The organism is Microbacterium sp. HJ5, from assembly GCF_054824025.1.
In genome coordinates this window covers 1-57,455 of sequence record NZ_JSYE01000005.1, presented here as the reverse complement: position 1 = coordinate 57,455, position 57,455 = coordinate 1, and the positions used below count along the sequence as shown (strand labels likewise).

Genomic DNA, 57,455 nt, shown 5'->3' with positions numbered 1-57,455 from the left:
CGGGGTCACCCGCCGGACTGCGCCTGTGCGTGCGCCTGCGACCGCACGCCCGCCATGAACCGCATGACGTCGGGGTCGACGCGGATGTCGCTGGGGCGCAGCGGCCGGGAGAGGTAGAGGCCGTCGAGCGAGGTGAGGCGCGACAGCGCGACGTAGGTCTGCCCGGGGGCGAAGGCGCCGGAGCCGAGATCGACGATCGCCCGCTCGTACGTCTTGCCCTGCGACTTGTGGATCGTCACGGCCCACGCGAGGCGCAGCGGGAACTGCGTGAACTCGGCGACGATCTCGCGCGAGAGCGACTTCGACCCGGCGTCGTACGCGTAGCGGAACCTCTCCCACACGGCCGGCTCGACGTCGAACTCCTGGTCCTCGACTTCGACGCGCACGGTGCCGCCCGCGATGCGGGTCACAGTGCCGATCGTGCCGTTGACCCAGCGCGGCGGTTCGCCGAACGACTGCGTGTCGTTGCGCAGGAACATGACCTGGGCGCCGACCTTGAGCTTGAGCTCCACGTCGGCCGGGTACGCGGCATCCCCCCGCCCGAAATCGCCGTTGATCTCGGCCGTGGCCGTCTGCTCGCGCCCGACCAGCTCGGTGAGATGGCGGCGGTTGATGTTGTTGACGATGTCGTTGCGCGTCGCGAGCGTGATGATCGGGTGCTCGCCGTCGCGCGGGTCGGGCGGCGTGCGGGCGCCCGTGTCATTGAGGATCTGCGCGATGTCGGCGGTGACGCGGCCGTAGCGCACCGCGTTGAGCATCGCCTTGAACGCGGGATCGGACTGCCGGTGGATGTCGACGAGCTCGCGGATGTGCAGGTCGGCGCCGTACGAGCCGATGTCGATGATGCCGTCGCCGGCCGCGTCGCCCACCCACACCTTGGCGTCGAAGAACCAGAAGGAGCGGTAGTGATCGCGCACGTACCGCAGCTCGTCACCCCGCGGGGGGACCGGCGCGAGCTGGTAGGGGTCGCCGAACATCACGATCTGCACGCCGCCGAAGGGTTCGCCGCGACGGCCCCGCGCCTTGCGGAGCGACCGGTCGATCGCGTCCATGAGATCGGCGTTGACCATCGAGATCTCGTCGATCACGAGCGTGTCGATCGCGTTGAGCAGCTTGCGGGTGGCGTCGGACTGGTCTTCGTCCTGCGAGCCGATGATGCCGAGGGGCAGCTTGAACAGCGAGTGGATCGTCTGGCCCTCGACGTTGAGCGCGGCCACGCCGGTCGGCGCGCACACCGCGATCGACTTGCTGGTGTTCCAGGCCAGGTGCTGCAGCAGGGTCGACTTGCCGGTTCCGGCGCGACCGGTCACGAACACGTGCTCGCGGGTGTCCTCGATGAGCCGGAACAGGGCCTCCTGCTCGGCTGACAGAGGCGGCGTGGTCACCGATTCATGTTAGGCCAGCGGATGCCGCACCCGGCGGGCCGAGGGGCGGGTCGGTGGACACCCGCTCATCCACAGGTGCCGGCCCGGGCTGCGATCGCCGCCGGACAGCAGGCGGCCGCCGGGATCGTGCGCGACCTCATCGCGGTCCGCGTGTGATCTCCGGGCGCGGCTCACGGTCTGATGAGACGGGGGGTCTCAATCGGGCGTGTGCGCGAGTTGGTTCTTAGACTGGAGCCGTGGACCAAGGGGCCGTGGATACCCGGGCCGGGAGCGCTGCTCCGTCGCCGGCTCCCTCCGCGAGCCCGGGGGGCGAGGCATCCGCTCATGTCCAGCCCCCGCGCAAGCCGGCCCGGCGCAGGAGTCTGGTCCTGGACCTCAGCCTCCTCGGCATCGTCGGCGTCCTGCTCGTGGCAGCCACGGTCGCGGCGTACGGCGCCATCGAGAAAGAGTTCTACAGCCCGTCCGCGTTCGTCGAGCGCTACCTCGCGATGCTCGCGAACGGGCGGGCCGCCGAAGCACTCACCGTGCCCGGCGTCGTCGTCGATTCGGCGGAGCTCGAGGCGGCGGGGCTGCCGCCCACCGCGTCCGAGGCGCTGCTGCGCGAAGCCGCTCTCGCCCCGCTGCTCGACGCCCGCGTCGTGTCGGAGCAGCAGGACGCCGAGGTGACCCGCGTCACCGTCGAGTACGAGGCGGGCGGCTACCCCGGCACCACGACCTTCGCGATCGAGCGCGACGGGTCGATCGGCCTCGCGCCGACCTGGCGGTTCGCGACCAGCCCCCTCGCCGTGATGGACCTCGTGGTGAAGGGCTCGATGGTCTTCTCCGTGAACGGGTTCGAGATGGACAAGCGGCAGGTGTCGGTCGACGGAGCGGATGCCGATCCCCTGGCCGCCGTCCCGCTGCTGGTCTTCACGCCGGGGCTCTACTCGGTGTCGGTCGACACGGCGATCTCTGCGACGCCGGGGGTGGCGGTCCTCTCGGACAGCCCGTTCCACGACATCCCGGTCGAGGTCCAGGCCGAGGCGACCGACGAGTTCGTGGCGGTCGTGCAGGACAAGGTCGAGCAGTTCCTCACGGGGTGCGCGACCCAGGAGGTGCTGCAGCCCACCTCGTGCCCGTTCGGCTACGTCGTGCAGGATCGCATCGACACGCTGCCCCAGTGGTCGATCGTGCAGCAGCCGACGGTCGAGGTGACGCCCGACGGCGCCGGCTGGCGCATCGTGCCCGCAGAAGCAGTGGCTCACATCGAGGTCGACATCCAGTCGCTCTTCGACGGCTCGATCAGCAGCGTCAGCGAGGACGTGCCCTTCGTCGTCGAGGGCTCGATCACGGTGCAGCCGGACGGATCGGCGTCGATCGTCGTGACGGCGCCCGGCTCGCAGTAGCCGCGGGCGCCCGGGCCGGTCTCGATCGTCCGTCTCAGCGACCGGCGCGGGCGTCGCGCTGGGCCAGCTCTGCCAGGCGGGCGTTGTAGGCCTCGAGTTCGGCGTCACCGGTGCGGTCGGCGTGACGATCGCGGCGCTTCTGGTCGCGCGCGTCGCTGCGACTCCACTGGATGGCGACGGTGATCGCCAGGATCAGCGTCGGGATCTCGCCGATCGACCAGGCCACGCCGCCGCCGAGGTACTGGTCGTCGAGCGGCGTCGAGCCCCACGTGCGGCCCATCGAGCCGAACCACTCGGCGACCATGAGCCCCGACTGCATCATGATGGCGATGCCGAAGAACGCGTGCATCGCCATGATGCCGATGAGCAGGAGAAGCCGCCCCGGGTACGGCAGGCGGTAGGGCACCGGATCGATGCCGATCAGCGTGAGCACGAAGAGGTACCCCGTGAAGAGGAAGTGCGCCGTCATCCACTCGTGCCCGAGGTGGTCGTACAGCGACCACCGGAAGAGGTCGGTGTAGTAGAAGATCCACAGCGAGCCGATGAACAGCGCAGCGGCGACGAACGGGTTCGTGAGCACCCGCGCCACGGGAGAGTGCACCGCCCACAGGATCCACTCGCGACCGCCGCGCGTGCCGTCGTCGCGCTTGCGGATCGCGCGGGCGGCGAGCGTGACCGGCGCACCGGCCACGAGCAGCAGCGGGATGGCCATGGTGAGCAGCATGTGCCCCACCATGTGCATGCTGAACAGATAGTCCTGGTAGACGTTGATCACTCCGCCGGTGACCCATACGAGCAGCGCGAGTCCCGCGATCCACATGATCGTGCGGTACAGCGGCCACTCGTCGCCCCTGCGCCGCAGGCGCCACACGCCCGCCAGGTAGAAGAACGCGCCGAAGCCCGCGGCGACGAGCCACAGGATGTCGATGTTCCACGCCGTCAGCCACCGCAACGGCGTCAGCTCTTCGGGAAGAGGCGCGCCGGTGAGCACCTCGGCGGGGGTGGGAAGGGCCGGAGCGGTCGACGGCACGGGGGGCGGTGTGCGCGCGAGGGCCGCCGCGGCCCCGCTGGCCGCGCCCATCAGGACGAGCTCGAACGCCACGAGGGTCCAGAAGGCGCGGGATGCCGCTCCTTCGCGCAGCCTGCCGATGAGGCGCAGCCGGTACCAGGCGCCGAACAGCCCGAGACCGATCAGCGCAACGATCTTCACGCACAGGATCAGGCCGTAGGGCGAGAGGAGGGCGGCCCAGTCCTGAAGTCCGATGGCGGCGCGCACCGTTCCGGAGAACGCGACGACGACGAACGCCGCGAGGGCGACGGTCGAGTAGCGCGCCACGACCGGCGCGAGCGCGTCGCGACCCATGAGCGGCCGGACCAGGACGATGAGCAGCAGGCCTCCGAGCCACACTGCGGCGCCGATGATGTGGAGGATCAGCGCGGCCATCGCCTCGTGGTGGAAGGCCTCTTCGCCGGAGTGGCCCTGGGTGCCCATCGGCACGAGCGCGGCGAGAGCGAGGATCGCCACGAAGAAGGTGGCCGTCCACGACCGGACCGCGAACGTCAGGACGGTGAGCGCGGCACCGGCCACCGTGGTGATGAGCCACGTGCGACCGACTTCGGTCTCGATGAGGAAGCGGCCGAGCTGGGCCCCGAACTCCGGGCCGGCATCGATGGCCGGGTTGAACGCGTCGACGAAGGTGAGGAACCCGGTCGCGGCGGCGGAGATCGTGAACAGGGCGGCCGAGACCGATGCCGTGTCGAGCGCGACGTCGAATTCGCGCTCGCCCGCTCGGAGGGCGAAGAGTGCGACGACGAGCGCTCCCGCCATGCCCGCCGCCGACAGGTTGACGAACAGCTTGGCGGTCGGAAGTCCCCAGCGCGCGATCGGGCCGGGGTCGCCGATGGCGAGGGGGGCGGCCCCGCCGCCGTAGGCGAGCGCCCAGATCAGCACGACGAGCGCCGCCACCGCCAGGATGACGGGACCGGCGACACGCAGCACCCGCGGGGAGGAGAGCCCTCCGCCGGCCTCGCGCGGCGCGAGGGCGCCGTGCTGCGAGGGTGCCGGTATCACCCTTCCAGCCTATGCGTGCGGTCGGGCGACGTTCGCCGTCGCCGGGAATGCAGAAGGGGGATGCCTCGGCATCCCCCTCCTTGTGTGGTCGTCGTTACTTGACGGCGGCCTTCAGCTTCGAGCCGGCGGTGACCTTGACGCGCTGGCCGGCGGGGATCTTGATCTCCTCACCCGTCTGCGGGTTGCGGCCGGTGCGGGCCGACGTCTCGACGCGCTCGAACGAGATCCAGCCCGGGATCGACACCTTGCTGCCCTTGGCGACGGCGTCGGAGACGGTGGAGAAGAGGGAGTCGAGCACGCCCGACACGGCGGACTGGCTCTGGCCCGTCGCGCTGGCGATGCTCGCGACGAGTTCGGTCTTGGTGATGGACTTGTCGGCCATGAATTGTCCTCCGAAAGCGGCGGAGTCGCCGCCTTGTTCATTTCTCGGACCGGACGGCATTCGCCCCCCGGCTGGTCGGATCGACCGCCTCGAATGTACCTGACTTCGCGCCGAGATCCGCGTATTTCCGGGGTTTTCGGGCTTTCCGGGCGGCGTGTCGGGCACGAAAGTGACAGGTGTGACCGGTGTGACGGCCGCTCGGACGTGATCTTCTAGCGTGTCAGGCGCCGTCACGCGGACCGCCGCGGGCCCGCTCCGCGCGGCGATCAGGCCCGGTGCGAGGCGATGACACCGCGCGCAGTGCGCGCGAAAGCGGGCGCGACCCGCTCCTGGCCGTCGAGATATCCGCCCACGAGCGCGGCGTCCCGCAGCAGGACGAGCGACGCCGCGACGCCGGCGGGGTCGTCGAGCCCCGCAGCGGCGGCGAGCTGTTCGAGCGTCGACCGGAACCATTCGCGGTGGTCGTCGATCAGATCGCGCACCGGCCCGTGGTCGGGATACTCGGCGGCGGCGTTGATGAAGGGGCATCCGCGCGTGTGCCGTTCGCGGATGTCCTGCTCGATGCCGGCGATCACGAGTTCGAGCAGGACCTCGGGGTCGGATGAGGACGCTCCAGCCTGGGCGAAGAGGTCGCGCAGTCCCTGGTCCTCACCGCGGAGGTAGGCGAGCACCAGACCTTCCTTGCCCTCGAACTGCTTGTACATCGTCGCGCGCGTGACGCCCGCCTGCTCGATGATGCGGTCGACGCCGACGGAGTGGATGCCCTCGCTGTAGAACAGGTCGGTCGCGGCATCCAGCAGTCTCTGCCTGGCGGGGGAGGGGCGAGTTCTCGACGCCTCCGCGGGGGTGGTGCTCATGTCATCTCCTCCGTCTCCATCGTGCCACTTCAGGCCCGGGAGAAATTCTTCGGGAATAGTCTTGCGTAGATAGAACGTTCGGTCTACCATCGGAGTCACCACCGCAACACCGAACAAGGAGCAAGATCATGAACACGACCACCAAGACCCCCATCGTCCTCATCCACGGCCTGTGGATGACCCCCAAGAGCTGGGACACCTGGGCCGAGCGCTTCCGCGCCGCCGGTCACCAGGTCATCGTCCCGGGCTGGCCCGGAATCGACGACCGCTCGGTCGAGGACATCCGCAGCAACCCCGAGGCCCTCAAGGGGATCGGTCTCAAGCAGATCGCCGACAACTACGAGCGCATCATCCGCGAGCTGCCGCAGAAGCCGATCATCATCGGCCACTCGTTCGGCGGCGTCATCACCCAGATGCTCGCCGATCGCGGACTCGGAGTCGCCTACGTCGGTGTCGCGCCGGGTCAGACGGCCGGCGTGACCGCCCTGCCGCTCTCGACGCTCTGGACCGGCACGCCGATCCTCTCCAACCCCTTCGGTCGCAACGGCGCCAAGCCGCTGTCGAAGCGCCACTTCCACTTCACGTTCGGCAACGACCTGCCCCGCGAGGAGTCCGACAAGCTGTGGGAGGAGTACGCCGTCAACTCCTACAACCGCGTCTTCCTCGAGGGCGTGCTCTCGGTGCTCAACGAGAAGAACGGGGTCACCCACGTGGACTACAGCCGAGCCGACCGCGCGCCGCTCCTCGTGATCACCGGTGAGATCGACCACGTGGTTCCGCCGGCCATCGGCAAGGCCATCGTGAAGAAGTACACGCAGACCGGCAGCCCCGCGACAGTCGAGTACAAGGAGTACCCGGGTCGCACGCACCGCCTCGTCAGCCAGGACGGCTGGGAGGAGATCGCCGATGACGCGCTCGCGTGGGCGACCACCCACCAGGTGCGCGAGACGGCGGCCGCGAAGTAGTCGGCGCCGCACCGCGGCCCGGCAGGACCCACCGCCGTCGAGGCACCGTTTCCCACGGTGCTTCGGCGGTCGAGTGGTCTCTCGACCGGGTGTCCGCGGTGGGATGCCGGGCCCGGGGTTCACGGAACCCCGGGCCTTTCCGCTGCCCCGCCCCGTGCAGGAGTTCAGTCGTGGAGGCGGCGGAGCGCCGTGATGACGTCGGCGTGCCAGCGGCGCGCGGCGGGCAGAGCCCCCGTGAACATCGCCGTGTCGTGGGTGACGCCCTGATAGCGCACCACGCTCGCATCCACGCCGGCCCGGCGCAGCGCGTCTCCGTAGGCGTCGCCGTCACCGCGCAGCGGGTCGTATTCCGCGGTGAGGATGACCGCCGGAGGCAGCCCTTCGTGAGACGCGGCGAGGAGCGGCGAGGCGTACGGCTCGCGCGCGAGCGCGGGGAGGGGGAGGTAGGTGCGGACGACGGAGCGCAGCTCGCGCAGGGCGATCAGACTCGGGATGCCGAGTGCCCGCGTCGCACGGAGGTCCAGATGCCGCCCCGTGAGATCGACGACCGGCACCTCGAGCAGCTGAAGACGGAAGGGATGTCCGCCGCGGTCGCGGTTCATGAGGGTCACCGCCGCCGCGATGCCCGCTCCCGCCGACGTGCCCGCCACGCCGATCCGGCCCGCGTCGAGTCCGAGCTCGTCCGCCTGCGCGAAGACCCACTCGAGCGCCGCGTGTCCCTGTTCGACCGGCGTCGGGTAGCGGTGCTCGGGCGCGAGCGCGTAGTCGACGGCGACGATCGCGACGCCGGCGTCGAGTGCGCGGCGGCGGTAGGCGGCATCCGTCGTCGGATAATCGATCCCGCCGATGCGGAACGCGCCGCCGAAGAACGCGACCACCGCCGGTGTCGGCTCGCCGGCTTCCGCGTCGCCGGACAGGCGCGGGCGGTAGATGCGCACGCGGAACGCCGGCAGGCCGTCGGGGGTGAGATCGTGCTCTTCGGTGGCGACGTCCGGGCCCGCCGTTCCGACGGACTCGAGCTCCTTGCGGTCCCACGCCACCGCGGCGCGGCGGTGCCGGGCGCGGGCTCGTGCCGGATCGGTGGCCGCGAGGCGACGCGTGTCGGACGAGTCGCGTGCCCGAGTGGACGCGCGGGGCGCGGCATCCGTCGTCATCGCATCAGCGGCGGGATGCTCGCGCTCGAACGGCCACAGGAGCGCCAGCCTGCGGCGCACGGCGCCGACGGCCTTGCTGATCAGGTACCTGCGGTGGACGCGCAGGCGCTCCTCGAAGAACGGGTCCAGGGGCATGCGCACCATCCTTCCGTGCGCATGCGCCGGTCGCACGGCGGTTGACAACGCGGAAGGCCCGGAGTTCCGAGGAACTCCGGGCCTTCCGGTGAAATGAGGTGCTTACCAGCTCGACTTGGTCACGCCGGGCAGCTCGCCACGGTGCGCCATGTCACGGAAGCGGACACGCGAGATGCCGAACTTCGTGAGGACACCGCGGGGGCGGCCGTCGATGACGTCGCGCGAGCGCAGGCGGACCGGCGAGGCGTTGCGGGGCAGCTTCTGCAGGCCCACGCGAGCGGCCTCGCGCTGCTCGTCGGTCGACTCCGGCGACACGAGCGCCTTCTTCAGCTCGGCGCGCTTGGCGGCGTAGCGGTCGACGACCTCCTGGCGCTGCTGGTTGCGCGCGATCTTGCTCTTCTTAGCCATGGATCAGCGCTCCTCTCGGAATTCGACGTGCTTGCGGATGACCGGGTCGTACTTCTTGAGCACGATGCGGTCGGGGTTGTTGCGGCGGTTCTTGCGCGTGACGTAGGTGTAACCCGTGCCCGCGGTCGACCGCAGCTTGATGATCGGACGGACGTCCTGAGCCTTCTTCGCCATTAGAGCTTCACACCCTTCGCGAGGAGGTCCTTGACGACGGACTCGATGCCGCGCGCGTCAATGACCTTGATGCCCTTGGCCGACACGTTGAGCTTGATGTTGCGCCCAAGCGACGGCACGTAGTACGTCTTCTTCTGCACGTTCGGGTCGAAGCGGCGCTTCGTCCGGCGGTGCGAGTGCGAGATGTTGTGACCGAAGCCGGGAACTGCTCCAGTCACCTGGCACACTGCTGCCATAGTGATGTCTCCTTAGTACCGTGAGGCCGGACGGCCCCACCCAAGATCCCTTGTCTGCACCCGCGCTTCACCGGACCATTCCGGGCCTGGCGATGAAGTGTGGATACGTACTGCGTGCTGGAGTGCGCGCAGACAAAGAGCCAGTCTAGCACGGCGGATGCCGCGTCCCCGCCCTCCGCCGGAGTGGGCGAGTTCTTCACAGCCCGTGCCGTATGCGGAATACGGCATCCCGGTGGTGGGACCATTGGTCAACCTCAAACTGCGGGGAGGACGTCATGACGGACTCGGACGGTTCGATCGCGATGTGGCCGAGGTCGCCCCTCGACCTCGAGAACACCCATCTCTGCCCCGCATGCTTCACGACGCTGACATCGACGACGTGCGAGCGCTGCGGTCTGGTGCTCGCCGATCCGCGCGCGTCGCGCGTTCTCGAGCTCGGCCGCTCGATCGTGGGCATCGAAGCTCAGCGCCAGGCGATCATCGACGAGATCCGCTCTGCCCATGCGCCGGTCGCACCGGCGCCCGGCGTCGCGCCCGCGGTGTGGTGGCAAGCGCCGGTGCCGGCGGCGCCCGACGCCTCGGCGGACCTCGCCGCGCCGGGGGTCGCCGGGCCGGGTGTGGCCGCGCCGGATGCTCCCGCGGTGGTCAGTGGCGGACCCGCGGCCTCGCCGGCTGCCGAGGCTCCGGTCGTGCCGGCAGCATCCGTCATTCCGCGCGCGCCGCGCCGGCGTCTCACCGTCCCCGTGCTGCTCCTCATCGTCGGCGTCTCACTGGTGGGCGTCGCGGCGGTGTTCTTCCTCGGCCTCGCGTGGTTCGTCGCCGGCATCCTCGTGCGGGCGCTCATCATCGCGGGCATCACCGCGGCCACGATCGCCGGTGCGACGCTCCTGCGACGGGGATCGCTGCGCGCGACCGCCGAGGGCGTGGGCGCCCTCGGCGTCATCCTTCTCGCGCTCGACGCCTACGCCGTCCGCGCCAACGACCTCTTCGGCGCGGGCGCCGCCGACCCCTTCGTGTACGCGGGGGCCTCCGCCCTCGTCGTCGCGGCGATCTGCCGCGCGTGGTCGGTGTTCTCGCGGCTGCGCGGCCCCGACCTGGCGGCCACGATCGCCGTGCCCGCCGGCATCGGACTGCTGGTGGGGGGTCTGCTCCCCGTCGACGACGCCGCCGCGTGGACGGCCGGGCTCGTCGGGGCCGCAGCAGGCGGGCTCGTGCATGCGCTCCCCGTTCCGTGGTCGGCGGGTCGAGCCGGACGCGACGCCGTGGTCGAGCGGACCTCCCTCGCCGTGATCGGCGTCGCCTCGCTCGCGGGTGCCGCGCTGGTCGCGCTCGTGTGGGGAATGGGCTCACTCGGCGCGCAGATCGCCGTGGCCGCTGCGATCATCGCTGTGGGCGTCGCGCACATGCTCGTCCTGCGCCCGCGGGGCGATGACGAGCGGGTGGCCGGAGCCACGCCGCTCGCGGCGACGGCGGGAGCGATCGCGGCGACGACCGCGGCGTCCCTCGGCTGGCAGCTCGCCCCTCAGAGCGAGCAGCCGTTCGTCGCGAGCCTCCTCCTTCCGGTGGTCGCTGTCGGGGTGGCGGTCGGGCTGGACCGCTGGGCGCCGCGCGGTCGCCGCACTCTGGCGGCACGTCTCGCCGCCGCCGTGGTCGCCGCCCTCTCCGTCGCGGTCCTCCTCCTGATGACGGCGCTCCGCGGAGGGGGCACGGCGAGCTCGTGGGTCCTCTGGGGCACCGACGTCTCCGCCTCGCCGTCCGCTGCGCTTCCCGATGCGGCCTACCAGGCGATCGCGGCCGTCATCGTCGCTGCGGCGCTGTTCGTCGCGCCGACGCTCGGCCGCCGTTCGCTGCGGCACGTCCGTCCCGCCGTCGCGGCACTCCTGCTGATCGCCGGGGCGGCCGGACTCGGCATCCCCCTCGTGCTGTTCGGCTCGGGTGTCGCCGTGGCGGCGATCGCCGTGTTCGCCCTGGCCCGCGGCGGCTCCCCGGTGGGCTGGGGCGTCGCCGCCGGTCTGGGTGCGGCGACCGCGTACGCGAGCGGACTCACTTCGCCGTGGCTGTGGACCATCGGGGTCGGCGTCGCGATCGCGGTGCCGATCGCGGCACGCCTGGTCCTGCGCCCGTCCCCGACGGCACGCGTGGGGCTGGTGGTCGCGGCGGTCGGGGTGGCCGCGGTCTCCGCCCTCATCGCGCCCTCGGCCATCGCCGCTGCCCTCGACGTCACCGCCGACGCCCGTTCGATCGCCCCGCTCCTGCAGTGGCTCGCCGTCGCGGTGCTCGCGGGTGCGCTCGCGCCGCGACTCGACCGACCGACGGGCAACGCCCTCGCCGTGGCCTCCTTCGTGCTCACCGGACTCTCGCTGGTGCCGCTGGTGGCGGCGCCGGTCGCGGGCGCGACGGTCTCGACCGCCATCGGCGAGCCCCTCCTCGGCATCGTGCGAGCAACCGTGCTGCTCGTGCTCCTCGCCGTCGTCGCGCTCGGACGTTCGAAGGTCTCCGCGCCAGCGCCGGCGCTGGCGGCCGCCGCGCTGCTCGGCCCGGTCGCCGCGTGCGTCGCGATCGCGATCGGCGATACGGCCGGAACGAGCGACGGAGCCACCGTCGTGGCGGTCGGGGTGGCGGCGGCGCTCGTGGTGTGGGCCGGAGCGCCCGCAGCGTGGGGCGCATTCGGAGCGGTCGTCGTAGGGGCACCCGTCCCCGACCCTCCGGCGAGTGAGGCACCGGTGGCCCCGCCGTCGACCGAAGGGGCGGATGCCGGTGTTCCGACGGTCACGCAGCGCGCCGGCTACCCCGTGGTCGCTCGCCGGCTGTCCGACCTGGGCGCCCTCGCGGTCGTGACCGTGACCGGCTGGACCGTATCGGCCGATCTCGTGTGGGTGCTGCTGGCGATCATCGCGGCAGGGTTCGGCGGCGCTGCGGCGACGCGGGACTGGGCGGGACCGCGCGCCGACCGGCCACGCGGTGTCCTGCAGACCCGGGCGGTCGGCACGCCGACGGCCGGCGCGCCGCGCCGGCTCCTCGCCTGGCCCGCCTTCGCGGCCGCCACGCTCGCGCTGTGGTCGTGGCTCGACTCGGCGGGCGATCTCGCGATCGAGGCGTACGTGCTTCCGCCCGCGGTGGGGCTGCTGGCCTTCTCGGTCCTCCTCGTCTGGCTGCGCCGCGACATCGAGGCGACGATCGCCGCACTGCTCGCGACGATCTTCGGGCTCATCGTCCCCGCCGTGGACGGCCTCGACGGCTCACCCGTGCGCGGCACCGTCGTCGCGGCTGTCTCCACCGTCGTCGTCCTCGCCCTCGCGTGGACACCGCTGCGCCGTGTCCGGCTCCCCGCCGTCGCAGGCGCGGCCGGCGCACTCGCGGCCCTGGGCGTCGTCGCGTCCGACCGGGTGCTGCCGCTCGGGCCCGAGACGGCGTGGCTTCTCGTCCTCGTCGCCGTCTCCTTCGTCGCCGCATGGGGATTCCTCCGCACGCTCGCCGGGGCACGGCCCGTAGCGGTCGATCCGGAGGGATGGTTCGGCATCGTCGTGCCGCCCCTCGCGCTCGCGGTGGCCGTCGTGGTCTGCGCACCGCTCGCGGACGAGCCTCTCGTCGTCGCGATCTCGCTCGCTGTGCTCGGTGCTCTCCATCTCGCTGCGGCGGCCCTCGACCGGCTTCCGCTCGCGATGGCCACCCGGTGGACCGCGTTCGCCGGCGCGGTCGTGACCGCGCTCCTGGCGCTGGTGTTCGGCGACCCCGACGCGATCGAGCTCCTCACGCTCCCGCTCGCGGCGATGCTGCTCGGCGGTGCGGCGCTCGCGATGGTCCGCCGTCACCGCCGAGCGGACGAGGGCCGCGGCGCGGACCGCGTGGGCGCGGAGCGCATCGCGTGGCTCGCGGGCCTCGCGCTCGCGGTCGCTCCCAGCGTCGTCGCCGAGCCGGCCGACCTGCGGACCTGGCTCGTCATCGCCGGCGCGCTGCTCGCCGCGATCGGCTGCGTCATCGCCCCCCTACCCGACGCCGCCGGCCTGCGGACTCCGTCGGCGATGGTGCTGACCGCGGGCGCCCTCGCAATGGGCACGAGGGCCCTCGTCAGCCCCGCGTTCGCCGGTGGCGAGTTCGCGGCCGTCACCGCCGGCGCGGGGGCCCTCCTCGTAGCCGCCGCGATCGTGTGGATGTCCGACTCCGGTGCCCCCCGCGGGCTCACTCTCGGGTTGGGTGCAGCCGGAGCCGTTCTCCTCGTCGTCACGGTCGCCGTGGGAGCTGACGGCGGTCTCGCGCGCACGGCGATCACGGCCCTCGTGGGCGGCGTCGTCGGCGTCGGCGGCGCCAGGCTGCTCGGCCGGCAGCGCTGGGCGGGCCTGGGTGCGATCCTCGCGGTCGCGGGGCTCGCCGGCGCTCTCATCGCGGTGGCGGCGCGGTACCTCGACGTGCTGATCGCCGTCGATCCCGGTATCGAGGCCGACCTATGGGCCGTCGCCGGGGTGGGCATCACCACCGCCGTGGGCGTGATGGCGGTGCGGGCGACCGCCTCGCGCGTCGTCGCCCGGGTCGTCGGCGCAGGCTTCTCCGCGGTGCTGGTGCTGTTCGCCGTCTCCGAACTGCTGCTCCTCGGCGCGGTGCACCCCGACTGGCGCACCGTGCTCACGATGTCGGCGATCGTCGTCGTCGGCCTCGTCGGCGTGGTCGTCGCTCCGCGCCTCGGCGCGGCGCTCGCGACCACGGCGGCCGTCGCCGCGACGCTCTTCGGCGTCGCGGCGCTCCTGCTCGCCGGCGTGCGCCCGGTCGAACTCGTCACGGTGCCGCTGGGGGCCGGGTTGCTCGTGCTCGGCGCGCGTCGGATGCGGCGCGATCCGCACGCGCGCTCGTGGCCGACGCTCGGCCCCGGTCTCGCCCTGCTGACGCTGCCTTCGCTCGCCTACGACTTCGGGGAGAGCGCGCTGTGGCGCGTCGTCGCGCTGGGAATCGTGGCGATCGCGCTCGTGGTGCTCGGTGCGGTCCGGCGACTGCAGGCGCCGCTCGTCCTCGGCTCGGTGGTGCTCCTGGTCCACGCCGTCGCCCAGCTCTGGCCATGGATCTCGGGCGTTTACGTGGCGGTGCCGTGGTGGCTGTGGCTGGGCATCGGCGGCGCCGTGCTGATCTTCCTCGCCGCACGCTACGAGAAGCAGATGCGGGCGCTGCGCGCGGCGTTCTCGGCGGTGACGTCGCTGCGCTGACGCGCAGAGCGAGCGGACGCGCAGAGCTGCGTCGGAGTCCCAGGCGAGGCGCGAACCTCAGACGAGCGGCCCGGCGCCCCGCCCCCAGCGGAACGCCGACACGGTGGGTTCGCCCTCGAGCCAGAACCGCCACGGGTACGCCGCGGTCCCGGCGACGCCCGCGACCCCGACCCGTGGTCCGGTGGCGACGCCGGTGAGCGGCTCCGCGAGGAGCCGCAGCCGCGCGACAGCGCCGTGCCACGGGTCGCCGGTGACCGCGTCGATCCCGTCGTGGAGCGGATGCCGCAGCCCGACCGCGTCTCCGAGCCGGCCCGGCCCCCGGGCGAGGTCGCGCGGCGTGCGCGCGGCGGGGCGGCGCCGGGCCGCGGCATCCGCTCCTTCGATCACCTCGCCGCCGCGCAGCAGGATTCCGCCCGCCACCCCCGCCGGACCGCACACGACGTTGACGCACGAGTGGATGCCGTGGCTGAGATAGACGTAGAGGTGCCCGGGCTCGCCCCACATCGTGGCATTGCGGGCGGTGGGTCCCATGCGGGCGTGCGACCCCGGATCGGGGATCTCGCCGGTGCCGCGGCCGTGGTACGCCTCGACCTCGGTCAGCCGCACCGTGACCGTGTCTCCGGCGACCGTGGTGGTCAGGTGCCCGCCCAGCAGCCGGGGGGCGACCTCGGCGGGCAGACCCTCGAGGTCGTCGCGACGCGCGGGGCGCAGGTCCGGGGGCATGCGGGGAGTCTACGCACGGGCACGCTCACCCCGGCGGGGCGATTCCCGGCGGACCCCGCTGCCGCTAGCCTTCGCACATGAAGCGCTGGTTCGTGCTGATCATCCTCGGGGTCTCGCAGTTCGTCATGGTGCTCGACAGCACCGTGATGAACGTCTCCATCTCCACGGTCGCGGAGGATCTCGGCACCGACATCGGCGGGATGCAGGCCGCGATCACGTTCTACGCGCTCACGATGGCGGCCTTCATGCTCACGGGCGGCAAGCTCGGCGACAAGTGGGGGCGCAGCGCCGCCTTCCGCATCGGCTCGGTCGTCTATGGGATCGGGTCGCTCACCACGGCGCTCGCCCCGAACCTCACGATGCTGCTCTTCGGATGGTCGCTCGTCGAGGGGCTCGGCGCGGTGCTCGTCATCCCGGCGATCGCGGCGCTGGCCGCGATCAACTACGCCGGGCGCGAGCGCGTCATCGCCTACTCCGCCCTGGGCGCCATCACGGGCTTCGCCGCGGCGGCCGGTCCGCTCATCGGCGGGCTCATGACGACCTACGCGTCGTGGCGGTACGTCTTCTTCGCCGAGACGGTCATCATGGTGCTCGTGCTCATCGTGTCGGGGCGCGTGAAGGACGTCCCGGGTGACAGGACGCTGCGCATCGACCTGCTGAGCGTCGTGCTGTCGGCGAGCGGCATGGCGATCCTCGTGTTCGCCGTGCTGCAGAGCAAGACCTGGGGATGGCTCGTGCCGCTGGACCCGCCCGAGGTCGGCGGCGTCACGATCGCCCCCTTCGGCGTCTCGCCCGTCGCCTACCTGATCGTCGTCGCCCTGCTGGTGCTCTGGTGGTTCGTGCGGCGTCAGCAGCACCTCGAGGCCACCGGCCGTGTGCCGTTGCTGAAGGTGAGCATGCTCCGCATCCCGGCGCTGCGCAGCGGCCTCACGATGTTCCTGGCGCAGTACTTCGCGATCGCGGCCCTCTTCTTCGTCGTGCCGGTCTACCTGCAGACGATCCTCGGCTACGACGCGCTCGAGACGGGACTGAAGATCCTGCCCCTCTCGGTGGGCCTCATCGTGTTCTCCGTGATCGGTTCGCGGCTGTCGACCGTGCGCTCGGCGCGCAACATCGCGCGGATCGGGCAGTTCACGCTCGGCCTGGGTCTGCTGTTCGTGTTCGTCGCCGTGCAGCCCGACCTCAACGACTGGCTGTTCGCGGGTGGGATGTTCGTCGTCGGCGCCGGCTTCGGGCTGCTGGCCTCGCAGCTCGGCAACGTCAACATGTCGGCCGTCGACAAGGACGACACGTCGGAGGTCGGCGGCCTGCAGGGAACGTTCCAGAACCTGGGCTCGTCGTTCGGCACCGCCGTCGTCGGCTCGGTCTTCATCCTGCTGCTGACCGCCGGGTTCGGCACGGCCGTGCAGGCGAGCGACACCCTCGCGGACGACGTGAAGAGCCAGGTCGCCGAGGCGACCGCGAGCGGTGCGCCGATCATCTCTCAGCAGCAGGCCGAGCAGGCGGTGCTCGACGCCGGCGGCTCGCCCGAGGCGGCGACCGAGATCGCCCAGGTCTACGCCGACAGTCAGGTGGCCTCGCTGAGGCAGGCGCTCTTCCTGGTGTTCGCGCTGACGCTCCTCGCGATCGTGCTGGCGCGGGGGCTGCCGGCCACCATCCCGGTGCCGGCCAAAGAGGCGGAAGCCGGAGGCCCCGCCGCGGCTCACACCGGGGGCACCTGACACCACGAGATCGACGACCCGGCGAGCGCGACCACCTGCGCCCCGTCAGACGGCTCGATCACCCGGGTCTCGGTCCGCCCCGGAAGCGGCAGCTGGTACGTGTCGTAGGGGTTGCCGGCCGCGTCGGGCGCGACGAGCACGGCCGCGTATCGTGCGCTGGGCGAGACGCACACCTGCAGCACGGCGTCCGTCTCGGGCACCTCGCTGAGCAGTCGCGTCGCACCGTCCGCCGCGACGAGCGAGATCGAGGTGCGCCCGGTCGGCACCCCGTCCCCGTCGAGCACCGCGGCCGTGCGGATCGTCGAGCCGTCCGGCAGCGGCGTCACCGTGCTCGCCGGGCCGAGATCGTCGTCGGGGGCCACGAGCGGGGCCTCCGCGGCATCCGTCAGATCGATCGACACCATCCCGTCGGCGCGCTCGACGACCGCCTCGGATGAACCGCGTGCGATCCCCTCGATGGCCATGGCCGTCCCGAGCGCGGTGGCCCCGGCGCCGTCCGAGCCCGTCAGCAGCAGCGAACCGTCGAAGGACAGCAGCAGGATGCTGTCGGTGTCCGGCACGAACCGCCACTCCGCGATCCTCGGGTCGGCGCCCTCCACCTCGACCGGCGTCGGCTCGGCCTCGGGATCCTTCAGCGAGACGGTGAAGAGCCGGCTCTCGCGGCCGGCGTCGGCGGTGAGCTCGGCATCGGAGAAGGTGTAGCCGATCACGTCGCCGCGGTCGGCGCTCTGGAGGTTCGACACGAACCCGTCGCCGGGCAGCGGCAGCTCCTGCGCATCCGACCCGTCGAGGTCGGTCACGATGAGCCCGGCACGGTCGTCGTCGGTGCGGACCGACACGACGAGGCGTGACGAGGTCGCCCGGTAGTCCTCGATGTGCGGGTGGGTGAAGACGGGCACCGCGTTCTCGCCCGAGAGGTCGGTGCGGAAGATGGTGTCCTCGTCGTCGCCCCGCTGCAGCAGCTCGACCTCGGCGGCGGGCGTGCGGAACGTCTCGGTGAGCGTCGCGGTGGGTCCGCCGCCGATCGACTCGACGTCGGCGATCACGACCTCGTAGTCGGTGTCGTCCCACAGCGGGAGCGTGAAGCGGATCCCGACGCTCCGGCCCGATGTGTCGACCTCGAACGGGGTGGCCGGGGTCACCGTCACCTGCGCGGGGTCGACGTCGGCGAGCGACTGCGTCGTGGTCACGATGAGACGGGAGCCGGATGCCTCGACCGCCGCCGCCGGGTCGACCTGCACGTCGGTCACCCGGGGTCCTTGCACGATGGTCGCCGCGGCACCCGCGAGGCCCACGACCACCAGCGCCGCCACGACGAGCGCGAACGCCCCGGCGAACGCGCGCCCGCGCCGACGGCGGCCGCGGGAGCGACGGGTCGGCGACTCAGTACTCATACGGGTCCCGCGGCTCGGGGATCTCCTCGACCGAGTCCGCCTCGATCGCGAGGCGTCCGTCGGAGGTGGCGCGCACCGTGCCGGTCACCGTGACCCACTGCCCGGTCCCGGGGATGGGCTCGCCCAGGACGGGAATGCTCGCGGGCTGCGCGTCGATGACGCAGTGGGTGATGACGAGGCGCGTGAGGTCGAAGTCCCCGCCGTCGCCGGGGGTGACGAAGCCGGTGAGCTCGATCGGGTCGCCGTCGAACGCGTCGGGGTCGGTGGCGGTGGCGAAGACCGCCGACCACTCGCCCACCCCGAACTCGGAGGTGTCGCCCGTCGCGGCGAGGGTGACGGCATCCGCTCCCGCGAACAGCGGCGGCGCGTCGACGTCGCGCGACATCGCGAGCTCGGCCGAGAGCGACGCGGGCGGGAGCACGAGGGTGAGGACGACGATGCCGGATGCCGCCACCCCGCCCACCACCGTCGCGGCGACGCCCACGGCGTGGCGCCCGTGGGCGTGCGCGTGGGGCTCGTCGTCGCCTTCCGACGAGCCGTGGTCGTGGCCGTGATCGGCCTCCGCGCCGAGCGGCAGCGCGAACGAGGCGACCGCGCCGACGAGCGCGACGACGGCCATCGACACCGCGAACCAGGTCGAGTCCGGGTTGATGTAGAGACCCAGCCGCCCGGTGACGGCGAGTCCGATCGTGACGACCGCGAGCACCGCGGCGAGCCCGACCCCGAGCCAGCGCGTGCCGATCCACTCCGCCTTACGCAAGGAGGTTCACCACCGTCCCGATCGCGAACGCCGACAGCAGCACGACCACGACGATGCCGGCCAGGGTGCGGGTGGTGAAGGTCGTGCGCATGAGCGCGAGCATCTTCACGTCGACGAGCGGGCCGACGAGCAGGAACGCCACGATCGCGCCCGGCGTGAAGGTCGAGGCGAACGACAGCGCGAAGAACGCGTCGACGTTGGAGCAGATCGCCACGACCATCGCGAGCGCCATCATCGCCACGATCGACAGGGCGGGGTTGGAGCCGATCGCCAGCAGCGCCTCGCGGGGGATCAGCACCTGCACCGCGCCGGCGAGGGCCGAGCCGATCACGAGGGCGGGCATGACGGCGCGCAGCTCGATCACGAATTGCGCCAGGCTGCGCCGCCCCTTGCCGCCCGGCTCGTGCACGACGAGCTCGCACGTGTCGCGGAACCGGTCGGTGAGGAGGGCGTCGGGCGACGGGTGACGGCTGTAGAGCCACCCGATGAGGTTCGCGATCAGATACCCGCCGACGAGCCGGGCGATGAGGATGCCGTCGCTGAATCCGAAGGCCTGATGGGTCGTGATGATGACGATCGGGTTCACGATCGGCGCCGCGATGAGGAAGGTCATGGTCTCTGGCACGGTGAACCCGCGCATGAGGAGGCCGCGCGCGAACGGCACGTTTCCGCACTCGCACACCGGCACGACCATGCCGAGCAGCGAGAGCGCGGCCCTGCGCGCCCACGCTCGGCGGGGCATCCATCGCTCGATGACGCCCGGCGGCACCCACACCTGCACGGCGATCGACAGCACGACGCCGAGCATCACGAACGGCAGCGACTCGATCAGCACGCTGATCGCGAGCGTCAGGCCGTCCTGCGCCCGTGTGGAGAGGGAGGCCGGGAACACGGCGGGGGCCACCGCGTCGATGATGAACAGCGCCGCGACCACGGCCGCGCCGATCGAGAGCGCGACGAGCGTGCGGGCCGTGCGCGTCGGCGCCGGGGAGCGGAGATCAGTCCGCGACACGCTTCTCGTCCCGGGCCTTCGCGCAGGTCGCGCACAGCCCGAAGATGTCGACGATGTGCTCGGCCTCGCTGAAGCCGTTGCGCTCGGCGGTCTGCTTCGCCCACTGCTCGACGTCCGTCGCCTCGATCTCGACGGTCAGTCCGCAGTTGCGGCAGATGAGGTGGTGGTGGTGGCCGGTGGTGGAGCAGGCGCGGTAGAGCGCCTCGCCCTCGGGGCTCTGCAGCGAGTCGGCCTGGCCCTGTGCGGCCAGCCCGGCGAGCGCGCGGTACACGGTCGCGAGGCCGATGCCGGTGTTCTCGTCGCGCAGGGTCGCGTGAAGCGACTGGGCGCTCACGAAGCCGGGGGCGCCGGCGAGCGCTTCGCGCACGCGTTCGCGCTGCCACGTGTTGCGCTGGGCCATGCCCGGCAGTCTACCGGCGGCCCCTGTGCGCCGCCCGGACGCCGTCACGCCGGCACCGCGCGGGTCACCCTGCCCCGGCGCGCACCGACACCGCGGCACACGAGGTAGATGACGAAGGAGATCGTGGTGATGTACGGGCTCACGGGGAGCGTGCCCATGATGGCGAGGAGGATCCCTCCGACCGCCGACACGAAACCGAAGAAGGCCGCGAGCAGGGGAACCGAGAGCGGCCCCGTCGCCATGCGCATCGCCGCAGCCGCGGGCGTTACCAGGAGCGCCATCACGAGCAGGGCGCCGATGATGTGCACGGCGACGGCGACGATGAGCCCGAGCAGCACCATGAAGGCGAGCGAGACGCCGGTGGTCGGCACGCCACGCGCCGACGCCGCCTGCGGGTCGAGCGAGTCGAAGCGCAGCGGGCGCCAGATGAGCAGCAGCCCCAGCAGGGCGAACGCGCTGATCACGATGAGCCAGCCGAGCTGACCGGACTGCACCGAGACGATCTGGCCTGTGAGCAGGCTGAAGCGGTTCGCGCTGCGACCGTCGTAGAGCGACAGGAACAGGATGCCGAGGCCGAGGCCGAACGGCATGAGCACGCCGATGATCGAGTTGCGGTCTCTCGCCCGCGCACCGAGCCAGCCGATGATCGCCGCCGCGAGGATCGATCCGACGATCGAGCCGGTCACGACGTCGACGCCGATGAGCAGCGCCGCGGCGGCCCCTGCGAACGAGAGCTCGCTGATGCCGTGCACCGCGAACGCCATGTCGCGCTGCATCACGAGCACGCCGATCAGGCCACCCACGAGGCCCAGCACGGCGCCCGCCCACACGGAGTTCGACACGAGCGCGAGGATCTCGCCGTAGACCGGCAGCCCGCCGAACATCGCGTCGGCGATGTCGTCCCAGTTCATGCGTGGTCCTCGTCGTGGGCGTGGTGATGGTGGGATGCCTCGGCGTCGGGCGCGCCGACGACCACGAGCCGGTCGCCCGCCCGCAGCACGAAGACCGGCGCGCCGTAGAGATCGGTGAGCACCTGCGAGTTGAGCACTTCGTCCGGAGTGCCGAGCGTGAAGCGTCCGCCGGCGAGATAGAGGATGCGGTCGACCTTGCCCAGGACGGGGTTGATGTCGTGGGTGACGAGCAGGACGGCGGCATCCTTCTCCCGACGGTGGCGGTCGATGAGGTTGATCACCGCCTGCTGGTTGGCGAGGTCGAGGCTCGTGAGCGGCTCGTCGCACAGCAGCAGCCCCGGCCCGTCGGCGAGTGCCTGGCCGACCCGCAGTCGCTGCTGCTCGCCGCCCGACAGCTCGCCGACCGGGCGGTCCGCGAACGAGCGGGCGTCGACGGCGTCGATCAGTGCGTCGACGCGGGCGGCGTCGCCGCGGCGCGGGATCGGCAGCCCGAAGCGGTGTCCCGAGACGCCGAGGGTGACGAGGTCTCGACCGCGGAGGGCGGTGTCGGGCGGCAGTGGTCGCGACTGCGGCAGGTAGCCGACGCGACGGCTGCCGCGCGTGCGCACCGGCTCGCCGAGGACCGTGATCGTGCCGCCGCTGAGCGGCTCGAGCCCGAGGATCGCCCGCAGCAGCGTGGTCTTGCCCGAGCCGCTCGGCCCGAGGACCGCGATCAGCTCACCGGGCTGGACGGCGAGGTCGAGTCCCGCCCACAGCTCGCGATCACCGCGGCGGAGCGAGGCGCCGCGGATCTCGAGGGCGGGGGCGCTGCTCACGCCCCCAGCGCGCCGTTCAGCGCCTCGATGTTCGCCTGCATCCACGAGATGTAAGTCTGGCCCTCGGGGAGCGTTTCCGAAAACGCGATGCTCGGGATGCCGCGGCCGCCGGCCTCGCCCACGATCTGCGCCGTCTCGGCGCCGGCGGTCTGCGTGTTGGCGACGACGACGGCGACGCGGTCGTCCTCGAAGAGCGCGATCGCCTCGAGGAGCGTCGCGGGCGCGACATCCTGTCCCTCTTCGACGGCCTCGGAGAACGCCTCCGGCGTGACGTTCTCCAGCCCCGCGGCGGCGATCAGGTAGGCCGGCACCGGCTCGGTGACGAAGACCCCGGCGCCGGCGTGGGCCTCTTCGAGCTCGGCGAGCGATGCCTCGAGCCCCTCGACCTCGGCGGAGAAAGCCGCCGCATTCGCCGCGAAGGTCTCGGCGTCCTCGGGGCTCAGCTCGGCCAGCTCCTCGGCGATGTCCTCGGCGACGTGCGCAACGGTGTGGGGGTCGTACCAGACGTGCTCGTTGAAGCCCTCGACGTGCTCGTGGTCGTGGTCGTGGTCGCCCTCGTCGGCGTGGTCCTCGTCGGGTGCCTCGGTCTCGTGAGCCGCCTCCTCCTCATGGCCGTCGTTGTCGGGCCAATCGTGCGAGGACTCGACCGCGGTGACGACGGAGGCGTCGGTGCCGCTCGCTTCGATGAGCGCGTCGATGAAGGCGTCGTAGCCGCCGCCGTTCTCGACGATGAGGTCGGCCTGAGAGACAGTCAGCTGGTCGCGGGCGCTGGGCTCGAACGAGTGCGGGTCCTGAGACTCGTTCGTGACGATCGACGTCACGTCGACGAGGTCGCCGCCGACCGCCTCCGCGATCTGCCCGTAGACGTTCGTCGACGCGACGACCGAGATGGTGCCGTCGTCCTGCCCGGCGGCCGGGGTGCCCGCGCAGCCGGCGAGAGCGAAGGCGGATGCCGCGGCCAGGCCGAGCAGGGTCGTCGTGCGTCGCGGGGAGGTCATGGCATCAGTCTAACGTTAGTGATAATCGTTCTCAAATCGGGAGCGATCCGCCCGGGCCTCGCGTCAACCCCCCTGCGGTCGGAGCGGCGGTCTGTCACAGTGGGCGCTTCCATGACCACTCCCGTGCTGCAGAACCACCCGGCGACCGCGACCCTTCCCCGCGGCCGCCACCTCGCGGTGACCTGGGGGATCCCGGAGGAGTACGGAGGGATGACCGCGGCGCTCATGCACCGATCGCGGGCGTTCGCGTCGATCGGCCGCGCGGTCGTCGAGATTGTGACCTTCGACCCCGACCCGCGATGGACGGCGGTGCGCCGCCGGCTGAGCGAACGGGGCGAGCTTTCGGACGGGATGCTCCTGCGCAACCCGTACGAGGACATCCGGTTGCGGACTCGGGCGCCGGTGGCGGTCGACGTCACTCCCGGCGGCGGGCAGCGGGCGTCCGACGAGGAAGTGACGGGCGAGGACGGCTCTGTGAGGCGCTGGACCTCGGGTGAACGCCTCGAGCGCGCCGAGCACCGGCGCGCGGACGGGACGCTCGCGCTCCTCGACGAGCACCGGTCCGACGGAACGCGGCTGATGACGGCGTTCGACGGGGAGGGCGCCACCACCGGTCAATGGAGGTCGGCCACCGACTTCTACTTCGCCTGGCTCGACGAGGTGATCGGCGGAGAGCCCGCGACCGCGATCGTCGACAGCAAGGCGGTGGCGCCGCTCATGCAGCGGTACCGACGTGACAACGTCACCGGCATCTACCTGCTGCACGGCTCGCACCTCGCGGGGCAGGACCCCTCTGTGCTCGACGAGTCGCGTCTCCCGGTGCTCGAGAACCTGCACCTCTGGGATGCCGTCGTGCTGCAGACCGAGCGCCAGCGGGACGACCTGGCCGCGCTGCTCGGCGACACAGGCAACCTCGAGGTCGTGCCGAACCCGATGAGCGTCCCGCCGACCGTGCGCCGCCTGCCACCCGACCGATTCCACGGCGTGATCGTGTCTCGGCTCAGCGCTCTCAAGCGGGTCGACCACGCACTGCGGATCATCGCCGCCGCCCGCGAACTGGGCCTGCCGGTAACCGCCGAGATCATCGGCGACGGCCGGCAGCGGGCGAGACTCGAGCAGCGGGCGCGCGACCTCGGCCTCGAGCGCGCGGTGCGCTTCACCGGATACGCCTCGGATGGGCCGGAGCACTTCGCCGCCGGCGCGTGGACGCTGTTGACGAGCCGGTCCGAGGGAGGCTCGCTCACCCTCGTCGAGGCGATGGCGGCCGGCTGCCTGCCGATCTCGTACGACGTCCGCTACGGCCCCGCCGATGTCGTCGAACACGACCGCAACGGCTGGCTCGTGCCCGATTCGGATATCGCCGCCGCGGCGCGTGCGCTGTCGCGTGCCTGCGTGCTGTCCGACGACGACCTCGCTGCGCGCCGCTACCGCGCGCACCGCACCGCGCTGTCGCGCGACGAGCGCTCGATCGTCACGATGTGGGCCGAGGTCGAGCGGGCCGCGCGCGACCGCCATGCCCCATCGCACGAGTGGCCGGAGCCGCTCGGGCGCATCCGCGTCCGCCACCTGCGCGGCCGCTACGTCGTCACGGCGCTGCTCGCGCCGTCGGTCGGCGCCTCCGCCGACGTCGAGGTGCGCCTGATCGCGAACGCGCGGGCGATCGTGCGGCGCCGCATGCGCGGCATCGGCGCGATCAGGGTGGCGCGCCTCTCCGTCGAGGAGTCCGCGCGTCTCGGGCACGGCGCCGTACGCGTGCGATTCACGGTCGATGCCGGGAGCGGCATCGGCGCCGTAGACGCGGGGACGCGGCATCCGGATCCCCGATCCTTCGTCCGACGGCTCGTCGATCTGGGGCGGCGGCGACTCGCGCCGACCCGCCGCTGAGGCACGCGCCCATCAGTCGAGCAGCAGCGCCGGCTCCTCGAGGATCGACGCCACGTCGGCGATGAAGCGCGACATGCCGTCGCCGTCGACCACGCGGTGATCGAACGAGCCGGCGACCGTCGTCACGAAGCGCGGACGCACCTCGCCGTCGACGACCCAGGGCTTCTGGCGGATCGTGCCGAGGGCCACGATGCCGGACTCGCCGGGATTGATGATGGGCGTCCCGGCATCCATCCCGAACACTCCGATGTTCGTGATCGTGATCGTGCCATGCTGCTGGTCGGCCGGGGTCGTCTTGCCGTCGCGCGCGGTCATCGTGAGCTTCTCGAGGGCGCGGGCGAGCTCCCGCATCGAGAGGTCCTGCGCGTCCTTGATGTTCGGCACGAGGAGGCCGCGCGGGGTCGCGGCGGCGATGCCGAGGTTCACATAGCGGCGCACGCGGATCTCGGCGCCGTTCTCGCCGTCGACCCACGCGGCGTTGACCATCGGCGTGCGGCGGGCGGCCCAGATCACCGCGCGCGCCATGATCAGCAGCGGCGAGACCCGGATGTCGGCGAAGTCGGGCGAGGCCTTGAGGCGCTTGACGAGCTCCATCGTGCGGGTCGCGTCGACGTCGGTCCACACCGAGACGTGCGGGGCCGAGTACGCCGACTGCACCATCGCGTTCGAGGTCGCCTTGCGAACACCCTTGACCGCGATCGTCTCCTCGCGGCCTGCGGCGTCGGCCGGCGGTGTGGCCGGGGCGACGGCAGGGCGGGATGCCGCGACCGGGATCGTCTCCTCCCGCACGTCGCCCCACGCGGGGGTCTCGATGTTGCGGAAGACGCTGGCCTGCGACGCGTGCTTCACGACGTCCTCGCGCGTGACCTCGCCGGCCGGCCCGGTCGGGGAGACTGCGGCGAGATCGACGCCGAGGTCGCGGGCGAGCTTGCGGATGGGCGGCTTCGCGACGACGCCGACGGATGCCTCGACCCGCTCCTGCGCCGTGACGGGGGGCTTCCTCCGCCGCGACTGCACCGGCCCGCCGGTGCCGTAGCCGACCAGCACCGCACCGTCGCCCTCGGCCGCCGCGGGCGGGGTGTCGGCGGGTGCGCCGTGCTCGGTCTGTCCGACGGTCGCGGGGCCTGCGGCATCCGCTCCCGATGCGATCGTGATGATCGGGGCGCCGACGTTCACCGTCTCGCCCTCGGCAGCGAGCAGGTCGCCGACGGTGCCGGCGAACGGCGAGGGCAGCTCGACGAGCGACTTCGCGGTCTCGATCTCGACGAGGACGTCGTTGACGGCGACGGTGTCACCGGGGGCCACGTGCCACGACACGATCTCGGCCTCGGTGAGACCCTCGCCGACGTCGGGGAGGACGAACGTCTGGGTGCTCATGGGTGGTCCTTTCGGAGCATCAGTAGGCGAGCGCGCGGTCGACGGCTTCGAGGATGCGGTCGGCATCGGGCAGGTACGTGCCCTCGAGCTTGGCGGGAGGGAAGGGCACGTCGAAGCCCGAGACCCGCAGCACCGGCGCCTCGAGCGCGTAGAACGCGCGCTCCATGACGGTCGCGGCGATCTCGCTGCCGAGGCTCGCGAAGCCGGGGGCCTCCTGTGCGTAGACCATGCGGCCGCTGCGGCGGACCGAGTCGAGGATCGGCGCGTAGTCGACGGGCGACAGCGAGCGCACGTCGACGACCTCGCAGCTCGTGCCCTCGGATTCGGCGAGCGCGGCGGCCTGGAGGAGCGTCGTCACCATCGCGCCGTGGCCGACGAGGGTCACGTCGGTGCCGCGGCGAACGACGCGGCTCGCGTGGAGCGGCAGCGCGCGCGCCGACGTGTCGACCTCGCCCTTCTGCCAGTACTTGCTCTTCGGTTCGAGGAAGACGACCGGGTCGGGCGACGCGATGGCGTCCTGGATCATCCAGTAGGCGTCGTTCGCCGTCGACGGGCTGACGACGCGCAGTCCGGGGGTGTGCGCGAAGTACGCCTCGGGGCTCTCCTGGTGATGCTCGACCGCGCCGATGTGCCCACCGTAGGGGATGCGGATCACGACGGGCATCTGCAGGGCGCCTTCGTGGCGGTTGGTGAATTTCGCCAGCTGCGACGTGATCTGGTCGAACGCGGGGAAGACGAAGCCGTCGAACTGAATCTCGCACACGGGCCGGAAGCCCGCCATCGCGAGGCCGATCGCGGTGCCGACGATGCCGGACTCGGCCAGGGGCGTGTCGAGGACGCGCTGGTCGCCGAACTCGGCCTGCAGACCCTCCGTCACACGGAAGACGCCGCCGAGCTTGCCGATGTCCTCGCCCATGAGGATCACGCGGTCGCTGCCGGCGAGCGCGGCGCGAAGGCCCGCGTTGAGCGCGCGGCTGATGGGCATGGTGGTCACGTCGGTCACGATGCGCCCTCCTCGAAGGATGCCTCGTACCCCGCGAGCCACGCCTTCTGCTCGTCGATCAGGGGGTGCGGCTCGGAGTACACGTGGTCGAACATGAGCCCCGTGTCGACGCCGCCCAGCGCGTTGGTGCGCGTGCGCACGTCGTCGGCCACGGCTGCGGACTCGGCGTCGACGTCGGCGAAGAAGACGTCGGACGCCCCGCGGCTGCGCAGGTACGCCGCCATGCGCGCGAGGGGGTCGCGGCGACGCCACGACTCCTCCTCGTCGGACGTGCGGTACTTCGTCGGGTCGTCGCTCGTGGTGTGGGCGCCCATGCGATAGGTCATCGCCTCGATCGCACGCGGGCCGCCGCCGGCGCGCGCCTCGTCGAGGGCGACGCGGGTGACCGCCCAGCTGGCGAGCACGTCGTTGCCGTCGAGCGGGATGCTCGGCATGCCGTACCCCTCGCCGCGCTTGAACAGCGGGGCGCGGGACTGCGTGGCGACCGGCACCGAGATCGCCCACTGATTGTTCTGCAGGAAGAAGACCTCGGGCGTGCGGTAGCTCGCCGCGAACACCATCGCCTCGTGCACGTCGCCCTGGCTGGAGGCGCCGTCGCCGTAGTAGACGATGACGGCCTCGTCGCGCGCGAGGTCGCCGGTGCCGCAGCGGCCGTCGAAGACGAGCCCCATGCCGAACCCGGTCGCGTGCAGCGTCTGGGCGCCGAGCACGAGCGTGTAGATGTGCGTGTTGCCGTTCTTCGGGTCGGTCGGATCCCAGCCGCCGTGGGTCAGCCCGCGCATCAGCCGGAAGATGTCGAGCGGGTCGACCCCCCGGATGCGCGTGACCACGTGCTCGCGGTACGACGGGAAAAGGTGGTCCTGCGTGCGTGCGGCGCGGGCCGAGCCGACCTGCGCGGCCTCCTGCCCGAAGCTCGGGGGCCACAGCGCGAGCTGGCCCTGGCGCTGGAGGTTCGTGGCCTGCACGTCGAACGCGCGGATGACCGCCATGTCGCGGTAGAAGCCCTCGAGCTCGGCGTCGGTCAGGCCGTCGACGAGCGCGCGGTAGGGCTCAGCCGCGCGGGACGGGGCGAACGTGCCGTCGGCGGCGAGGAAGCGCACCGTCGTCGGGTCGTCCGGAAGCGTGGCGTGCTCCACCGCGGCGATGCCGCCGGGGTCGGTCACCGCTCGACGCCCTCTCGCGCGCCCCGGTGCCCACCGGGGAGTCCGGCGAGGACGGATGCCGCGATCCGCAGCACCTTCTCGACCGACTCCTCCTCGCCGACCGATATGCGGATGCCGTCGCCCGCGAACGGACGCACGATGATGCCCTCGTCATCGAACGCCTGCGCAGCGGCGAGCGTCTCATCACCGGCCGGCAGCCACACGAAGTTGCCCTGCGCGTCCGGGATGCGCCACCCGGCCTCGCGCAGCGCGTCGACGATGCCGTCGCGGCGCTGCGCGATCGCACGGACGCGGTCGAGGAGCTCGTCCTCGGCGTCGAGGCTCGCGAGCGCGGCGACCTCGGCCTGCGCGGTGACCGACAGCGGGATGCTCGTGCTGCGGGCCGCGTCGAGGATGCGCTTGTGGCCGACGGCGTAGCCGACGCGGAGCCCCGCCAGGCCGAACGCCTTGGAGAACGTGCGCAGGACGACGACGTTGGGGTACGCGGCGCTGCCGAGCACCCGCATGCCGTCGACCGCGTCGGGGTCGGTGACGAACTCGGCGTACGCCTCGTCGAGGACGACCAGGACGTCGGCGGGCACCAGCCCGATGAGGGCGTCGAACTCGGCCTGCGTCACGATCGGGCCGGTCGGGTTGTTCGGGCTGCACACGATGATGGCGCGCGTGCGCTCGGTGATCGCCGCGGCCATCGCCGGCAGGTCGTGGCGCGCCTCGTCGGTGAGCGGCACCTCCACCGCCGCCGCGCCGGCCACGACCGCGAGCCACGGGTAGGCCTCGAAGGAGCGCCACGCGTAGATGACCTCATCGCCCGGCCCGGAGGTGGCGAGGATCAGCTGGGCCAGGATCGAGACGCTCCCCGCCCCGATGTGGACCTCGTCGGACGCGACCCCGAAACGCTCGGCGAGGCGCTCGCGAAGGCGGGCGGCCGAGGCATCCGGATACCGGTTGACGGCCGTCGCGGAGCGGATCGCCTCGACGACGCCCGGCAGCGGATCGAACGGGTTCTCGTTGCTCGACAGCTTGAACGCGTCGCCACCGGCCTGCCGCCCCTGCTTGTAAGGAGGGAGTGCGGCGATCTCGGGGCGGACGCGGATGGGGATGTCGGAGGCGTCGGTCACCCTGCGAGTCTACGAGCGCACCGTATGCCGACGGGAGGATACGTGGGTGTCCGAACACCTGCCACGGCGTCCTCGCACCCGGAGCCGGGCCGTGCCAGACTGGCCGCACTATGGGCTTTCTCATCCGCGTCGTCATCAATGCCTTCGCGATCTGGGTCGTGACCCTCATCCCGGCGCTCCAGGTCACCGTCATCGCGTTCCCGCCCGGCGAGACGCTGCAGCTCATCCTCACGCTGCTGCTGGTCGCCGCGATCTTCGCGCTGGTGAACACCATCATCGGCACCGTCATCAAGGTGCTGGCGTTCCCGCTGTACATCCTCACCCTGGGCCTCATCGGGCTTCTGATCAACGCGTTCCTGCTGTGGCTGACGGCGTGGTTGACGAGCTTCTGGAACTGGGGCCTGCGCGTCGAGGACTTCTGGTGGGGCCTCGTCGCGGCGATCATCATCTCGCTGATCAACTGGGTGTTCGGCATCATCCTCCGGCCCCGCTCGAAGGACTGAGCGCGCGTTCGCCCGCGCGCTCCGCGGCGAACTCGGTCACCTCGACGGATTCGGCCGTCGCCAGTCTGTCGAACACGTCGCGCACCGGACCCATGCGCGGATCGGTCGACGCGTCGATCAGCTCGGCCGTCTCGGTGTAGGCGGCCATGCGGTGCGCCGGCACGCCGAAGTCGTCGAGGCCCGAGTCGGAGTGGGCCTCGCGCTCCACGATGAAGCTCCCGGCCGCCCCCACCGGTCCATTGCTGCCGGCGCCGGCGAGCGCCGAGACGGGGTCGTCGGTGTGGCGGATCGCGACGCTGAGCGTCGACGGCCCCACCTCGGCCTCGATCGGCGAGCCGAACGTGGCCAGCGTCTGAACGTCGTAGCCGCCCTCGAGCGCCAGGTGCGAGCCGATCATGGCGCCCTGCGAGTGGCCGAAGGCATGCACGACGTCGCCGGATTCGGCTCCTGCGGCGTGGAGCGCCTGGACGGTCGCCTCGTACGACGCCGACGACTCTCCGGAGTAGAGCTGCACGTTCGAGAGGTTGTCCCACGGGTCGTCGCCGCCGACGGCGAGCGTCTGCATTCCGGCGACGTACACCGCGAACTCCCGCGAGCCGTCGGGCATCGTGTACCGCTCGACGCGCACGCGCGACTCGCCGGCGCCGGGCATGCGCTGCGCGACGGAGGCGAGTCCGGTCGGTGCGACCGAAGCGGTCGGCGCGGGCGTGACCGACGCCAGCGTGACGGGGGTGCCGCCCCGCCCGGTCAGTCGGGCATCGGCGGGGACCCGGCCGAAGCCGCCGACGCCGGCGGTTATCCCGAGCCCGAGCGCGAGTCCGCCGAGGACTACGCCGCCGACCGCCGCCCCGACGACGCTCAGGTCGAAGCCGACCATGAACCCGGCCTCGGTGGCTTCTCGCACGAGGTCGCCCGGCGCGTTCACGGTCCACCAGAACTGCTTCTCGGCGGCCGCGAACTCGGCCTCCGGGTACAGAACGATCAGCTCGGCGCGCCTCTCGTCGATCCGGGCGATCGCCGCAGCGTCGCCGCCCATCAGCGCAGCGTGGCGCGCGGCGTTCAGCTCGACCAGTTCGTAGACCGCGGCGGCGCTGCGCAGCGACTCGGCGATCCTCGTCGCCCCGTCGAGCGCCGCCACAGTGCGGTCACGGAGAGCGGATGCCGCGCCTGCCGCGTCCCACGCGGACACCCCCTCCGCGAAGAGCATCAGCTCGAGCGACCCGACGCGGCGGGCGATCGCATCGAGCTCCTCCCGCAGCGCGATGAAGCGGGCTGCGGCGGCGCGGAGCGTCTCGGTGTCGACGGCGACGACGACGCCGCCGATCACCTGCAGGTCGTCGCCGGCCATCAGTGCGCCCGCCCGCGGAGGAGGAACGCGGCATCCTTCGCGCGGCACGCCGCGAGCCGCGCGGTCTCCGCCGCGCTCGCGAGCCGCCCGACCTCGGCCGCCCAGGTCTCGGAGGCGGTATGGAACGCCCGTGCCGCCGTGGACTGCCAGTCGGTCGCCGCCGCGAGTGCACGGGCATGGTGCGCGGCGTCGAGCAGGCGGTCGCCGACGGTCGCGAGTTCGCGGACCACGATGTCGATCTGGTTCGCGGCGAGCGCCGCGCTCATCAAATGCTGCATCCGGCCATGGTGGTCGCGGTGGCGGTCCCGCCGGGCGGGCGAGGGCGTGACTGTGCATCGCGACGACGCGAGCCCGCCTGTGCAGGAGCGGAGCGGCGGGACGCGGCATCCGCTCTCCTGCGCGCACGCGAGGACGCCGGCCCCGAGAACGGGACCGGCGTCTTCGTCAGGCCGGGATCACTGGAGCTCGAGGAGCCCCTTCATCCCCACGACCACCGTCGCGGTGTCGGTCGCGGTGTTGCCCGCGGCATCCGTCGCCGTGTAGGTGAAGGTGTAGATCGCGCCGTTCGCGGCCTTGACCGTGAAGTGCGTGTCGTCGATCTCGGTCCACGCCGCGCGCGGCTTGCCGTTCGTCGTGACGCTCGTGAGATCGACCGTCACCTCGCCCCTGTCGTCCTCCGCCTCGATCGAGACGGTGACGTCGCGATCCTTGTTGTTCGGCGCGAGGATGAACGACGGGTCGGCGGTCGCCTGGATCGTCGGCGGCGTCGTGTCGGGCGGCGTCAGCTGCAGGCCGACCACAACCGGGTCGTGGTCGCTCGACCGGAACTCGTCCTCCGCGTAGAGCGCGTCCTGCGCCGGCTTCTTGAACGACATGTCGTAGTCGATCAGGCTCGGCTCGTCGGCGTTGATGTTCCACGCGGATGCCCCGGTCACCTCGTCGAGGAGGTCGCTGCCGGACAGCGCGTAGTCGAGGTAGCCGAGCATCCCGTCGAACACGTACGAGTACGCCTCGGTGCCGTGGAACTTCGCCTCGAGGTCGGTGTACCCGGCCCCGGTCAGCACCTGGATCGGGTCCTCCTGCGCGTACGAGTTGAGATCGCCGAGGATCAGCTCGCGGCCCACGGTGCCCTGCCCAGTCGGATCGGTCGCGAGCCAGTCGGCGAGCGCCGACGCTGCCGCGGTCCGCACGCCGTTGCAGTTGCCCTGGCCGTCGGGGTCCTCCGGATCGTCGACCGCGTCGCAGACCGAGCCCTTCGACTTCAGATGGTTGACGACGACGGTGAAGGTCGCGCCCGCGTTGTCGGCGAACGTCTGCGTCAGACCCGGACGGTTGAAGTCGTCCAGCCAGCGCTCGTCCTTCTCCTCGTCCATCAGCTGGAAGTCGCCGACCGGCGTCACCGACGCCGGCTTGTACATGAGGGCCGTGGTGATGACATCCGTTCCGATGAGGCCCGTCTCGATGTAGTCGTAGACATCCGAGCCCAGGCGCTCGTTCAGCGCCGCAGTGAGCGTCTCGAGCGGGAACGACTCCTCGTCGTTCTCGATCTCGATGAGGCCGAACACGTCCGCGTCGATCTCTGCCAGGGCCGTGACGATCTTCGCCTCCTGGCGATCGAACTCGGCTTGGTCGTTCGCGCCGCGCGCGTCGGCGCCGGTGAGCGTCGTGAAGTAGTTGAGCACGTTGAAGCTCGCCACCTTCAGGTCGCCGCCGACCTCGGGAACGTCCGGGCGCGGGTTGCCCTCGGCGAACTCGGCGTCCTCCGTCTGCTGGACGCCCCAGGTCAGGAACCGCCAGTCGAGCACACCGGTCACATCGGTCAGCGTGTCGCCGCTGCGGAACGTGTTCTCCAGCGTGAACTCGTCGCCGTTCGGGTGGAGCGCCGGGTCGGGGTTCTGTACGCCGCGACCGTCGTCCACGCCGATGCTCTCGAGAGCGTTCTTCGCCTTCAGCGCCTCTGCCTGGACCGAGCCGGCGTCGAACAGGTGGGTCGGCTGGTACTGACGGCCGACCGTGAGGCTGATCGTGCCGAAGCGCGCGAAGTCGAAGGTCTCGCCGATGGTCAGCTGCTGCGGCAGGGTCACGTACATGCCCTCCAGTGCCTCGCGCTGCTGCTCGGTGGCCGGCAGCGTGAGTTCGACGGGCTCGGGCAGCGACTGGCCGGTCGCGCAGACCTCGAGATCGATCGCCTCGAGCTCCGTGAGTCCCGAGAACTCCTTGACCTTGCCCGCGACGTTCACGACATCGCCGACGGAGACATCGGGGGCGTCCTTGTAGAACACGAAGATGCCGTCCGAGGTGGCCGGGTCGCCGTCGCCCGCATCCTGGATGTAGAAGCCGTCGAAGCCGTCAGCACCCTGGAAGTCGCCGGTCACGACGCCCTCGAGCCGGAGGCTCTGGCCGTCTCGTGGCGACGCGGCGCCCGAGCCCTGGACCGAAGCGATGGATGCGGTCTCGAGGTCGCAGCCGGCCTCGATCGGGGGTGGCGGCGGGACCGCCGCGTTCGCGGCGCCCGGCGTGTTGTAGGCCTCCTTGAACTGGGGGGTTCCGGCCGTGCCGTTGTAGCCGGCGAGCTCGAAGTCGTTGCGCAGCCAGTCGGCGGCGGTTCCGGTGTCCTTGCCGTCCGGGATGCGCGAGGCGCCACCCGGGTCGAACGAGAAGCCGTCGTACGAGACCTCGAGGGTGGTCCCGCCGTAAGTGAGGTCGGATGCCGCATCCCTGACGGCGATCGCGTCGACCACCGTGAAGCCGAGGCCGTCGTCGATGACACCGTCGTCATTGGTGTCGATATCGGTGCCGAGCGCCGGGGCGGTGCCCGTGATGAGCAGCAGGCTGACCGTGCCGTTCTCGAGCGCGCCATTGGTGAGCGTGGCGAGACTGCGGCCCGAGGCGTCGGCGGCCGGGAACGCGATGACCTCGTCGACCGTGCCGGTCACCGTGCCGCTCACGTCGCCCTCGATCTCGAGCACGCGGTAGCCCGAGAGGTCGGTCGTCGCCGGGTCGGCGAGAAGCTCGACGTACTCGACGTCGGTCGCACCCGTCGTGTCGGCCGAGAACTCGTTGATGACGACCTTCGCCGCGGGCGGGGGGACGTCGCCGCAGTTCGCGGTGTGAGCGCCGAGGCCGGTGAAGGTGTCTTGGGCGAGGCCAGTCCATCCGGCGGCGGGATCGAAGGCGTCGCCGCCGTTCGGGTCACCGACGCACACGTCGGCCGCGCGCTGGAGCGTGCGGTTGGTCGTCGCGTTCGGCGTTCCTGCGCCCCACCCCGGGTCGCCGGGGTTGACGCCGATCTGCCCGAACACGTCGACCGCGGTGTCGGCCTTGACGAGGGCGACGGCGTCGTTGCCGTTGAAGAGGGACGACGTGGTGACCTGGTCGGCGATCGCGAGCAGTCCCGCCACCGCCTGCGACTGCACCACGACGTGCACGTCACCGGGGCCGACCGAGCCGGTCAGCGCGACGGTCTGGCCCGCCGTCGCCGACCCGTTCGAGTACACCTTGAGGGTGTAGTTGGCCGCGGCGAGGTCGACCGCGGCGTCGGTGGGGTTGTAGACCTCGATGGCCTTGTTGTTCGAGCCGCCCTCGACGTACTCGCTGATGAGCAGGTCGCCGGCGGCGGCGGTCGCCGGCGGCGCGAACGCGACGACGCCCGTGAAGGCGAGTGCAGCGGCCGCCAAAGAGGCGGTCACGCGGCGGGGTGGATGGGACAAGGAAACCTCCACGGTGCGGGCGCGCGGATGGTCGATGCGCGCTGGGGAAGAGCGAGGCCGGTAGACCTACCGGGTCAGGCTAGGCGAGCGGTCCTCGCCAGGGAAGGCTCCGCGGAGGAGAGTTCGTTAACGTTCGGTAACGGCCGCTCCTCCGCCGCCGCGGCGACCCTTTGACGGTGAGGGCCCCGGGGCCAGAATGGACGCCATGACCGCGAGCCCCGGCGATCCCTTTCGCGTGGTGTTCGTGTGCACGGGCAACATCTGCCGGTCGCCGATGGCCGATGTGGTCTTCCGGGGGTTCGCGGATGCCGCAGGCCTGGGCACCCGCGTCGCGTCGTCGAGTGCCGGCACCGGCGACTGGCACGTGGGCGAGCGGGCCGACCAGCGCACCATCGACGCGCTCGACCGCGCCGGGTACGACGGCACCCGCCACCGCGCCCGGCAGTTCACCCACGCCGACTTCGCGCACAGCGACCTGGTCATCGCGCTCGACCGCAGCCACGAACGGATCCTTCGGGGATGGGCGCGCAGCGAGTCCGACAGCGACAAGATCGCCCTCCTGCTGTCGTTCGACCCGGCGGCCTCGACGCTCGACGTGCCCGACCCGTACTATGCCGGGCCCGGAATGTTCGACGAGGTGCTCGGTATGATCGAGAGTGCGAGCCGGGCGCTCTTCCGGCAGCTCGAACCCGCGATCCGACCGGTGCACTGACGCCGGCGTCGCCCTCTGCGTTCCGACGGGAGCACCGTGACCTCTCTCCCCCCTCAGCCCCTCAGCCCGCTCGACGGCCGCTATCGCGCCGCCGTCACGGGGCTCGCCGACTACCTCTCCGAAGCCGGCCTCAACCGTGCGCGGGTCGAGGTCGAGGTCGAGTGGCTCATCGTCCTCACCAACCGCTCCCTGTTCGGCACGTCGCCGCTGTCCGACGACGACAAGGCGCGCCTGCGCGCGCTGTACCTCGAGTTCGGCCAGGCCGAGATCGACTGGCTCGCCGAGAAGGAGGCGGTGACGCGCCACGACGTCAAGGCCGTCGAATACCTCGTCCGCGATCGCCTCTCGGCGCTGGGCCTCGACGGCATCGCCGAGCTCACGCACTTCGCGTGCACCAGCGAGGACATCAACTCGACGTCGTACGCCCTCACGGTCCAGCGCGCGGTCCAGCGCGTGTGGCTACCCAAGCTGCGCACCGTCATCACCGCCCTCTCCGACCTCGCCGTGCGGCATCGCGATGCGCCGATGCTGTCAAGGACCCACGGCCAGCCGGCCACGCCCTCGACCATGGGCAAGGAGCTCGCGGTCTTCGCGTGGCGCCTCAACCGCGTCGCGGATCAGATCGACGGCGGCGACTACCTCGCGAAGTTCTCCGGCGCGACCGGCACGTGGTCGGCTCACCTCGCGGCCGAGCCCGACGTCGACTGGCCCGCTCTCACCCGCGGCTTCATCGAGGGCCTGGGTCTCGGATTCAACGTGCTCACGACGCAGATCGAGTCGCACGACTGGCAGGTGGAGCTCTACGACCGCGTGCGGCATGCCGGCGGCATCCTGCACAATCTCGCGACCGACGTGTGGACCTACATCTCCATCGGCTACTTCACGCAGATCCCCGTGGCCGGCGCGACCGGCTCGTCGACGATGCCGCACAAGATCAACCCGATCCGCTTCGAGAACGCCGAGGCGAATCTCGAGATCGCGGGCGGCCTGCTCGCGACCCTGTCGCAGACGCTCGTCACGAGCCGGATGCAGCGCGACCTGACCGACTCGACGACGCAGCGCAACATCGGCGTGGCGTTCGGTCACTCGCTTCTCGCGCTCGACAACCTGCAGCGCGGGCTGGGCGAGATCTCGCTGGCCGAGGACGTGCTGCTCGCCGACCTCGACGCCAACTGGGAGGTGCTCGCCGAGGCGATCCAGACGGTCGTGCGGGCCGAGATCGCCGCCGGCCGCTCGCAGATCACCGACCCCTACGCGCTGCTGAAGGACCTCACGCGCGGCCGCCGCGTCGGCGCCGCCGAGCTCGCGGAGTTCGTGAAGGGCCTCGACATCGGCGACACGGCGAAGGAGCGGCTGTTGGCACTCACGCCGGCGACCTACGACGGCCTCGCATCGAAGCTGGTCGACGAGCTCGGCTGACGCCCCAGGGGCGGCCGAAGGCGCGCGGGTCAGGCCTTGGGGTCGGCGGATGCCGCGGCATCCGGTCCGTCGTCCTCGTCGGGCAGCAGCACCGGCTTGTCGACCTGCTTCGCGACCTGCGCGGGATCGACGGCGAGCAGCAGCAGCGACACGATCAGCAGGACCGCGATGAAGGTGATGCCGGCCACGACGAGGGCGAACACGATCGCAGCCTGAGCCTTGCCGGCGCCGCCTGCCTGGAAGAAGCCCATCGAGACGAGGGTGACGATGCCGGCGAAGAGCGCAGCGCCGAACGCCAGCCCGAGGAGCTGCACGGGCTTCATGAGGTCGCGGCGGGTGGGGCGGTCGTCGCTCACGCGGGATCCTTCTGGTCGGCGGGAGCGGCTGCCGGAGCGGTCGTGACCGCGGCGTCCTTGCGCGGCGAGAAGCCGGCGATCCCGAGGTAGACGGCGACGATCGCGGCGTACGCCCCGAAGATGCCGACGCCGATGATGATGCCCGTCAGGGTGAACGTCTGCTGCGCGTCCTCGATCGTGTACTGCAGCGAGTAGCCGGCGGGGACGACCGCGAGGGCGAGGGCGAGCAGGATTCCGAGGGCGCCGACCACCACGCCGTCGCGGCTGTCGGAGCGGGGGCCCGGGTCGATCGCGGGGCGTGCGTCGGCGACCCCGGGAGCGACGTCGCGGCGAGCGCGCGGGCTGCGCAGCCCGCGCCAGCCCGCGATGAGCTCGAGCAGACCGCTGACGAGGGCCCAGGTGATGACGACGGCGAAGAAGCCCGCGATCGTGCGCAGCGGCATCAGCCCGCCGACCATGCCCGCCGCGAGGGTGACACCGCCGAGGGCGGCCGCCGGCCAGCGGCGCCCGGCGGGGTAGACGAGCCACACGGCGAGGAGGAGCACGAGACCCGTGGCGATCGCGAAACCGCTGAACACCGACATCCCGACCGGCGCGGAGTGGTCGGGCGAGAACGTGATCATCAGCGCGGCGAGCGCCGCGAACGCGGCACGCGCGAGCTGCACGTGGCGCACGTCGAACGTGCGGGCGGAAGAAGCTGAGGTCACGGCGGATTCCTGCGAAGCGGAAGGGATGCCTACAGTCTAGTTCGGGCTGCTGGGAAGGGCCGCCGGGCCCGGCATGACCGGAGGGGGCGTCGGGAGGGCGATGAGGCCGGCGAACGTGATGGCGGTGAGATCGTCGAGATGCCCGGCGATGACCTGGACGGACAGCGGGAGCCCGTCGGCGCTGAGTCCGACCGGCGCGGCCGTCGCGGGCAGATTGGCGAACGATGCGATCGAGGGCCACGCGAGCTGCGCCACGTACGGCTCGGCGCTGCCGTCCACGTCGATGCGGCGCAGGTCGTTGTCGGGCTCGTCGGAGAGAGGGAAGGCGACGGTTCCGTAGACCGGCGCGATGACGACGTCGAATTCGTCGAAGAGCCTGACCCACTGTCTGCGCACCGACAGCTGGCGGTCGAGCAGCTCGAACCACTCCCGCACGGGAAGGGATGGCGAACCGGCACGACCCCGCCGCGAACCGACCGCCCGCAGCATGGTGCGGTACAGCTCCAGGACCTCGGCGAGGTCGGGAAACAGCTCCGACGACCAGGACACGGTGGCACCCGCCGCGACCGCTCGATCCGCGGCATCCTGAACCGCCTCCTTCACGGCGGACGAGGTCGCCGCTTCGGGGTGCGTGTCGAGCGCCAGTACGCGGAAGTCGCGGAGGCGAGTGTGTCGCGGCTGCGGGAGATCGAGCCGGTTGGCCGGCGAGAACTCGTCGGGACCGGCGAGGAGCTCCACGGCCAGGGCAAGATCGCCGGCGCTGCGCGCGAGCGGTCCGATGACGGCCAGGGGCGGCTGCACTCCTGCGAGACCCCCTGGGGCGTGTCCCTCGGCGGCGAGCAGGTTCCAACTCGGCTTGTGACCGAACACGCCGCAGAACGCGGCAGGCACGCGGATCGACCCCCCGATGTCCGATCCGAGCTCGAGCGCTGTGTACCCGGCGGCGAGCGCCGCCGCCGAGCCGCCCGAAGACCCGCCGGGCGTGCGGGCGAGGTCGTACGGATTGCGGGTGCGCCCGTAGATCGGGTTGTCGGACTGCCAGTCGTCGAGCCACACCGGAACGTTGGTCTTGCCGATCACGATGGCGCCGGCTTCTTTCAGCCGTCGCACCGGCACCGCGTCGCTCTCGGCGCGGTGGTGTCGAAACGCCTCCGAACCCCACGTGGTCGCGCGGCCTCGCAGGTCGAAGCTCTCCTTGACGGTGATCGGGACGCCGAGAAGCGGCCGGGCGAAGGAATCCACGTCGCCGCGGGCCCATGCCTCGTCGGTGGCGGCTGCCTCGGTGAGCGCAGTCTCGAACTCGCGGACGACGACGGCGTTGACATGGCCGTCGTACGCCTCGATCCGTGCGATCGCCGCCGCACACAGGTCGGACGCGGTCCATCGCCCGGCATGCACTCCGGCGGCGAGCGCGGCAGCGGACATGCTGCCGAGGTCCGGGGCGCTCGTCGTCATCTCAGGCGAGAGAGTCGACGATCTCGACGAGCAGCTCGTACGTCGTGAGCGGGCTGATGATGGCGAAGCGCAGGACGGGCTCGCCCGCGTGCGAGCTCGGCACCACGAACGCCCGCTGCTCGTCGAGCAGCCGGTCGGACCACGCCTGGTAGTCGACGAGGCTCCATCCCTCTCGTCGGAACACGACGACCGACAACTGGGGGTCGCGCACGAGCGACACCCCGTCGCGGCGCTCGATCTCGTCGGCGATGCGGCGCGCGAGGTCGATGCCGTGCGCGATCGTCGCACGGTACTGCGCGGTGCCGTGGGTCGCGAGCGAGAACCACAGCGGGAGGCCCCGCGAGCGCCGCGTGAGCTGCACGGCGAGGTCGGACGGGTTCCAGTCCGGCGTCTCGGTGAGGGTGTCGAGGTACTCCGCCTTCTGGGTGTGCGCGTGCAGCGCGAGTGCGGGCTCGCGGTAGATCAGCGCGCACGCGTCGAACGGCGCGAACAGCCACTTGTGCGGGTCGACGATCACCGAGTCGGCGAGCTCCACGCCGGCGAACACCGGGCGCATCTCCTCGACGAGCATCGCGGCCAGGCCGTACGCACCGTCGATGTGCAGCCACACCTGGCGCTCCTTCGTCGCCGCGGCGACACCTGCGATGTCGTCGACGATGCCGAAGTTCGTGGTACCGCCGGTCGCGACGACCGCGAACACCGCGTCGCCGTGCTCGTCGAGGGCCCGCGCGACGGCGTCGCCGTGCAGCCGTCCGCCCGCGTCGGGGGCGGCGGTGACGACGTCGACGTCCATGACCGACGCGGCCGACGCGATCGACGAGTGCGCCTCGGCGCTGCAGAGCACCTTCCAGCGCGCCGGATCCGGGCGCCCGGCTTCGCGGTTGCGCTCGCGCGCGGCGTCCCGAGCCGTCACGAGCGCCGAGAGGTTGCCGATCGTGCCGCCCTGCACGAACACCCCGCCCGCGGTGGCCGGCAGCCCGAACTCCCGTGCGAGCCAGTGCAGCACCTCGTTCTCGGCGTAGACCGCGCCGGCGCCCTCCATCCACGAGCCGCCGTAGATGGCGGAGGCCGAGACGACGACGTCGAACGCGAGCGACGCCTTGCTCGGCGCCGACGGGATGAACGACAGGTAGCCGGGGTGGTCGGTCGAGATGCACGCGGGCGCGAGCACGTTCTCGAACAGCGCGATCGCGCGGCGCGAGCCGATGCCGTCGTCGGTGATCGAGCCCGACGCGAGACGGGCGAGGTCGTTCGGCGTCATCGGCTTGTCGAGCGGCACGTTCTCGAACAGGGCGCGGCGGCGCGCGTAGTCGAGCACGTCGTCGACGGTGCGACGAGTCTCGTCGGAGATGGCGTGCATCTGCTCGGGCTGCGAGGGGGCGGTCATCTGGTGCTCCACGGTTGGGTCGACACCTCACGGTAGGCGGTGCCGACGGCAACGACAAGCAGAGCGGATGCCGCGGCATCCGTCCGCTCGATCGGTCGGGGCGGTGTTGAGGATCAACCACCTCGGCAGGGTCACGGCGTCACCGCGGGGCGGAACTGCGGCGAGCCGAGCACCTTCTCGACGCGCAGTTCGAGCACGACCCGCTCGGGATTCACGCGGGGCTGCCGGTAGCGCGCCGCGTACAGCTCGACGGCGTGCGCGACGGCCGCCGCGTCGTCGGACACCCGCACCGATCCTTCGAAACTGATCCACCGAGCGCGGTCTACCGAGCAGACGGTGGCGCGACCGCGGCGCGCGGCGTTGAGGAACTTCTGCGAACCGCGCGTGCCGATCACTCTCACGAGCCCGTCTTCGTATGTGAAGCCGACGGGCACCGCGTGGATGCGGTCGCTCCTCCCGAGGGTCGACAGCGTCGCCAGGTGATACTCGGCGAGGAACTCCATCGCAGCGGGGGTCAGCACCCCTCCAGAATCGCACGTCAGCCGACGACGAACGTCACTTCCCAGCCGTCGTCTCCGGGAGCCCGCACGACCGCCGTGCCGGACTCCGCGCCGCGGATCTCCCACTCCCGTGCACCGTCGCCCGCGACCGAGACGACCGGGATGAGCAGCACGGCCCCACCCTCGAGCTCCGGCTCGGTCTCGTCGCCGGCGGGCAGCCGCAGCGTCGTGGTCGCGTCGACGGCGAGCGCGTACACCGCCCCGTCGTCGGCCGGTCCGACGAAGCGCGGGGCGGGCTCTGCGACGGGAGACTCGGATGCCGCGGCCCCGGGCCGCGGCGAAGCATCCTGACCCGGCTGCGGCCCCGCGCTCGCGCAGCCCGTCAGCAGGGCGACGAGCGCGAGCGCGGGGAGCAGCAGCCTCCGCATCTCCGGTCAGGGTCCGCTCTGCGTGGCGATCCGCTCGACGATGTCCTTCTGCGCCTTGATCTGCGCCGACGTCGACGCCGGGTTGACGCGGACCGTCTCGGCCGTGAGCATCGCCGCGCCGAACGTCGTGTCGGGCGCCAGTCCGCCGACCGTGTCGACCGGGGTGTCGAGGCTCACCGAGCCGTTGGCGAAGTTCAGCCAGGCGCCCAGGGCGTGCTGGTCGAAGATCACGTCGGCGGGCGACTTGGCCGGGTTCTGCAGCACGAGCGTCGCCGCGGCGCGGGTCGAGGCATCCTTCTCCTCGCTGAACACCAGGCTGAAGTGCCCGACGATGTCGAGGTAGCACTGCAGCTCGGCGGGGGTGAAGTCGTTCGACTTCTTCACGCGGTACTGGTTCAGCCACCAGCCGTGCCCCTTCGACACCGTGGCGTTACCCGTCACCACGACGGCGGCGGTGTCGGTGGCGGAGACCCCGCCGTCGTCGTCGGTCGCGGTGAGCCCCAGCTCGTAGAGGCACGCGTCGCCGTAGATGTGGCTCTCCTCCATCGTGACGTCGCGCGGCTGCACGGACGGCGATTTCGGCGGGTCGGCGAACGGCGGGTTGACGAGCGACGTCTGGGCGTCGGAGGTGCCGTCGCCCCACTCCCACGTGAGGGTGAGGTCGTCGCTGCCGGGGTCGGTCGTGGTCGCCGGCACCGTCAGCTCCTCACCGGCCTCGAGCACGAACGCCGACTGGCCGTCGTAGACCTCTTCCCCTGACGTGTCGATGGTCGCGGTCGGATCGACGTTCGCGACCGCCGCCACCTCGGTGTCGCAGTTGCCGGTGGTGTCGTCGTCGGCCGCGCACACCTCGACGGTGAAGTCCCCGTCGTCGCCGTACTGATGCTGCACCTCGAAGCTCAGCGTCGCGTCGGGACGCGCGTTCTCCTCGCTGCCGGTCAGCGCGACCGCTGCGGCGCCGTCGTCCCACGAGATCGTGGCCGACAGGTCGTCCAGCCAGCCCGGGTCGGTCACCGTGCCCGTCACCGTGACGGTGCCGAGCTCGTCGATCGGGGCGATGGCGTCGATGACGACCGTGGGCGCCACGTTGGCGACGGTGACCGTCGTCGACGCCTCTGCCGTGCGGCCGAACTCGTCGGTCACCCGCAGGCCGATCGTGAAGACGCCGTCCTGCCCGACCGTCGTGAACGTCGGCGTGGGACCGGTGGCGTCGTCGTACTGGCCGTCGCCGTCGAGATCCCATTCGTACGACGCGATCGCGCCGGCGCTCGCGTCGGATCCGGCCGCCGAGCCGCTGCCGTCGAGCGCGACATCGGTCCCCTCGTCGGTCGCGTACGGTCCGCCCGCGTCGGCCGTCGGCTCGCACTCGGCGGGCACGTCGTCGCTCGCGGTGGGCACCGTGTCGAGTCCGGTCGTCGATGCCGTGCCCAGGCCCCGGTCGGCGAACGCCGACCAGATGAGGCAGCGGTTCGCGCCGCCGTCGGCGGTGAGCAGCGCGTCGCGCGCGTCGACGTACGTCGGGTTCGCCGGCGTCGCCTTCATGCCGTCGAGCACGAGGGTCGCGAGCGGCTCGACACCGCCCGGGAAGAGCTGGCCGATGTCGTAGATCGTCGCCGCCCAGATCTCGCCGTTGCCGTGTCCGCTGCCGGAGCCGGTGTTGTACGACTGGTACGTGCGCGTCGACAGGTCGTAGCCGACCGAGCGGATGCCGTTCACGGCGTCGCCAGTGACGTACTCGCCCACCACCGCGTCGTCCCATTTGAGGATCGAGATGACGTCGCTCCACCCCTCGCCGAGCGCGCCGCGCTGATCGAAGTCGTTGTAGCCGAGGTTGCCGCCGCCCACGAGCCGGCTCGAGACCCCGTGGCCGTACTCGTGCGCGATGACGTCGCCGTCCATGTCGCCGTCGCGGAACGGGCGGCCGGGCGCCCACATGTACATCTGCATGCGCGGGCTCGCGCCGTCGGCGGGAGTGCCGAAGTTCGCGTTGTTGAGGCAGCGGATGGCCACGTCGTCACCGGGCGCAGGCGTGCCCTGGTCGTCGATGCAGCCCATGTCCCAGCCGTCCTGCGCCTCGGCCAGCACCGGGTCACCCCCGCTGCCGCCGTTGCCGAAGTTGTCGACCTGGAAGTTGCCGCTCGCCTCGTCGAAGCCGTGCCCGTAGAGCCAGTCGTGCATCACGTTCGTGTAGTAGAAGAGCTGCGTGATGACGGCGTCGCGGTCGGCGTCGAGCGCCGCCACCGAGTCGACGTCCGCGGTCGTGCGCCACGCATCCGTCCACGTGTACGCGAAGTGCTGGTACCCGGGGTCGCCGCTGGCCGGCGTCTGCGGCTGGTACTCGTTGTTCGAGTCGTCGTCGTTGCGGTCGAGGTAGGCGTTGACGTTGTTGCCGCTCGTCGTGCGGTCGTCGACCCACGTGCCGTTGACACCCGAGAACGAGGTGGTCTGACGCGTCGCGCCGGCCGCCTCGGGGTGCTCCTCGCGGAACACGTCGCCCTCGGGGCCGGCGTGCGCGTAGCGGCTGCGCTGCTCGATGACCTCGCCGGTGTTCGCATCGACGACCGTCTCGAACCACGCGTGGTCGGACGACTCGATGTCGGTGAGCCACGCCAGCCGCAGCGCCGTGCCGTTCGCTTCGGGGTACCAGACGAGCTCGGACGTCACCGGCGCGGGCTCCGTCACCCCCTCGGCGTAGACGTTCGGATACTCGCGGGGCTTGGCGGACTTCGTGTTCGCCTCGCGCAGCGGACGGCTCGCGTCGGCGTCCTGCGCCTCGGCAGCAGCGTCGATCGCCGCAGCAGCCGTGAGCCCGGCCGACGTTCCCGAGCCGTCACCCGGCGCGAGGAACCCCGCCATCGTGAGCAGGCTGCCGTCGGCCGCGACCACACCGGTCATCACGGCGTCGCGCACCCGCAGACCGTCGACCCGCTGACCCAGATGCACCGCGGTGCCGCCGCCCTTCAGCGGCAGAGCCTTGTGCACGTAGACGCCCGCGGCGAGCTGCGGTGTGAGGCCGAAGTCGGCCGCGTGCGCCTGCACGTAGGCGAGTGCGACGTCGCCGGGCGCCGCGCCGCTCGGCTCCGTGAGCGGATCGCCGTGGACATCGGCGAGCACGCGGCCCGTCGCCTCGTCGACGACGACCCTCGGCGGCCCGGCATCCTCGTCGGGCGCTGCGGCCGCGGGTGCGACGAGACCTGAGACGAGGAGAGCGCTCGCGAGAACCGCTCCCCAACCCAACCGGACGACATGCGACGATGCAGACATCGTGGCCCCCTCAACGAGACCCGCGGCGCCCCCAACCGGCGCGGACAACGGGTCTCAAGCCGCGCGGCACGATACTCCCGCCGCGCGTGAGGCACAAGAGCTCTCGTCGTCGCGAACCGGTCAGGATCGGAGAAGCGGATGCCTCGCCCCCGGGAATAACGTGAGGATCACAGGCCGGGTCCCCGGCCGAACACCGTGAAGGAGAAGGCTGATGAGCGAGAAGGCGACGACATCGGGCGGACTCACCGCCGACGAGCGGGCCGCCGTCAAGGAGCGGGCGAAGGAGCTGCGCGCGCAGGAGAAGGCGGGCAAGAACCGCGAGGCCGGGACGAAGGCGGTGCTCGAGGCGATCGCGAAGCTGGATGCCTCCGACAAGGCGCTCGCCGAGGGCCTGCACCGCATCGTGTCGGAGGTCGCGCCCGACCTCGTGCCGAAGACCTACTACGGCATGCCCGGGTACGCCAATGCCGACGGCAAGATCGTCGTGTTCATCCAGCCCGCCGGCAAGTTCAAGACCCGGTACTCGACCGTCGGCTTCGAGCACCCGGCGAACCTCGACGACGGCGACATGTGGCCGACGGCGTTCGCGCTGCTCGCGATCACGCCGCAGACCGAGAAGCGCCTCAGCGACCTCGTCAAGGCCGCGGTCTCGTGACCCGCGACGGGGGCCGGCCGAGGCATCCTGCCCCCGTCGTCAGGCCTCCGGCCGGCCCGTGATGCCCGACGTCGTCAGCCGCCGAAGCGGCCGATGAGGCGCACGAGCGTCGGCAGCCCCCGCGAAGTCGCGGGCGATCCGGTGAGACGCTCGACGACGGGCGTCGCATTGCTTTCCCGAGGTCTCTCGTTCGACGACACCACCCAGCCCGGGCCCGCGTCGACGATGACGCAGCGCCGGCGCGCCGCTTCGCCCACGACGTCGGGATCGGAGCGATCGATGATCCCGCCGGCGTGGAGGGTCAGCTCGCGGCGGTCGGCGTCGGCCGCACCGGCGTGCGCCTCCACGATCGCAGCGACCTGCTCGAGGGCCATCGCAAACGTCTCGCGCTCGACTCCTGACCGAGCGGCGAGCGCCTGCATCGCATCGACGACGGCGGTTCCCGGGTCATCGGCCGCGAACACGACGGTGCCGTTGCTCTGGAAGCACGCGGGGTCGCGGCATCCGGCGTCTTCGAACGCGTCGAGCAGATCACGCGTCAACGGATGCCCACGCTGGCCCTGGTTGAGGTTGCGCACGAAGGCGACGTGGAGCACCGGCTGCCTCAGTCGCTCAGGCGGTAGACCGACACGTGGCTGGTTGATTCGCCGGTGAACTCGCCGCGGCTCCAGTCGGCCCAGCGGCTCTCGAGCTCGAACCCGGCGAGGCGCGCCATCAGATCGAGCTCGCTGGGCCAGATGTAGCGATGCGGCGAGCGCCCGATGCGCGCGTCGCGGCTGCCGATGACCTCGGGATCGAAGCGCACGTGGTGCGAGACGAGCAGCTGCCGCAGCGTGTCGATCGTGTCGACGAGCAGGTAGCCCGGCTCGCTGACCTCGACCGTGCCGCGATGCCCCGGCGCGAGCGCGCGCAGCTGCGGAACCCACAGCTCGATCACGAAGCGCCCGCCGGGCTGCAGATGGCGCGCCGCGTTGCGGAAGCACTCGATCTGCTCGTCCTGGGTGAGCAGGTTGGAGATCGTGTTGAACACGAGGTACGCCAGCGAGAACCGGCCGTCGGCGCGGGCCGTCGTCATGTCTCCCTCCACGACGGGCAGCCGGTCGCCGTCGACCTTCTCGCGCAGGCGGGCGATCATGGCGGTGGACAGCTCGATGCCGACGACCTCGACCCCCGCGCCCCGCAGGGGAATCGCCACGCGTCCGGTGCCGACCGCGAACTCGACCGCGCGGCCGCCGTCAGCCAGCTCCGCCAGCAGCTCGACCGTGGGCCCCAGCACGTCGTCGGCGAACATCCCCTCGCCAGGGGTGTCGTACTGCCGCGCGACGTCCTCGTCCCAGATCCGCTGCTGATCGAACATTCCCGCCATGATCCCGGTCGGCCGCCGTCGGGTCAACGGGTGCATCGCGGGGCGGGTTCGTGCCATGTCGTTCATCCGCCGCCGCGGTCGATTGACCCGCGCGCGAGCGCGCTGGGAGGGTCGAACGCGAGTGCTCGGAACACCCTTACCGAGCGCGCTCGACCGGCGTCGACGATGACGCCCGTCTCCATCCCCCCACTAGGAGAACGATGAGCACACGTAGGAAGTGGATCGGAGCCGCGTCCGCGGCGGTGGTCTGCGCGGCGATGATGATCTCGCCGATCGGTGCCGCCGCGGCGCCGACGCCCACACCGGGCGGCGGGTCCGCGGCATCCGATCCCGCAGGTCCCTTCGCCGAAGGACGCCCCGGCGGCGGATCGCTCGGCGCGGCACCGGAGGCCGGATCGGCCGCAGGCGCGAAGCTGTACGAGAAGACGAAGGGCGACGGCTTCCAGCCGGTCGACTCGATCGGCTCGTCCGGCGCCGCCGCCGACAAGCTGGGCGCGGCCGACACGAAGCTGCTCCAGCAGGCGACCGTCGACGAGACCGAGACCGTCACGGTCATGATGGTCGCCCGCAAAGGCGCGGCAGACGACGTGGTCGCCGCCGTCGAGAAGGTCGGTGGCACGGTCGGCTCGGTCACCGAGAAGCTCGGGTACGTGCGCGCCACGGTGCCGACCGAGAGCGTCACCGACCTCGCGGGCATGTCGGTCGTCAAGGCGATCGACCTGAACCGCACATTCCGCATCCCGTCGCCGGAGGTGGGGACGGATGCCGCGACCCCCGCGACGCGCGGCGCCGGCCCCGCCGCGCCCGACGCGAAGACCCCGGCCGCGAACCCCTACATGCCGGTGCAGGAAACCGGTGCCACGGACTTCATCGCGGCGAACCCGGCCTGGGACGGCCGCAGTGTCGTGGTCGGCGTGCTCGACACCGGCGTCGACGTCGACCACCCGGCGCTCCAGAAGACGAGCGACGGCAAGCCGAAGATCGTCGACTGGGTCACCGCGACCGACCCGCTGGCCGACAACGACGGCACGTGGGTCGAGGTGTCCGATCGGCGCACCGGACCGTCGTTCCGCTACGGCGGCTCGACCTACACGGCGCCCGAGGGCGACTTCATGATGGGCTTCTTCTACGAGCTCGCCACGTCGGCCGGCGACTTCGAGGGCGACCTCAACCGCAACGGCGACGTGTACGACGCCTACGGCGTGCTGTACGAGCCGTCGACTCACCGCATCTGGGTCGATTCCGACGACGACAAGGACTTCACCGACGCCCCGGCGATGGCGCCGTTCGCCGTCGACCGCCAGATCGGCCATTTCGGCGCCGACGACCCGGCGACGCCCGAGAACGAGCGCGTCCCGTTCGTCGTGGAGTACCGCGACGGCGTCGACCTGACGCCCGCCGGCTACCCGGGCGAGACCGCCAGCTTCGTCAGCATCGGCCTGCCGTCGGCCTCGCACGGCACGCACGTGGCGGGCATCGTCGCGGCCACATCGATGTTCGGCGGCAAGATGCACGGCGCCGCCCCCGGCGCGCAGATCGTGTCGTCGCGCGCGTGCACGTTCGACGGCGGGTGCACGCAGGCAGCGCTCACCGAAGGCATGATCGACCTCGTCGTCAACCGCGGCGTCGACGTGGTCAACCTCTCGATCGGCGGCCTCCCGCCGCTCAACGACGGGTCCGACGTCATCGCCGACCTCTACGACCAGCTCATCGACCAGTACGGGGTGCAGATCGTCATCTCGGCCGGCAACGACGGGCTCGGCACCAACACGGTGAGCTCGCCGTCGGTGGCGGGCAAGGCGATCTCGGTCGCGGCATCCGTCAGCTCGGCGACGTGGTGGGCGAACTACGGGTCCAAGGTGAAGGCCGAGCGCGGCATCTTCGGGTTCTCGTCGCGCGGTCCTGCCGAGAACGGCGCCCTGGCCCCGCAGCTCGCGGCGCCCGGATCGGCGGTCTCGACGATCCCGATGTGGCTCGCGGGCCAGGCGGTGCCCGAGACCGGGTACGACCTCCCCGCCGGCTACGGAATGCTCAACGGCACGTCCATGGCCGCTCCGCAGGTGACGGGCTCCGCCGCGCTGCTCCTCTCCGCCGCGAAGGCCGGCTCGGTGACAGTGACCCCCGCCGGGCTGAAGACGGCGCTGATGGGCACGGCGCGGCCGATCCCCGGCATCCCGACCACCGCTCAGGGCGCAGGCGTCATCGACACCGTGGCCACCTGGGAGCAGCTGTCGAAGAAGGTCGCGACCACCGCCATCTCGGTGTCCGCCCCCGTTTGCAGCTCGTTGTCGGCGCTGCTCGAAACGCCGCACACCGGTGCGGGCGTCTACAACCGCTGCCTCCCCGCGGAGGGCGGTCAGGTGACCGGCGAATCCAAGACGTACGAGGTCGGCGTGACGCGCACGAGCGGCGGGAGCGGCAACGTCGTGCACCGCATCGGCTGGATCGGCAACGACGGCACGTTCAGCGCGCGCTCCGCGTTGCCGCTCAAGAAGGACCGGGCGGCCGACATCTCGGTCACGGCGAGGGCGAAGCACTCGGGCGTGCACAGCGCGATCATGACGATCGACGACCCTGCGACGCAGGGCATCGACCAGTTCGTCGCGGTGACCGTGCTCGCCACGACGCCGCTCACCGGTCCCGACTACGCGGTGACCGGCAAGGGCACGCTCGGTCGCGGCGCCAGCACGTCGATCCTCGTTCCCGTCCCCGAGGGCGTCGAGGCGCTGCAGCTGACGCTTGACGGCGTCGCGGCGGGCAGCCAGGTGCGCGTGCTGCCGATCGACCCCGACGGCATGCCGGCTGACTCGAACGCGAGCAACCACTGCTACACGGACTACGTCGACCCGGCGGAGTGCGACGCCGACGATCGTGCCGTCTACCGGCCGAAGCCCGGCGTGTGGGAGTTCGTCATCGAGGCGCGCCGCACATCGGCCACCGAGGCGAACGCCTACTCGGCGAAGGTCGCGCTGCAGGGGATGAGCCTGGAGCCGGTCTCGACGACGCTCGACTCGGTCACGATGAACGAGCCGACCGCCGTCAGCCTCACGGGCACGAACGCGTTCGGCCCGGTCGACGCGCGCGTCGCCGAGGGAGAGGTGGGCACGATCGCCAACCTGTTCTCGACGGTGTCGCAGGGCGAGATCACCGCGAACATGCTCTACGTCCCGCGCGGGGCGACACGGCTCGATATGACGCTCACTCCGCGCGAGGCAGCCGATCTGGACTTCTACGTCTACTTCGGCGGCACGCCCGTCGGCGTCGGCACGACGACGGGCGACGGTGCCGAGCGCATCGTCATCGACGACCCGAAGCCGGGCACGTACTACCTCGTGGTCGCCGGCGTCTCCGTCCCCGATGGCGGCGTGATGTTCGATTACCACGAGGAGATGTTCTCGAAGGGTCAGGGCACCGTGAAGCCCGCCGGCGACGCGGCGTTCGCGCTGTCGGCAGGGGAGTCGATGCCGGTCGAGGGCGCGCTCACCGTGGCGGCCCGCCAGCTGTCGAACGAGCCGATGGTGGCCCGGGTGCGGGTCGCCAACGAGCACGGCACGATCATCGGCGCGGCTGCGGTGAACATCTCGAAGGTCGAGGTGCCGCAGCTCGACGTGGTGAGCTGGGCACCGCCCTTCGTCGGTGCGGCGCTGACCGACGACGGCACGGTCGCCGGCGACCGTCAGTACGAGGCTCGCATGACGCCCACCACGTGGACGGCCGACGGCGGATTCGTGAACCTGCCGATGGGTGACAGCGAATACGGATCCGCGCTCGGCATGAACGACCACCATGTGGCCGTCGGTGTCGTGACCGACAGCTCGTGGAGCTTCGTCCCTGCGATGTGGGCGGCCGACGGCACGCACACCGTGATCGGCGCGCCCGACTGGCGCGACTACTCGGGCGGCTATGCGACGGCGATCAACGACGCCGGCACGATCGTCGGATTCGGCGAGCTGACGGCGCAGGAGCCCGACGGCACCTGGCGCAGCTACAGCGACCCGTTCGCGCGCTCGGCCGACGGCACGTTCACGAAGCTGGCGCACCTCTCGAGCGACCCGTCCGCGTCGCAGACGCGAGCGCTCAACGACGCCGGAACCGTCGTGGGCAGCTCGCACACCGCCGAGCACGACCCGCATGCGGTGATGTGGGATGCCGCAACCGGCGAGGTGCGCGATCTCGGCACGCTCCCCGGCGAGTGGTCATCGACGGCCATGGACGTGAACGCGTCGGGAACCGTCGTGGGCACGAGCGGGCATGACGCGTTCGTGTGGACGGAATCGGGCGGCATGACGCGCCTCGCCGACTACGGCTACGACGCGACGGCCGAGAAGGTGTCGGACGATGGTTGGGTGCTCGGCACGGTCGAGCTCGCGCCGTACTTCGCCGTGTCGGCGATGTGGGACCCCCAGGGCCGCCTGTGGGATCTGTCCGGCATGGTGCCGGTCGAAGAGGGCGAGTGGTTCATGGCCACCTACAGCTTCGACATCAACAACGAGCACCAACTGATGCTCTACGGCGAGGGCGGTCCTGACGGGTCGCCGTCGAGCACGGTGCTGCTCGGCATCCCGGAGGGCATGCGCGACTAGCGCTCGCCCCGCGTCCCGTCGAACCGTCCGCCAGGTTCGGCGGGACGCGGCGCTTTCACGGCATCGTCCCAGCGTTCACCCGGCCGACTCGCCACCGAGCGCGCGCACACTGGACCCCATGTGGTGGAGTTTTATGAGCGCGGTGAAGCGCGGCGAGCACCGGGTCGCTCCGGCTACGTGGGTCGTCGGCGCCGCCGCCGTCGTCTACACCTTCGCGCCGATCGACCTCATCCCCGAGCTGCTGCTCGGGCCGTTCGGCCTCACCGACGACCTCGGAGTCTGGGGCATCCTCGCGGTGCTGTTCGTCCGCGAGCAGCGACGCTGGCAGGCGGGGCTGACCGTCAAGGCGTAGCGCTGCGGGCTGCGTTCACTCGCCTGGGTGGGCGTGGTCGGTCGTGTCAGGCACGGCGCGGGCGACGTCGGCGATCTCTTCCTCGGGTCGCGGCGCGATGTTCTCGTCGACTTCGATCTCGGGGACGCTCAACAACAAGGGCCAGCTGATGGCGGACGCGGTGCGCAAGGGGCTCCTCTGCTGTGGGCCCGCTGGCTAGCATGCGTCGCATGGTCATCAGATTCGAGAACGTGGGCATCGCCGTTCGCGACCTGGAGGCGACGATCGCCTTCTTCACCGACCTCGGTCTCACGGTCGTCGGGCGTGACACCGTGAGCGGGGAGTGGACCGACACCGCCGTCGGCCTCGACGGCAATCACGCCCGCATCGCGATGCTGCAGACACCCGACGGGCATGGCCAGATCGAGCTCTTCGAGTACATCCACCCCGACGCGATCGAGACCGAGCCGACGATGCCGAACGAGATCGGCATGCACCGCGTCGCGTTCTCGGTCGACGACATCGACGCGGCGCTCGAGATCGCGGCGCGGCACGGCTGCCACCCGCTGCGCGGCGTCGCGACGTATCAGGACGTCTACAAGCTGACGTACGTGCGGGGCCCGAGCGGGATCATCGTGATGTTCGCCGAGGAGCTGAAGAAGGCGTAGCCCGCGCGCGTCGGTCAGCGCGGGGTCAGGCCGGCGCGCCAGCGGCTGTGCTCGCGCGCGAAGAGGACGGCGAAGATCGTCCAGACGCCGGCGTCGTCGGCGAAGCCCAGCGGTCCGAGCAGGAGCTCGGGGATCAGGTCGATCGGCGCGAAGGTGTAGACGACGGCCGCGATCGCGGCGACCCACGTCGTCGGGGCGACGCGATGCTCACGCGTCCTGACCGCCTTGAGAAACCTCCACATGCATCCAGTGTGCGGCAGTCTCAGGTCCGTCGGCCCAGGTCAGACAACGAATCGGTCACGTTCACGCCACGGTGAGCAGCGCGACTTTGAGCCACAGCGTCAGCGCCCGCCGCTACTGGAAGTCCCCACCCGGGGCCATGTCGGTGAAGCGTGAGAAGTGGCCCTGGAACGCGACGGTGATCGTGTCGGTGGGGCCGTTGCGGTGCTTGGCGACGATCAGGTCGGCCTCGCCGGCGCGCGGGCTCTCCTTCTCGTAAGCGGCCTCGCGATGGAGGAGCACCACCATGTCGGCATCCTGCTCGATCGAGCCCGACTCACGCAGGTCGGAGAGCGCCGGCTTCTTGTCGGCGCGCTGCTCGGCGCCACGGTTCAGCTGCGACAGCGCCACGACGGGCACCCCGAGCTCCTTCGCCAGGAGCTTGAGGGCTCGGGAGAACTCCGACACCTCCTGCTGACGCGACTCGACGCGCTTGCCGCTCGTCATGAGCTGCAGGTAGTCGATGACCACCATCTTGAGACCGGCCTTCTGCTTCAGCCGCCGGCACTTCGCCCGGATTTCGACGAGCGTCATGTTGGGGCTGTCGTCGATGTAGAGCGGTGCGTCGTTGATGCGCCCGCGGGTCGCGGCGATCGTGGTCCAGTCGCGCGAGTCGAGCGTGCCCTTGCGCATCGCCTGCAGCGGGATCGAGCCCTCGGCGCTCATCAGGCGCATCGCGATCTCGCTGCGACCCATCTCGAGCGAGAAGAAGATCGTCGGCATGTCGTGCTTGATCGCCGCCGCGCGGGCGAAGTCGAGCGCGAGCGTCGACTTACCCATCGCGGGGCGGGCCGCGATGATGATCATCTGACCGGGGTGCAGGCCGTTGGTGAGCTGGTCGAGTCCGGAGAAGCCGGTGGGGATGCCGGTCATCTGACCGTCCCGGCCACGGGCGGCTTCGATCTCTTCGACGGCGGCGTCGACGGCGATCGTCAGCGGGACGTAGTCTTCGGCTGCCTCGGCGCCGGTGACCGAGTAGATCTCGGCCTGGGCGTTGTTGACGAGGTCGAGCGCCTCGCCCTGACCCGAGTACCCCATCTGCACGATGCGCGTGCCGGCGTCGACGAGTCGGCGCAGCAGCGCGCGCTCCGAGACGATCGACGCGTAGTACCCGGCGTTGGCCGCAGTCGGAACGATCGAGGTGAGGGTGTGCAGGTAGTCGGCGCCGCCGGCCCGCTGCAGCTCGCCCGTCTTGATGAGCTCGTCGGTGACGGCGACGACGTCGGTGGGCTCGCCGTGCGAGTAGAGGGTGAGGACCGCCTCGAAGATCAGCTCGTGCTTCGGGATGTAGAAGTCGGTGCCTCGGAGGGTCTCGATGACATCGGCGACGGCATCTTTCGACAGCAGCATGCCTCCGAGCGCGCTCTGCTCGGCGAGGAGGTCGTGCGGGGGAGTGCGCTCGAATTCGCGCGGGCCGCCCATGCGCTCTTCGGAGATGTCGGCGATCGACATAGGTGCAGGATCCTCCACGTCGTTCGATTCCGTCACGGCGGCTCGCCGGGAAGCTGGGCACGGCGCTGCGAGAGGGGGACCGGATGCCGCGACCGCTGCGCGATCGGAAGCCGGCACTGACCCGGATCCCGTCTTCACAGACGTGCTCTGCCTCCCCCCGGAGGGCCGATGACCAACGTAGGCAGGGGGTGCGACAGTCGCAACAGCGGCTGTGGATAACTGTGTGGAAAGACTGCGAGAAACGCCGGTAGACCTGTGAACAACGACTGTGGAGAAGTCGGATGGATCTCGCTCCACCGTCTCCATTTTCAATCGCTGACCGGGAGTTCGCTGTTCCACAGGCTGTGGAGGACGATGTGGTTGAAGTCCCGCTTGAAGGTTCGTCGTCGAACCTTCACCTGTGCACAATCCCGCCGCTGTGTCCAGCCCGATTCCGCACCGTCGACCCCGCGAGCGCAGGGGTGTAGACACGCATTCGGGAGAGCGCTACCCTTTTCAGTCCAGGCACCCTCAGCGCATTCCACTCGGAATGTGCGGCGTTACTCGTCGTGGGAGGTGAACGTGGAGATCGCAACCTCGCAGTCGTTGTCGAGGATCTGGCGACTGGCCCTTGTCGGGGCCGCGACCGCGTTCGCCTGGGTCGTCCTCTCCCTGCTGCTCGGGCTCGGTTCCGGGCACGCGCATGCGGAGGACGCCGACGACGGGGAAGGCCTGTTGGGTGCCGTGACGTCCGTCGTCGACGAGACCGCCTCCGCCGTGACCGGCACGGTGACCGGGGCCACGGCGGGCGTCACCGAAGTCGTGAACACCGTGGTCGAGGTCGCTCCCGCTCCGGTGCAGCAACCGGTCCGCCAGGTGGTCCAGTCCGTCGGGACCGTCGTCCAGAAGGTGACGCAGCCCGTCGTCGAGGTCGTCTCCGACGATGTCGTCGGTGCGGTCACCGACCCGGTCGTCGAGGTCGTGACGCAGGTTCCCGTCGTCGGTGACATCGTCACCGGAATCGGCGCCGACAAGGCAGTCGAAGACCTCGCCGACACCGTGGACGAGACGCTCGGCGGTCTCACGGGCGCCGTGGAAGACACGGGCGCCGCCATCGGCCAGCCGTCGACGGGCTCGCCCGTTCTGCCTCCCGTGAACCCCGCGCTGCCGCGCACGCCGGCCGTTCTCGACGAGCCGGCGGCCCAGCCGTCGGCCGACGGGATGACGGCGACGGCGGCCGCGTCGGGCGGGGCATCCGCTCTCCTGATCTTCGACGGTGCGTACGAGCCCGGCTCCGCACCCAGCGCCTCCGTCCTGCCGTCCACCGCGTCATCCGACGCGCGTGGACCCCTCACTCCGGCGGGAGGACTCTGCCCGCCGTCCGCTTCTTCCTCAGGACCCGGTGGTGCGGGTCCTGGCGCCTGGGCGCTCGTCGCCTTCGGTCCGCTCGCCGCTCTCCGTGCCTGGGGGCGTCGTGCCGGACCCGAGGACGAGCACGCGCCGCCGGCGCCCGCAGGATCCACCGACGTCTCCCCTGACTGACCCGGTCGCCGCCGCCTCTCGAGGCGGATGAGCATCAGCGCGCCCTCACGCGCTGCGACCAACTTCAGTCAACAAAGGGGAACATCATGCGCACTTACGTAAAGCGCGCCCTGCTGGGCACGCTACTGGCCGGCGGCATCACGCTGCTCGGCGCGACGGTCGCCAACGCGGCCGAGACGACAGGAGACGACGGGCTGCTTTCGGGCACCCAGGCCCTCCTCGACGTCAATCTCCCGGTGACGGTCAGCGGCACTTCGCTGTCCGTCCTCGGCGACTCCACGAGCGAGCAGGCGTCTACGCCGGCTCCGGCTCCCGCCCCTGCGGCCCCAGCCGCTCCGACCACGAGCGGCCAGAGCGGCACCGCATCGGGCACCCAGGCCGTCGTCTCGGTCAACGTCCCGGTCACGGTGTCGGGCAACTCGGTGTCTGCCGTGGGCGACACTTCGTCGACGGATGCCGCCACCACGGCGCCCGCTCCGACCAGCGCGCCGTCGGGCTCGGCCTCGACGTCGGGCGACGACGGCCTGCTGTCCGGCACACAGGGCCTCGTCTCGGTGAACGTCCCGATCACGGTGAGCGGGAACGCCATCTCGGTCGCGGGCGACAGCGAGAGCGAGGGCGCCACGACGGCGCCGGCCGCCGGCTCGAACGGCGGATCGAGCACCGAGGCGATGACAGACGGCGAGGACTCGATCCTCGGTGGCTCTCAGGTCGTCGCACCGGTGACGGCTCCGGTCACGGTGAGCGGAAACGCCATTTCGGTGCTGGGTGACAGCAGCAGCGAGGGCGCGGCCACGACGGCGGGCTCGGCAGGCGGCGCGGGCACGGCGTCCGGCGGATCGACCAGCGGCGAGGACGGCATCCTGGGCGGCACCCAGGTGCTCGCCCCCGTCACCGCACCGGTGAACGTCGGCGGAAACGCCATCTCGGTGATCGGCGACAGCTCCTCCTCGGGCGGCACGGCCGCCCCCGGCGGAACCGGAGCCAACGGCGCCTCCGGCGAGACCGACGGCACCGACGGCGTCCTCGGCGGCACCCAGGTGCTCGCACCCATCGCCGCACCCATCACCGCCGGCGGAAACGCCATCTCGGTGATCGGCGACAGCTCGAGCGAAGGCACCACCACCGGTACCACCGGCGGCACCGGCAACGGCGCAGCCGGCGAGACCGACGGCACCGACGGCGTCC

At 71.4% G+C, this 57,455-nt stretch carries 49 protein-coding genes; 14 read left to right on the top strand and 35 right to left on the bottom strand.

The window, feature by feature from the left end; translation table 11 throughout:
- Positions 1-5: 5 nt before the first annotated feature.
- Positions 6-1,385: an ATP-dependent DNA helicase gene (locus OB08_RS02720; protein ID WP_461471857.1), complete on the bottom strand. Its 1,380-nt coding sequence runs from the start codon at positions 1,383-1,385 to the stop codon at positions 6-8.
- Positions 1,386-1,621: 236 nt separating this feature from the next.
- On the opposite strand from OB08_RS02720, the gene OB08_RS02715 reads away from it, so the two are divergent.
- Positions 1,622-2,770 (top strand): hypothetical protein, encoded by a 1,149-nt coding sequence (locus OB08_RS02715; RefSeq protein WP_461471855.1) that lies wholly within the window; start codon positions 1,622-1,624, stop codon positions 2,768-2,770.
- A gap of 34 nt (positions 2,771-2,804) precedes the next feature.
- Here OB08_RS02715 and OB08_RS02710 read toward each other — a convergent pair whose 3' ends face one another.
- The 3 genes from OB08_RS02710 to OB08_RS02700 all read right to left on the bottom strand — a co-directional run bounded on the left by OB08_RS02710 (position 2,805) and on the right by OB08_RS02700 (position 6,080).
- Positions 2,805-4,769 carry a cytochrome c oxidase assembly protein gene (locus tag OB08_RS02710; protein WP_461471893.1) on the bottom strand — a complete coding sequence of 655 codons (1,965 nt, stop codon included), beginning with the start codon at positions 4,767-4,769 and terminating at the stop codon, positions 2,805-2,807.
- A gap of 166 nt (positions 4,770-4,935) precedes the next feature.
- Positions 4,936-5,223: an HU family DNA-binding protein gene (locus OB08_RS02705; RefSeq protein WP_461471853.1), complete on the bottom strand. Its 288-nt coding sequence runs from the start codon at positions 5,221-5,223 to the stop codon at positions 4,936-4,938.
- Positions 5,224-5,489: 266 nt separating this feature from the next.
- Positions 5,490-6,080, bottom strand: coding sequence for a TetR/AcrR family transcriptional regulator (locus OB08_RS02700; protein ID WP_461471851.1), 591 nt, complete (start codon positions 6,078-6,080; stop codon positions 5,490-5,492).
- 128 nt (positions 6,081-6,208) lie between these two features.
- On the opposite strand from OB08_RS02700, the gene OB08_RS02695 reads away from it, so the two are divergent.
- Positions 6,209-7,045 carry an alpha/beta hydrolase gene (locus tag OB08_RS02695; protein WP_461471849.1) on the top strand — a complete coding sequence of 279 codons (837 nt, stop codon included), beginning with the start codon at positions 6,209-6,211 and terminating at the stop codon, positions 7,043-7,045.
- A 164-nt stretch (positions 7,046-7,209) separates the two neighbouring features.
- On the opposite strand, the gene OB08_RS02690 is transcribed toward OB08_RS02695, so the two are convergent.
- The 4 genes from OB08_RS02690 to rpmB all read right to left on the bottom strand — a co-directional run bounded on the left by OB08_RS02690 (position 7,210) and on the right by rpmB (position 9,152).
- A complete protein-coding gene (locus OB08_RS02690) occupies positions 7,210-8,334 on the bottom strand; it encodes an alpha/beta hydrolase (protein ID WP_461471847.1) in 1,125 nt (374 codons plus the stop codon).
- A gap of 102 nt (positions 8,335-8,436) precedes the next feature.
- Positions 8,437-8,742, bottom strand: a complete 306-nt coding sequence (rpsN, locus tag OB08_RS02685; RefSeq protein WP_461471845.1) for a 30S ribosomal protein S14 — start codon at positions 8,740-8,742, stop codon at positions 8,437-8,439.
- A 3-nt stretch (positions 8,743-8,745) separates the two neighbouring features.
- A complete protein-coding gene (gene rpmG, locus OB08_RS02680; protein ID WP_005051772.1) occupies positions 8,746-8,916 on the bottom strand; it encodes a 50S ribosomal protein L33 in 171 nt (56 codons plus the stop codon).
- Positions 8,916-9,152, bottom strand: coding sequence for a 50S ribosomal protein L28 (rpmB, locus tag OB08_RS02675; RefSeq protein ID WP_047543954.1), 237 nt, complete (start codon positions 9,150-9,152; stop codon positions 8,916-8,918). Before rpmB ends, rpmG begins: the two co-directional genes overlap by 1 nt.
- 275 nt (positions 9,153-9,427) lie before the next feature.
- Here rpmB and OB08_RS02670 point away from each other — a divergent pair, with 275 nt between their 5' ends.
- Complete coding sequence (locus OB08_RS02670; RefSeq protein WP_461471840.1) at positions 9,428-14,344, top strand: SCO7613 C-terminal domain-containing membrane protein; 4,917 nt, start codon at positions 9,428-9,430, stop codon at positions 14,342-14,344.
- Positions 14,345-14,401: 57 nt separating this feature from the next.
- Here OB08_RS02670 and OB08_RS02665 read toward each other — a convergent pair whose 3' ends face one another.
- A complete protein-coding gene (locus tag OB08_RS02665) occupies positions 14,402-15,067 on the bottom strand; it encodes a DNA-3-methyladenine glycosylase (RefSeq protein ID WP_461471838.1) in 666 nt (221 codons plus the stop codon).
- A gap of 77 nt (positions 15,068-15,144) precedes the next feature.
- Between OB08_RS02665 and OB08_RS02660 the strand changes: the two genes are divergently transcribed.
- On the top strand, positions 15,145-16,788 hold the full coding sequence (locus OB08_RS02660; protein WP_461471836.1) for an MFS transporter: 1,644 nt from the start codon (positions 15,145-15,147) through the stop codon (positions 16,786-16,788).
- On the opposite strand, the gene OB08_RS02655 is transcribed toward OB08_RS02660, so the two are convergent.
- Genes OB08_RS02655 through OB08_RS02625 form a run of 7 tightly spaced genes read right to left on the bottom strand, consistent with a single transcriptional unit; the run spans position 16,770 to position 23,078 of the window.
- Positions 16,770-18,182, bottom strand: a complete 1,413-nt coding sequence (locus OB08_RS02655; protein WP_461471834.1) for a hypothetical protein — start codon at positions 18,180-18,182, stop codon at positions 16,770-16,772. The two genes, OB08_RS02660 and OB08_RS02655, sit on opposite strands and share 19 nt — an antisense overlap.
- Positions 18,172-18,942: a TIGR03943 family putative permease subunit gene (locus OB08_RS02650; protein ID WP_461471832.1), complete on the bottom strand. Its 771-nt coding sequence runs from the start codon at positions 18,940-18,942 to the stop codon at positions 18,172-18,174. The genes OB08_RS02655 and OB08_RS02650 overlap by 11 nt, the downstream gene beginning before the upstream one ends.
- On the bottom strand, positions 18,935-19,954 hold the full coding sequence (locus tag OB08_RS02645) for a permease (RefSeq protein WP_461471830.1): 1,020 nt from the start codon (positions 19,952-19,954) through the stop codon (positions 18,935-18,937). The genes OB08_RS02650 and OB08_RS02645 overlap by 8 nt, the downstream gene beginning before the upstream one ends.
- Positions 19,941-20,354: a Fur family transcriptional regulator gene (locus OB08_RS02640; RefSeq protein WP_461471828.1), complete on the bottom strand. Its 414-nt coding sequence runs from the start codon at positions 20,352-20,354 to the stop codon at positions 19,941-19,943. The genes OB08_RS02645 and OB08_RS02640 overlap by 14 nt, the downstream gene beginning before the upstream one ends.
- A gap of 44 nt (positions 20,355-20,398) precedes the next feature.
- Entirely contained in the window at positions 20,399-21,265 is an 867-nt protein-coding gene (locus OB08_RS02635) for a metal ABC transporter permease (RefSeq protein ID WP_461471826.1), read from the bottom strand.
- Positions 21,262-22,080: a metal ABC transporter ATP-binding protein gene (locus tag OB08_RS02630; RefSeq protein WP_461471824.1), complete on the bottom strand. Its 819-nt coding sequence runs from the start codon at positions 22,078-22,080 to the stop codon at positions 21,262-21,264. The genes OB08_RS02635 and OB08_RS02630 overlap by 4 nt, the downstream gene beginning before the upstream one ends.
- The gene (locus OB08_RS02625; protein WP_461471822.1) at positions 22,077-23,078 is read right to left on the bottom strand and encodes a metal ABC transporter solute-binding protein, Zn/Mn family; all 1,002 of its coding nucleotides are present in this window, start codon (positions 23,076-23,078) and stop codon (positions 22,077-22,079) included. The genes OB08_RS02630 and OB08_RS02625 overlap by 4 nt, the downstream gene beginning before the upstream one ends.
- A gap of 111 nt (positions 23,079-23,189) precedes the next feature.
- Here OB08_RS02625 and OB08_RS02620 point away from each other — a divergent pair, with 111 nt between their 5' ends.
- Positions 23,190-24,962: a glycosyltransferase gene (locus OB08_RS02620; protein ID WP_461471820.1), complete on the top strand. Its 1,773-nt coding sequence runs from the start codon at positions 23,190-23,192 to the stop codon at positions 24,960-24,962.
- 12 nt (positions 24,963-24,974) lie between these two features.
- On the opposite strand, the gene OB08_RS02615 is transcribed toward OB08_RS02620, so the two are convergent.
- Genes OB08_RS02615 through hisC form a run of 4 tightly spaced genes read right to left on the bottom strand, consistent with a single transcriptional unit; the run spans position 24,975 to position 29,623 of the window.
- Positions 24,975-26,339: a dihydrolipoamide acetyltransferase family protein gene (locus OB08_RS02615; protein WP_461471818.1), complete on the bottom strand. Its 1,365-nt coding sequence runs from the start codon at positions 26,337-26,339 to the stop codon at positions 24,975-24,977.
- Positions 26,340-26,358: 19 nt separating this feature from the next.
- Positions 26,359-27,324, bottom strand: a complete 966-nt coding sequence (locus OB08_RS02610) for an alpha-ketoacid dehydrogenase subunit beta (protein ID WP_461471891.1) — start codon at positions 27,322-27,324, stop codon at positions 26,359-26,361.
- 14 nt (positions 27,325-27,338) lie between these two features.
- A complete protein-coding gene (locus OB08_RS02605) occupies positions 27,339-28,478 on the bottom strand; it encodes a thiamine pyrophosphate-dependent enzyme (RefSeq protein WP_461471889.1) in 1,140 nt (379 codons plus the stop codon).
- 23 nt (positions 28,479-28,501) lie between these two features.
- Positions 28,502-29,623, bottom strand: coding sequence for a histidinol-phosphate transaminase (gene hisC, locus OB08_RS02600; protein ID WP_461471816.1), 1,122 nt, complete (start codon positions 29,621-29,623; stop codon positions 28,502-28,504).
- A 110-nt stretch (positions 29,624-29,733) separates the two neighbouring features.
- On the opposite strand from hisC, the gene OB08_RS02595 reads away from it, so the two are divergent.
- Positions 29,734-30,126 carry a phage holin family protein gene (locus tag OB08_RS02595; RefSeq protein ID WP_461471814.1) on the top strand — a complete coding sequence of 131 codons (393 nt, stop codon included), beginning with the start codon at positions 29,734-29,736 and terminating at the stop codon, positions 30,124-30,126.
- Here OB08_RS02595 and OB08_RS02590 read toward each other — a convergent pair.
- From OB08_RS02590 to OB08_RS02580, 3 genes are all read right to left on the bottom strand, one after another.
- Complete coding sequence (locus OB08_RS02590; protein ID WP_461471812.1) at positions 30,098-31,474, bottom strand: hypothetical protein; 1,377 nt, start codon at positions 31,472-31,474, stop codon at positions 30,098-30,100. The two genes, OB08_RS02595 and OB08_RS02590, sit on opposite strands and share 29 nt — an antisense overlap.
- Complete coding sequence (locus OB08_RS02585) at positions 31,474-31,752, bottom strand: hypothetical protein (protein WP_461471810.1); 279 nt, start codon at positions 31,750-31,752, stop codon at positions 31,474-31,476. Before OB08_RS02585 ends, OB08_RS02590 begins: the two co-directional genes overlap by 1 nt.
- Before the next feature lie 177 nt (positions 31,753-31,929).
- Positions 31,930-35,163, bottom strand: coding sequence for an ExeM/NucH family extracellular endonuclease (locus OB08_RS02580; RefSeq protein ID WP_461471808.1), 3,234 nt, complete (start codon positions 35,161-35,163; stop codon positions 31,930-31,932).
- Between the two features lie 226 nt (positions 35,164-35,389).
- On the opposite strand from OB08_RS02580, the gene OB08_RS02575 reads away from it, so the two are divergent.
- Positions 35,390-35,896 carry a low molecular weight protein-tyrosine-phosphatase gene (locus OB08_RS02575; protein WP_461471806.1) on the top strand — a complete coding sequence of 169 codons (507 nt, stop codon included), beginning with the start codon at positions 35,390-35,392 and terminating at the stop codon, positions 35,894-35,896.
- A gap of 36 nt (positions 35,897-35,932) precedes the next feature.
- Positions 35,933-37,315, top strand: coding sequence for an adenylosuccinate lyase (purB, locus tag OB08_RS02570; protein ID WP_461471804.1), 1,383 nt, complete (start codon positions 35,933-35,935; stop codon positions 37,313-37,315).
- 29 nt (positions 37,316-37,344) lie between these two features.
- Here the strand turns inward: purB and OB08_RS02565 are convergent, their stop codons facing one another.
- The 7 genes from OB08_RS02565 to OB08_RS02535 form a co-directional block, all read right to left on the bottom strand.
- Positions 37,345-37,671 carry an amino acid transporter gene (locus OB08_RS02565; RefSeq protein WP_461471802.1) on the bottom strand — a complete coding sequence of 109 codons (327 nt, stop codon included), beginning with the start codon at positions 37,669-37,671 and terminating at the stop codon, positions 37,345-37,347.
- The gene (locus tag OB08_RS02560; RefSeq protein WP_461471800.1) at positions 37,668-38,378 is read right to left on the bottom strand and encodes an acyl-CoA synthetase; all 711 of its coding nucleotides are present in this window, start codon (positions 38,376-38,378) and stop codon (positions 37,668-37,670) included. The genes OB08_RS02565 and OB08_RS02560 overlap by 4 nt, the downstream gene beginning before the upstream one ends.
- 36 nt (positions 38,379-38,414) lie before the next feature.
- A complete protein-coding gene (locus tag OB08_RS02555) occupies positions 38,415-39,833 on the bottom strand; it encodes an amidase family protein (protein WP_461471798.1) in 1,419 nt (472 codons plus the stop codon).
- Position 39,834: 1 nt separating this feature from the next.
- Positions 39,835-41,220 (bottom strand): pyridoxal phosphate-dependent decarboxylase family protein, encoded by a 1,386-nt coding sequence (locus tag OB08_RS02550; protein ID WP_461471795.1) that lies wholly within the window; start codon positions 41,218-41,220, stop codon positions 39,835-39,837.
- Positions 41,221-41,351: 131 nt separating this feature from the next.
- Positions 41,352-41,741 (bottom strand): TIGR03618 family F420-dependent PPOX class oxidoreductase, encoded by a 390-nt coding sequence (locus tag OB08_RS02545; RefSeq protein ID WP_461471793.1) that lies wholly within the window; start codon positions 41,739-41,741, stop codon positions 41,352-41,354.
- 17 nt (positions 41,742-41,758) lie between these two features.
- Positions 41,759-42,148, bottom strand: coding sequence for a hypothetical protein (locus OB08_RS02540; RefSeq protein WP_461471792.1), 390 nt, complete (start codon positions 42,146-42,148; stop codon positions 41,759-41,761).
- A gap of 6 nt (positions 42,149-42,154) precedes the next feature.
- Positions 42,155-45,412 (bottom strand): M36 family metallopeptidase, encoded by a 3,258-nt coding sequence (locus OB08_RS02535; RefSeq protein ID WP_461471790.1) that lies wholly within the window; start codon positions 45,410-45,412, stop codon positions 42,155-42,157.
- Between the two features lie 211 nt (positions 45,413-45,623).
- Between OB08_RS02535 and OB08_RS02530 the strand changes: the two genes are divergently transcribed.
- The gene (locus OB08_RS02530) at positions 45,624-46,067 is read left to right on the top strand and encodes an iron chaperone (RefSeq protein WP_461471788.1); all 444 of its coding nucleotides are present in this window, start codon (positions 45,624-45,626) and stop codon (positions 46,065-46,067) included.
- A gap of 74 nt (positions 46,068-46,141) precedes the next feature.
- On the opposite strand, the gene OB08_RS02525 is transcribed toward OB08_RS02530, so the two are convergent.
- On the bottom strand, positions 46,142-46,663 hold the full coding sequence (locus tag OB08_RS02525; RefSeq protein WP_461471786.1) for a DUF1697 domain-containing protein: 522 nt from the start codon (positions 46,661-46,663) through the stop codon (positions 46,142-46,144).
- Between the two features lie 8 nt (positions 46,664-46,671).
- Positions 46,672-47,424 (bottom strand): class I SAM-dependent DNA methyltransferase, encoded by a 753-nt coding sequence (locus OB08_RS02520; RefSeq protein WP_461471887.1) that lies wholly within the window; start codon positions 47,422-47,424, stop codon positions 46,672-46,674.
- A gap of 209 nt (positions 47,425-47,633) precedes the next feature.
- On the opposite strand from OB08_RS02520, the gene OB08_RS02515 reads away from it, so the two are divergent.
- Together OB08_RS02515 and OB08_RS02510 are read left to right on the top strand one after the other, a co-directional pair.
- Complete coding sequence (locus OB08_RS02515; protein ID WP_461471784.1) at positions 47,634-52,016, top strand: S8 family serine peptidase; 4,383 nt, start codon at positions 47,634-47,636, stop codon at positions 52,014-52,016.
- Between the two features lie 133 nt (positions 52,017-52,149).
- Complete coding sequence (locus OB08_RS02510) at positions 52,150-52,368, top strand: DUF1232 domain-containing protein (protein WP_461471782.1); 219 nt, start codon at positions 52,150-52,152, stop codon at positions 52,366-52,368.
- Positions 52,369-52,383: 15 nt separating this feature from the next.
- On the opposite strand, the gene OB08_RS02505 is transcribed toward OB08_RS02510, so the two are convergent.
- Positions 52,384-52,536, bottom strand: a complete 153-nt coding sequence (locus OB08_RS02505) for a hypothetical protein (protein ID WP_461471780.1) — start codon at positions 52,534-52,536, stop codon at positions 52,384-52,386.
- Positions 52,537-52,577: 41 nt separating this feature from the next.
- Between OB08_RS02505 and OB08_RS02500 the strand changes: the two genes are divergently transcribed.
- Positions 52,578-53,015, top strand: a complete 438-nt coding sequence (locus tag OB08_RS02500; protein ID WP_461471778.1) for a VOC family protein — start codon at positions 52,578-52,580, stop codon at positions 53,013-53,015.
- A gap of 14 nt (positions 53,016-53,029) precedes the next feature.
- On the opposite strand, the gene OB08_RS02495 is transcribed toward OB08_RS02500, so the two are convergent.
- Positions 53,030-53,257 (bottom strand): YkvA family protein, encoded by a 228-nt coding sequence (locus OB08_RS02495; RefSeq protein WP_461471776.1) that lies wholly within the window; start codon positions 53,255-53,257, stop codon positions 53,030-53,032.
- 112 nt (positions 53,258-53,369) lie between these two features.
- Positions 53,370-54,746: a replicative DNA helicase gene (gene dnaB, locus OB08_RS02490; protein WP_461471774.1), complete on the bottom strand. Its 1,377-nt coding sequence runs from the start codon at positions 54,744-54,746 to the stop codon at positions 53,370-53,372.
- A gap of 561 nt (positions 54,747-55,307) precedes the next feature.
- Between dnaB and OB08_RS02485 the strand changes: the two genes are divergently transcribed.
- Positions 55,308-56,267 carry a hypothetical protein gene (locus OB08_RS02485; RefSeq protein WP_461471772.1) on the top strand — a complete coding sequence of 320 codons (960 nt, stop codon included), beginning with the start codon at positions 55,308-55,310 and terminating at the stop codon, positions 56,265-56,267.
- A gap of 86 nt (positions 56,268-56,353) precedes the next feature.
- On the top strand, positions 56,354-57,455 hold a 1,102-nt coding region (locus OB08_RS02480; RefSeq protein WP_461471770.1), incomplete at its 3' end, for a chaplin family protein.

Excerpts from the sequence above, each read along its gene's own strand:
- OB08_RS02705 (WP_461471853.1), bottom strand. The coding sequence starts at position 5,223 with ATGGCCGACAAGTCCATCACCAAGACCGAACTCGTCGCGAGCATCGCC.
- OB08_RS02700 (WP_461471851.1), bottom strand. The coding sequence starts at position 6,080 with ATGAGCACCACCCCCGCGGAGGCGTCGAGAACTCGCCCCTCCCCCGCC.
- OB08_RS02695 (WP_461471849.1), top strand. The coding sequence starts at position 6,209 with ATGAACACGACCACCAAGACCCCCATCGTCCTCATCCACGGCCTGTGG.
- OB08_RS02690 (WP_461471847.1), bottom strand. The coding sequence starts at position 8,334 with ATGCCCCTGGACCCGTTCTTCGAGGAGCGCCTGCGCGTCCACCGCAGG.
- rpsN (WP_461471845.1), bottom strand. The coding sequence starts at position 8,742 with ATGGCTAAGAAGAGCAAGATCGCGCGCAACCAGCAGCGCCAGGAGGTC.
- rpmG (WP_005051772.1), bottom strand. The coding sequence starts at position 8,916 with ATGGCGAAGAAGGCTCAGGACGTCCGTCCGATCATCAAGCTGCGGTCG.
- rpmB (WP_047543954.1), bottom strand. The coding sequence starts at position 9,152 with ATGGCAGCAGTGTGCCAGGTGACTGGAGCAGTTCCCGGCTTCGGTCAC.
- OB08_RS02670 (WP_461471840.1), top strand. The coding sequence starts at position 9,428 with ATGACGGACTCGGACGGTTCGATCGCGATGTGGCCGAGGTCGCCCCTC.
- OB08_RS02665 (WP_461471838.1), bottom strand. The coding sequence starts at position 15,067 with ATGCCCCCGGACCTGCGCCCCGCGCGTCGCGACGACCTCGAGGGTCTG.
- OB08_RS02660 (WP_461471836.1), top strand. The coding sequence starts at position 15,145 with ATGAAGCGCTGGTTCGTGCTGATCATCCTCGGGGTCTCGCAGTTCGTC.
- OB08_RS02655 (WP_461471834.1), bottom strand. The coding sequence starts at position 18,182 with ATGAGTACTGAGTCGCCGACCCGTCGCTCCCGCGGCCGCCGTCGGCGC.
- OB08_RS02640 (WP_461471828.1), bottom strand. The coding sequence starts at position 20,354 with ATGGCCCAGCGCAACACGTGGCAGCGCGAACGCGTGCGCGAAGCGCTC.
- OB08_RS02635 (WP_461471826.1), bottom strand. The coding sequence starts at position 21,265 with ATGAACTGGGACGACATCGCCGACGCGATGTTCGGCGGGCTGCCGGTC.
- OB08_RS02625 (WP_461471822.1), bottom strand. The coding sequence starts at position 23,078 with ATGACCTCCCCGCGACGCACGACGACCCTGCTCGGCCTGGCCGCGGCA.
- OB08_RS02620 (WP_461471820.1), top strand. The coding sequence starts at position 23,190 with ATGACCACTCCCGTGCTGCAGAACCACCCGGCGACCGCGACCCTTCCC.
- OB08_RS02615 (WP_461471818.1), bottom strand. The coding sequence starts at position 26,339 with ATGAGCACCCAGACGTTCGTCCTCCCCGACGTCGGCGAGGGTCTCACC.
- OB08_RS02610 (WP_461471891.1), bottom strand. The coding sequence starts at position 27,324 with ATGCCCATCAGCCGCGCGCTCAACGCGGGCCTTCGCGCCGCGCTCGCC.
- OB08_RS02595 (WP_461471814.1), top strand. The coding sequence starts at position 29,734 with ATGGGCTTTCTCATCCGCGTCGTCATCAATGCCTTCGCGATCTGGGTC.
- OB08_RS02590 (WP_461471812.1), bottom strand. The coding sequence starts at position 31,474 with ATGGCCGGCGACGACCTGCAGGTGATCGGCGGCGTCGTCGTCGCCGTC.
- OB08_RS02585 (WP_461471810.1), bottom strand. The coding sequence starts at position 31,752 with ATGCAGCATTTGATGAGCGCGGCGCTCGCCGCGAACCAGATCGACATC.
- OB08_RS02575 (WP_461471806.1), top strand. The coding sequence starts at position 35,390 with ATGACCGCGAGCCCCGGCGATCCCTTTCGCGTGGTGTTCGTGTGCACG.
- OB08_RS02555 (WP_461471798.1), bottom strand. The coding sequence starts at position 39,833 with ATGACGACGAGCGCCCCGGACCTCGGCAGCATGTCCGCTGCCGCGCTC.
- OB08_RS02550 (WP_461471795.1), bottom strand. The coding sequence starts at position 41,220 with ATGACCGCCCCCTCGCAGCCCGAGCAGATGCACGCCATCTCCGACGAG.
- OB08_RS02540 (WP_461471792.1), bottom strand. The coding sequence starts at position 42,148 with ATGCGGAGGCTGCTGCTCCCCGCGCTCGCGCTCGTCGCCCTGCTGACG.
- OB08_RS02535 (WP_461471790.1), bottom strand. The coding sequence starts at position 45,412 with ATGTCTGCATCGTCGCATGTCGTCCGGTTGGGTTGGGGAGCGGTTCTC.
- OB08_RS02530 (WP_461471788.1), top strand. The coding sequence starts at position 45,624 with ATGAGCGAGAAGGCGACGACATCGGGCGGACTCACCGCCGACGAGCGG.
- OB08_RS02520 (WP_461471887.1), bottom strand. The coding sequence starts at position 47,424 with ATGTTCGATCAGCAGCGGATCTGGGACGAGGACGTCGCGCGGCAGTAC.
- OB08_RS02515 (WP_461471784.1), top strand. The coding sequence starts at position 47,634 with ATGAGCACACGTAGGAAGTGGATCGGAGCCGCGTCCGCGGCGGTGGTC.
- OB08_RS02510 (WP_461471782.1), top strand. The coding sequence starts at position 52,150 with ATGAGCGCGGTGAAGCGCGGCGAGCACCGGGTCGCTCCGGCTACGTGG.
- OB08_RS02500 (WP_461471778.1), top strand. The coding sequence starts at position 52,578 with ATGGTCATCAGATTCGAGAACGTGGGCATCGCCGTTCGCGACCTGGAG.
- OB08_RS02495 (WP_461471776.1), bottom strand. The coding sequence starts at position 53,257 with ATGTGGAGGTTTCTCAAGGCGGTCAGGACGCGTGAGCATCGCGTCGCC.
- dnaB (WP_461471774.1), bottom strand. The coding sequence starts at position 54,746 with ATGTCGATCGCCGACATCTCCGAAGAGCGCATGGGCGGCCCGCGCGAA.